Origin of the sequence: Enterobacter sp. ENT03, from assembly GCF_019218745.1 — a bacterium.
Classification (GTDB): Bacteria; Pseudomonadota; Gammaproteobacteria; order Enterobacterales; family Enterobacteriaceae; genus Enterobacter_D.
Genome location: NZ_JAHUXA010000004.1, coordinates 56,668 through 114,338, shown reverse-complemented (window position 1 = coordinate 114,338; position 57,671 = coordinate 56,668). Strand labels below are relative to the sequence as shown.

General features: G+C 56.4%; 52 protein-coding genes and 4 tRNA genes (2 of these 56 only partly in view). 35 read left to right on the top strand and 21 right to left on the bottom strand.

What is annotated here, in order from left to right; translation table 11 throughout:
- Nucleotides 1-893, bottom strand: the 5' portion of a protein-coding gene (yiaK, locus tag KW828_RS08645) for a 3-dehydro-L-gulonate 2-dehydrogenase (RefSeq protein WP_218335999.1). 106 nt of this gene lie to the left of the window's left edge; the window shows 893 of its 999 coding nt (coding positions 1-893); its start codon is at nt 891-893; the stop codon falls past the left edge of the window.
- Between the two features lie 227 nt (nt 894-1,120).
- On the opposite strand from yiaK, the gene yiaJ reads away from it, so the two are divergent.
- Nucleotides 1,121-1,972 (top strand): IclR family transcriptional regulator YiaJ, encoded by an 852-nt coding sequence (yiaJ, locus tag KW828_RS08640; protein WP_218335998.1) that lies wholly within the window; start codon nt 1,121-1,123, stop codon nt 1,970-1,972.
- On the opposite strand, the gene KW828_RS08635 is transcribed toward yiaJ, so the two are convergent.
- The 5 genes from KW828_RS08635 to rhlB form a co-directional block, all read right to left on the bottom strand.
- Nucleotides 1,964-3,679, bottom strand: coding sequence for a ShlB/FhaC/HecB family hemolysin secretion/activation protein (locus KW828_RS08635; RefSeq protein WP_218335997.1), 1,716 nt, complete (start codon nt 3,677-3,679; stop codon nt 1,964-1,966). The genes yiaJ and KW828_RS08635 overlap by 9 nt on opposite strands.
- Nucleotides 3,680-3,736: 57 nt before the next feature.
- Nucleotides 3,737-4,987: a collagen-like triple helix repeat-containing protein gene (locus KW828_RS08630; protein WP_218335996.1), complete on the bottom strand. Its 1,251-nt coding sequence runs from the start codon at nt 4,985-4,987 to the stop codon at nt 3,737-3,739.
- A gap of 366 nt (nt 4,988-5,353) precedes the next feature.
- On the bottom strand, nt 5,354-6,610 hold the full coding sequence (gene avtA, locus KW828_RS08625) for a valine--pyruvate transaminase (RefSeq protein ID WP_218335995.1): 1,257 nt from the start codon (nt 6,608-6,610) through the stop codon (nt 5,354-5,356).
- 159 nt (nt 6,611-6,769) lie between these two features.
- Nucleotides 6,770-8,254, bottom strand: a complete 1,485-nt coding sequence (gene gppA / locus KW828_RS08620; RefSeq protein ID WP_218335994.1) for a guanosine-5'-triphosphate,3'-diphosphate diphosphatase — start codon at nt 8,252-8,254, stop codon at nt 6,770-6,772.
- 6 nt (nt 8,255-8,260) lie between these two features.
- The gene (gene rhlB / locus KW828_RS08615; protein WP_218335993.1) at nt 8,261-9,526 is read right to left on the bottom strand and encodes an ATP-dependent RNA helicase RhlB; all 1,266 of its coding nucleotides are present in this window, start codon (nt 9,524-9,526) and stop codon (nt 8,261-8,263) included.
- A gap of 144 nt (nt 9,527-9,670) precedes the next feature.
- Here rhlB and trxA point away from each other — a divergent pair, with 144 nt between their 5' ends.
- The 17 genes from trxA to KW828_RS08530 all read left to right on the top strand — a co-directional run bounded on the left by trxA (nt 9,671) and on the right by KW828_RS08530 (nt 24,940).
- Complete coding sequence (gene trxA, locus KW828_RS08610; protein ID WP_088221138.1) at nt 9,671-10,000, top strand: thioredoxin TrxA; 330 nt, start codon at nt 9,671-9,673, stop codon at nt 9,998-10,000.
- Nucleotides 10,001-10,336: 336 nt separating this feature from the next.
- On the top strand, nt 10,337-11,596 hold the full coding sequence (rho, locus tag KW828_RS08605) for a transcription termination factor Rho (protein ID WP_072571082.1): 1,260 nt from the start codon (nt 10,337-10,339) through the stop codon (nt 11,594-11,596).
- A gap of 356 nt (nt 11,597-11,952) precedes the next feature.
- The gene (gene wecA / locus KW828_RS08600) at nt 11,953-13,056 is read left to right on the top strand and encodes a UDP-N-acetylglucosamine--undecaprenyl-phosphate N-acetylglucosaminephosphotransferase (protein WP_218335992.1); all 1,104 of its coding nucleotides are present in this window, start codon (nt 11,953-11,955) and stop codon (nt 13,054-13,056) included.
- 13 nt (nt 13,057-13,069) lie between these two features.
- Nucleotides 13,070-14,116, top strand: a complete 1,047-nt coding sequence (gene wzzE / locus KW828_RS08595; protein ID WP_218335991.1) for an ECA polysaccharide chain length modulation protein — start codon at nt 13,070-13,072, stop codon at nt 14,114-14,116.
- Between the two features lie 56 nt (nt 14,117-14,172).
- Nucleotides 14,173-15,303: a non-hydrolyzing UDP-N-acetylglucosamine 2-epimerase gene (gene wecB / locus KW828_RS08590; protein WP_218335990.1), complete on the top strand. Its 1,131-nt coding sequence runs from the start codon at nt 14,173-14,175 to the stop codon at nt 15,301-15,303.
- Nucleotides 15,300-16,562 (top strand): UDP-N-acetyl-D-mannosamine dehydrogenase, encoded by a 1,263-nt coding sequence (gene wecC / locus KW828_RS08585; RefSeq protein WP_218335989.1) that lies wholly within the window; start codon nt 15,300-15,302, stop codon nt 16,560-16,562. The genes wecB and wecC overlap by 4 nt, the downstream gene beginning before the upstream one ends.
- Before the next feature lie 17 nt (nt 16,563-16,579).
- Nucleotides 16,580-17,251, top strand: coding sequence for a dTDP-4-amino-4,6-dideoxy-D-galactose acyltransferase (rffC, locus tag KW828_RS08580; RefSeq protein ID WP_371316110.1), 672 nt, complete (start codon nt 16,580-16,582; stop codon nt 17,249-17,251).
- Nucleotides 17,252-17,255: 4 nt separating this feature from the next.
- Nucleotides 17,256-18,386: a dTDP-4-amino-4,6-dideoxygalactose transaminase gene (gene rffA / locus KW828_RS08575; RefSeq protein WP_218336091.1), complete on the top strand. Its 1,131-nt coding sequence runs from the start codon at nt 17,256-17,258 to the stop codon at nt 18,384-18,386.
- 1 nt (nt 18,387) lies between these two features.
- A complete protein-coding gene (wzxE, locus tag KW828_RS08570; RefSeq protein WP_218335987.1) occupies nt 18,388-19,638 on the top strand; it encodes a lipid III flippase WzxE in 1,251 nt (416 codons plus the stop codon).
- Nucleotides 19,635-20,714 carry a TDP-N-acetylfucosamine:lipid II N-acetylfucosaminyltransferase gene (locus KW828_RS08565; RefSeq protein WP_218335986.1) on the top strand — a complete coding sequence of 360 codons (1,080 nt, stop codon included), beginning with the start codon at nt 19,635-19,637 and terminating at the stop codon, nt 20,712-20,714. Before wzxE ends, KW828_RS08565 begins: the two co-directional genes overlap by 4 nt.
- Entirely contained in the window at nt 20,711-22,063 is a 1,353-nt protein-coding gene (gene wzyE / locus KW828_RS08560; protein ID WP_218335985.1) for an ECA oligosaccharide polymerase, read from the top strand. The genes KW828_RS08565 and wzyE overlap by 4 nt, the downstream gene beginning before the upstream one ends.
- Nucleotides 22,064-22,074: 11 nt before the next feature.
- Nucleotides 22,075-22,815, top strand: a complete 741-nt coding sequence (gene wecG / locus KW828_RS08555) for a lipopolysaccharide N-acetylmannosaminouronosyltransferase (protein ID WP_218335984.1) — start codon at nt 22,075-22,077, stop codon at nt 22,813-22,815.
- Nucleotides 22,816-22,999: 184 nt separating this feature from the next.
- A complete protein-coding gene (locus KW828_RS08550) occupies nt 23,000-24,385 on the top strand; it encodes an amino acid permease (RefSeq protein WP_218335983.1) in 1,386 nt (461 codons plus the stop codon).
- A 112-nt stretch (nt 24,386-24,497) separates the two neighbouring features.
- Nucleotides 24,498-24,574 (top strand) — tRNA-Arg (locus KW828_RS08545).
- A gap of 65 nt (nt 24,575-24,639) precedes the next feature.
- Nucleotides 24,640-24,715: transfer RNA gene (locus tag KW828_RS08540), tRNA-His, on the top strand.
- Between the two features lie 25 nt (nt 24,716-24,740).
- A tRNA-Leu gene (locus tag KW828_RS08535) sits at nt 24,741-24,826 on the top strand.
- Nucleotides 24,827-24,863: 37 nt separating this feature from the next.
- Nucleotides 24,864-24,940, top strand: a tRNA-Pro gene (locus KW828_RS08530).
- A 161-nt stretch (nt 24,941-25,101) separates the two neighbouring features.
- Here the strand turns inward: KW828_RS08530 and KW828_RS22120 are convergent.
- From KW828_RS22120 to hemC, 5 genes are all read right to left on the bottom strand, one after another.
- On the bottom strand, nt 25,102-25,260 hold the full coding sequence (locus KW828_RS22120; protein ID WP_371316099.1) for a DUF1540 domain-containing protein: 159 nt from the start codon (nt 25,258-25,260) through the stop codon (nt 25,102-25,104).
- Nucleotides 25,261-25,510: 250 nt separating this feature from the next.
- Nucleotides 25,511-26,707 carry a protoheme IX biogenesis protein HemY gene (gene hemY, locus KW828_RS08525; protein ID WP_218335982.1) on the bottom strand — a complete coding sequence of 399 codons (1,197 nt, stop codon included), beginning with the start codon at nt 26,705-26,707 and terminating at the stop codon, nt 25,511-25,513.
- A gap of 2 nt (nt 26,708-26,709) precedes the next feature.
- On the bottom strand, nt 26,710-27,876 hold the full coding sequence (gene hemX / locus KW828_RS08520) for a uroporphyrinogen-III C-methyltransferase (protein WP_218335981.1): 1,167 nt from the start codon (nt 27,874-27,876) through the stop codon (nt 26,710-26,712).
- 21 nt (nt 27,877-27,897) lie between these two features.
- Complete coding sequence (hemD, locus tag KW828_RS08515; RefSeq protein ID WP_218335980.1) at nt 27,898-28,638, bottom strand: uroporphyrinogen-III synthase; 741 nt, start codon at nt 28,636-28,638, stop codon at nt 27,898-27,900.
- Nucleotides 28,635-29,576, bottom strand: a complete 942-nt coding sequence (hemC, locus tag KW828_RS08510; protein WP_218335979.1) for a hydroxymethylbilane synthase — start codon at nt 29,574-29,576, stop codon at nt 28,635-28,637. The genes hemD and hemC overlap by 4 nt, the downstream gene beginning before the upstream one ends.
- 338 nt (nt 29,577-29,914) lie before the next feature.
- On the opposite strand from hemC, the gene cyaA reads away from it, so the two are divergent.
- A complete protein-coding gene (cyaA, locus tag KW828_RS08505; protein WP_218335978.1) occupies nt 29,915-32,452 on the top strand; it encodes a class I adenylate cyclase in 2,538 nt (845 codons plus the stop codon).
- Here cyaA and cyaY read toward each other — a convergent pair.
- Nucleotides 32,449-32,769: an iron donor protein CyaY gene (gene cyaY, locus KW828_RS08500; protein ID WP_218335977.1), complete on the bottom strand. Its 321-nt coding sequence runs from the start codon at nt 32,767-32,769 to the stop codon at nt 32,449-32,451. The genes cyaA and cyaY overlap by 4 nt on opposite strands.
- Nucleotides 32,770-32,904: 135 nt before the next feature.
- On the opposite strand from cyaY, the gene KW828_RS08495 reads away from it, so the two are divergent.
- The 8 genes from KW828_RS08495 to corA all read left to right on the top strand — a co-directional run bounded on the left by KW828_RS08495 (nt 32,905) and on the right by corA (nt 39,896).
- Entirely contained in the window at nt 32,905-33,108 is a 204-nt protein-coding gene (locus KW828_RS08495; RefSeq protein ID WP_072571099.1) for a lipoprotein, read from the top strand.
- A gap of 37 nt (nt 33,109-33,145) precedes the next feature.
- The gene (gene dapF / locus KW828_RS08490) at nt 33,146-33,970 is read left to right on the top strand and encodes a diaminopimelate epimerase (RefSeq protein WP_218336090.1); all 825 of its coding nucleotides are present in this window, start codon (nt 33,146-33,148) and stop codon (nt 33,968-33,970) included.
- Nucleotides 33,967-34,674, top strand: a complete 708-nt coding sequence (locus KW828_RS08485; protein ID WP_218335976.1) for a DUF484 domain-containing protein — start codon at nt 33,967-33,969, stop codon at nt 34,672-34,674. Before dapF ends, KW828_RS08485 begins: the two co-directional genes overlap by 4 nt.
- Nucleotides 34,671-35,573: a tyrosine recombinase XerC gene (gene xerC / locus KW828_RS08480; RefSeq protein WP_218335975.1), complete on the top strand. Its 903-nt coding sequence runs from the start codon at nt 34,671-34,673 to the stop codon at nt 35,571-35,573. The genes KW828_RS08485 and xerC overlap by 4 nt, the downstream gene beginning before the upstream one ends.
- Entirely contained in the window at nt 35,573-36,289 is a 717-nt protein-coding gene (gene yigB, locus KW828_RS08475; protein ID WP_218335974.1) for a 5-amino-6-(5-phospho-D-ribitylamino)uracil phosphatase YigB, read from the top strand. The genes xerC and yigB overlap by 1 nt, the downstream gene beginning before the upstream one ends.
- A gap of 137 nt (nt 36,290-36,426) precedes the next feature.
- A complete protein-coding gene (gene uvrD / locus KW828_RS08470; protein ID WP_218335973.1) occupies nt 36,427-38,589 on the top strand; it encodes a DNA helicase II in 2,163 nt (720 codons plus the stop codon).
- Between the two features lie 148 nt (nt 38,590-38,737).
- On the top strand, nt 38,738-38,794 hold the full coding sequence (ysgD, locus tag KW828_RS08465) for a YsgD/CorL family protein (protein WP_212743980.1): 57 nt from the start codon (nt 38,738-38,740) through the stop codon (nt 38,792-38,794).
- A gap of 151 nt (nt 38,795-38,945) precedes the next feature.
- Entirely contained in the window at nt 38,946-39,896 is a 951-nt protein-coding gene (corA, locus tag KW828_RS08460; RefSeq protein ID WP_072571105.1) for a magnesium/cobalt transporter CorA, read from the top strand.
- A gap of 82 nt (nt 39,897-39,978) precedes the next feature.
- Here corA and rarD read toward each other — a convergent pair whose 3' ends face one another.
- Both rarD and yigI read right to left on the bottom strand, forming a co-directional pair.
- Entirely contained in the window at nt 39,979-40,875 is an 897-nt protein-coding gene (gene rarD, locus KW828_RS08455; protein WP_088221306.1) for an EamA family transporter RarD, read from the bottom strand.
- Nucleotides 40,876-40,932: 57 nt separating this feature from the next.
- On the bottom strand, nt 40,933-41,400 hold the full coding sequence (gene yigI, locus KW828_RS08450; protein WP_218335972.1) for an acyl-CoA thioesterase YigI: 468 nt from the start codon (nt 41,398-41,400) through the stop codon (nt 40,933-40,935).
- Between the two features lie 159 nt (nt 41,401-41,559).
- Between yigI and pldA the strand changes: the two genes are divergently transcribed.
- The 3 genes from pldA (at nt 41,560) to rhtC (ending at nt 45,009) form a co-directional block, all read left to right on the top strand.
- Complete coding sequence (pldA, locus tag KW828_RS08445; protein WP_218335971.1) at nt 41,560-42,429, top strand: phospholipase A; 870 nt, start codon at nt 41,560-41,562, stop codon at nt 42,427-42,429.
- Between the two features lie 68 nt (nt 42,430-42,497).
- Nucleotides 42,498-44,327: an ATP-dependent DNA helicase RecQ gene (gene recQ, locus KW828_RS08440; RefSeq protein WP_218335970.1), complete on the top strand. Its 1,830-nt coding sequence runs from the start codon at nt 42,498-42,500 to the stop codon at nt 44,325-44,327.
- A gap of 61 nt (nt 44,328-44,388) precedes the next feature.
- The gene (gene rhtC / locus KW828_RS08435) at nt 44,389-45,009 is read left to right on the top strand and encodes a threonine export protein RhtC (protein WP_218335969.1); all 621 of its coding nucleotides are present in this window, start codon (nt 44,389-44,391) and stop codon (nt 45,007-45,009) included.
- 37 nt (nt 45,010-45,046) lie between these two features.
- Here the strand turns inward: rhtC and KW828_RS08430 are convergent, their stop codons facing one another.
- Complete coding sequence (locus tag KW828_RS08430; protein WP_218335968.1) at nt 45,047-46,099, bottom strand: Rpn family recombination-promoting nuclease/putative transposase; 1,053 nt, start codon at nt 46,097-46,099, stop codon at nt 45,047-45,049.
- Nucleotides 46,100-46,181: 82 nt separating this feature from the next.
- Nucleotides 46,182-46,802: a homoserine/homoserine lactone efflux protein gene (rhtB, locus tag KW828_RS08425; RefSeq protein WP_218335967.1), complete on the bottom strand. Its 621-nt coding sequence runs from the start codon at nt 46,800-46,802 to the stop codon at nt 46,182-46,184.
- Between the two features lie 108 nt (nt 46,803-46,910).
- Here rhtB and pldB point away from each other — a divergent pair, with 108 nt between their 5' ends.
- From pldB to KW828_RS08410, 3 genes are all read left to right on the top strand, one after another.
- Complete coding sequence (pldB, locus tag KW828_RS08420; RefSeq protein WP_218335966.1) at nt 46,911-47,936, top strand: lysophospholipase L2; 1,026 nt, start codon at nt 46,911-46,913, stop codon at nt 47,934-47,936.
- Nucleotides 47,937-47,944: 8 nt separating this feature from the next.
- Nucleotides 47,945-48,745, top strand: a complete 801-nt coding sequence (yigL, locus tag KW828_RS08415; protein ID WP_218335965.1) for a sugar/pyridoxal phosphate phosphatase YigL — start codon at nt 47,945-47,947, stop codon at nt 48,743-48,745.
- Between the two features lie 71 nt (nt 48,746-48,816).
- Nucleotides 48,817-49,716: a carboxylate/amino acid/amine transporter gene (locus KW828_RS08410; RefSeq protein WP_218335964.1), complete on the top strand. Its 900-nt coding sequence runs from the start codon at nt 48,817-48,819 to the stop codon at nt 49,714-49,716.
- On the opposite strand, the gene metR is transcribed toward KW828_RS08410, so the two are convergent.
- Complete coding sequence (metR, locus tag KW828_RS08405) at nt 49,604-50,557, bottom strand: HTH-type transcriptional regulator MetR (protein WP_218335963.1); 954 nt, start codon at nt 50,555-50,557, stop codon at nt 49,604-49,606. The genes KW828_RS08410 and metR overlap by 113 nt on opposite strands.
- Before the next feature lie 118 nt (nt 50,558-50,675).
- Between metR and metE the strand changes: the two genes are divergently transcribed.
- Nucleotides 50,676-52,937 (top strand): 5-methyltetrahydropteroyltriglutamate--homocysteine S-methyltransferase, encoded by a 2,262-nt coding sequence (gene metE / locus KW828_RS08400; protein ID WP_218335962.1) that lies wholly within the window; start codon nt 50,676-50,678, stop codon nt 52,935-52,937.
- A gap of 39 nt (nt 52,938-52,976) precedes the next feature.
- Here metE and KW828_RS08395 read toward each other — a convergent pair whose 3' ends face one another.
- The 3 genes from KW828_RS08395 to KW828_RS08385 all read right to left on the bottom strand — a co-directional run bounded on the left by KW828_RS08395 (nt 52,977) and on the right by KW828_RS08385 (nt 56,561).
- A complete protein-coding gene (locus tag KW828_RS08395; RefSeq protein ID WP_088221104.1) occupies nt 52,977-54,299 on the bottom strand; it encodes an MFS transporter in 1,323 nt (440 codons plus the stop codon).
- 273 nt (nt 54,300-54,572) lie between these two features.
- On the bottom strand, nt 54,573-55,607 hold the full coding sequence (yhjD, locus tag KW828_RS08390; RefSeq protein ID WP_218335961.1) for an inner membrane protein YhjD: 1,035 nt from the start codon (nt 55,605-55,607) through the stop codon (nt 54,573-54,575).
- A gap of 51 nt (nt 55,608-55,658) precedes the next feature.
- Nucleotides 55,659-56,561: a LysR family transcriptional regulator gene (locus tag KW828_RS08385; protein WP_218335960.1), complete on the bottom strand. Its 903-nt coding sequence runs from the start codon at nt 56,559-56,561 to the stop codon at nt 55,659-55,661.
- A 119-nt stretch (nt 56,562-56,680) separates the two neighbouring features.
- Here KW828_RS08385 and KW828_RS08380 point away from each other — a divergent pair, with 119 nt between their 5' ends.
- Nucleotides 56,681-57,439, top strand: a complete 759-nt coding sequence (locus KW828_RS08380) for an SDR family NAD(P)-dependent oxidoreductase (RefSeq protein WP_218335959.1) — start codon at nt 56,681-56,683, stop codon at nt 57,437-57,439.
- Nucleotides 57,440-57,473: 34 nt separating this feature from the next.
- Here the strand turns inward: KW828_RS08380 and KW828_RS08375 are convergent, their stop codons facing one another.
- On the bottom strand, nt 57,474-57,671 hold the 3' end of the coding sequence (locus tag KW828_RS08375; protein ID WP_129363813.1) for a YdeI family stress tolerance OB fold protein. It continues 201 nt past the right edge of the window; 198 of the gene's 399 nt are visible here — the last part of the coding sequence; its start codon lies off the right edge, out of view; it ends in the stop codon at nt 57,474-57,476.

Genomic DNA, 57,671 nt, shown 5'->3' with positions numbered 1-57,671 from the left:
ACGTTTTCATCGGCGCGTTCGGCGCTGGTGATGTAGTCCATGATGCGTTGCAGCTTGGCTTCTTTTGATGCGCCGTCGATCAGGCGATCGACTTCAATGGCGATGAAAATCTGCGAGATGCCGTACTCATCGCGATTATCCTCGGTCACTTCAGCCACCGATGCGCCGTCTGACAGCAGGGTGGCGATCATGTCCAGCACAATGGATAAGCCTGAGCCTTTCCAGTAGCCCATCGGCAGAATGCGGCGGTTTTTCTCAATGGGGGCCGGATCGCGGGTCAGGTTTCCGGCATCGTCAAAGCCGCCGTCCACCGGTAGCTGACGCCCTGCCAGGCGGTTCACTTCCAGCATGCCGTAAGAGAACATCGACATCGACATGTCCACCATGGTGATCGGGCTGGACGGAATGGCGACGATCAGCGGGTTAGTGCCGATGCGGCACTCGGTCGCGCCCCATGGCGGCATGACGGCTATCGAGTTGGTCCAGCAAATACCGATATAGCCTTTCTCCGCTGCCTGCCAGCCGTAGCTGCCGCCGCGCATCCAGTGGTTGGCGTTTCGCACCGCCACCAGTCCAATGCCGTGGTCGGCGGCCAGCGCCGTGGCGCGATCCATCATTTTTTTAGCAGTAAGGTTGCCGATGGAGCGCTGCGCGTCCCACTGTTCAATTGCGCCCAGGCTGACGATCCGCTTCGCCTCGGCGTCCGGAATAATGTCGCCGTTATCAAGTTGCTGAATAAAACGTGGGAAGCGGTTCACGCCGTGGGAAGAGACGCCGGATTCGGTGGTGCGCGCAAACATCTCTGCGCAGGCCTCTGCGGTGTCGGCGTTAACACCGCGCGCCAGCAGCACCCGACTGAACGCCTCTTTTAACTGTTCAAAGCTCACTTTCATGCCGTAGGACTCCTGTTTTTGGGTGGGCAATTGATCGCTTTTTTCTCGCTAAATTTCACTATGCGAAATCTGATTTCAAATATAGCGATCACTTTTTAACAAAGCAATCGACAGCGTCATTTGTGATATTCTTCAAAATCAGTTAGTTACAATATTTCTGTCCAGATCGTGAACTGAAACACACTTTGCGCTACCATCAGGGCGCGATAAAAACGGGAGTGGAAGCGATGAAACGCAAAGAGGCTGACGTGACAGACGTGGCACAAGAAAAAGAGCGGCCCGCCGGGAGCCAGAGTTTGTTTCGCGGTCTGATGTTGATTGAAATTCTCAGCAATTATCCGAACGGTTGTCCGTTGGCCCATTTGTCAGAACTGGCCGGACTGAATAAAAGCACCGTGCATCGTTTGCTGCAGGGCCTGCAATCCTGTGGCTACGTCACCCCCGCACCGGCGGCAGGGAGCTACCGGCTAACAACCAAATTTATTGCCGTGGGTCAGAAGGCGTTAAGCTCGCTGAATATCATTCATGTCGCGGCCCCGCACCTGGAAGCGCTTAACATTGCCACCGGCGAAACCATTAACTTTTCCAGCCGCGAAGACGATCACGCGATCCTGATCTACAAGCTGGAGCCAACCACCGGCATGCTGCGTACGCGCGCCTATATCGGCCAACATATGCCGCTCTATTGCTCGGCGATGGGCAAAATTTATATGGCGTTTGGTCAGCCGGAGTATGTGAAAGCGTACTGGGAGAGCCATCAGGAGCAGATCCAGCCGCTGACGCGCAACACCATCACGGCACTGCCCGCGATGTATGACGAGCTGGCGCAGATCCGCGACAGCAGTATGGCGATGGATCGTGAAGAGAATGAGCTGGGCGTGTCGTGCATTGCGGTGCCGGTGTTCGACATCCATCGTCGTGTGCCTTACGCGATTTCCATTTCGCTTTCCACTTCGCGGCTTAAGCAGATTGGCGAAAAGAATCTGCTCAAACCGCTGCGCGAGACCGCGCAGGCGATCTCCAGTGAACTGGGTTTTTCCGTGCCGCAAGTAGACGTCAGTGAAAACGGCTCAACGTAAGTTATTAAAATTCCACGTCACCGTGAGGTTATAACGCCAGTCGCGCGGGTGGGAGTCGGTGGGGAGATCGCCCGTCGGACGGGCGGCTTCCACCGCCAGCGTATAGTGTTTGTTATCGCCCACCATCACGCCCGCCGCCACCGAGCTTAACCGCTGCTGGCGAAAACCGGGCGCGTTATACCAGGTGCGCGCGGTGTCGGCCAGCACGTAGGGCTGTACCGTCGCAAGCCAGGTGCTTTCTTTGCGGCTGTGCAGATAGCGCAGCTCCAGTTGCCCGCCGTAGCCGTAATCGCCGCTGGCTTCGCCATCCTGATAGCCGCGCCCGAAACGCTGTGCGCCGAACTGTACGCGCTCCGGATCCGGCAGCGTGGTGTCAGACCAGACGCCCTCCAGCGATGAACTTAACCGCCATTTTTCCGCCACCATCCAGCCTGCATCGACGTTGCCTTTCCAGCGCGTAAAGCTGAGATCGGTACCGGCCGCCGGGGCGATGTCGGCATCGAACGTATCCAGCCCTTGCCGCAGGTTGAGACGGGCATTGATGCTCGCCTTGCTAAATTCCCGGTAGCCGGTAATACCCAGATCCAGCGCCGGATAGCGGGTGTGCTGGCTCTGTGACGCAAGCGGGATCGTCTGCCCAAAGCCGCGCGCCCGCAGGTCAATATCGTTACGTTTGTTGGTGTAATCCACCCCGCCAGAGAGGCTGATTTGCTTCTGGCGGGTCAGCAGCAACGGATAACTAAAACTGATACCACCGTTATATTGCGTTGATTGCTGGCGGGCATCCACCGTGAAACCGGGAAGATTCAGCAAGGGGGTGAAGTCGTCAGGGTCGTCGCGATAAAAGCTGCCTTTGAGCTGCATACTCAGCCCTTCGTCGGTGAGAAACTGCTGATAATTAAGGCCGATATAGGTCTTGCGGGTGTCACCGTCCAGCGGCACAAAGGTGGCAACGCCGAGCTGATCGCCATAGGAGGTGAGGTTACTTAGCGTGCCGTTAACCAGCGCCAGATTTTCACCTTTACGCATGTCGAGCGTGGAGGAGAGATCCCAGATGCGCGGCTGACTGGCCTCCACGTTCATCACCGCCGCGCCATAAATATTCTTCGGCAGCTGCGCATTCACATCCACTTTGGTGCCTGGCGTGCGGGTCATCAACTGGCTATAACGGTCAAAGGTGGCCTGGCGTAATGGTTTTTCGGCCATCATTTTTTCCGCCAGGCGTTTTAAGCGCGCCGCGATGCCGGCGTTATTGCTCTGGATCGCGCTGTGAGCGACGTAGCCTTCGACCAGCACGATATTGATGTTGCCGTTTTGGAAATTATTGTCCGGCAGCCAGGCGTAAGAGAGCGGGTAGCCATCGGCCCGGTAGCGGGCCGTGATGTCATTCACCAGCCGGATGATTTCCTTTAGCGGCACGGTTTTGCCCGCATAAGGGCGAAAAGGCGCGAGCAGGCTTTTCAGCGGGTAAAGCTTGCCGCCGATAAACTGGATATGCCCGACGAGAACAGGCGTTTCCGGGGTGAGCTGCGTGCCGGATTGAGGTAACGAGACGGTCGGCGCGCTGCGTTTAATCGCGCCGGGGTCCTGCTGACCGGGCGCGGCTTTTGAGGGGTTAACCGGGTCGATAATGGCGGGGAGGGTATCCGCCCGGGCGATGCCGAGCACCGCGCCGCACATGAGCGCATAGCAGAGGGGTAGTCTCATGATGCAATCCCTAATCGCAGGAAAACGTGCCCCCGGGCGGGGGCACGGTACAGCGTGTTATTGTTTCGGTCTTAATAGCCCGCCTACGACACCGGTCACGCCGCTAAGCGGGCCCGAGGCGGAGGTTCCACTGGTGTTGTTATTGTCTACGGTTGCGGTCAGTCCGGCGGTCAGGTTATTAACCGTGGCACCGACGTTTGCCACCAGACCCGTTTTACTGGCATCCGCCGTGGCATCAACCGCGATCCCGCCTGTTGGCGTGGCCCCTGGCGTGGTGACGGTGGTCGGTTTCACCACGCCGCCCACATCCGTAACCGTCTGACCAAGATTGGTGACGACCTGGCCGACGCCGTTCAGGCCTGGATTACTGCTGCTGACGTTGGTACCCACACCGCTGACGCCATTGCCGACACTGGTTAACAGATTGCTGACCGGCGTTCCCAGACCGGTTGCGCCACCCACGCCCTGGGTGACACGCTCTACGCCCGCGGTGGTGTTGTTAACCAGCGTGGTGGTGCCGGTAGTGAGACGGGATACGCCATCACTTTGCACCACGTTGGTCAGCGCGGTGCCTGTGCCGCTGACTACCTGACCGGTGCTGTTCACGATGGCGCCCGTTGCGCCGGTGATACCGCTTAATGACGATCCTGAGGTGGTACTGGCAAGGTGAGTACCCACATCAGAAACGGTGCCGCCCAGTGAGGTCACGGTGGTGGTGACGCCACTAAGCGTGGTGCCCACGCCGTTGAGATTCGAACGATCGCCGATGCCGCTGGTAATGCCGCCGCCGGTGGTTTCAATGGCGCTGCCCACGCCGCTGACGGTTGTCGCAACGGTTGAGGTGACCGGATTGTTGGTCGGCAACTGGCTGCCGAGATTATCCAGGGTGGTGCCTACGCCGGAGACGGTTTCGCCGGTATCGCTGAGAATAGTGCTGATCGCGCCGTTCGCCGCGGTATCTGTGCCGCCGGAACCGCCACCCGTGCCGCCACCGCCTGTACCACCACCACCTGTACCTCCACCGCTGCCGCCGGAACCCGATCCGCCTGTGCCAGTACCGGAGCCACCTGAACCGCCAGTGCTGCCGCTACCTGTGCCACCGCTACCACCGGAACCAGAACCGCTGCCGCCCGATCCGTTATTCGCCGTCGACGTTCCATCGTTAGCACCCCCTCCCGTGCTCGTCCCTGTGGTCGGCGTTTTTTTCGCCGTGGAATGAGAACCGCCGCCGCTGCAGGCAGATAATGAGAATGCAAGAAGTACGGCCACCGTAATGACGCTCAGGTGGCTAACGTTATTAGTAGCCATGATAATACTCCACTAAATAAAACGCCGGACGGCGTATTAATGAGTGTAAGACTATTTTTAACCGCTACCACTTTTACCGGGTTTATTTTTCTATAAAGTTATTAAATTATGATTATTCCTGGTTTTTGGCTTAACGTAATCATAAAAGTCATTTAATTTCAATTATTTAGTTTTTATATGAAAGGCGTAAGCGGCACTGAAATGTAGACGGGGTGTGTAGCGTAAATTAACTGACTCCAACCATTAGTTATGTCTGCTAATTATTGGTTGCGATATATCGCATCAAAAACATTATTTTATTAATGCAGCTGGTTATGACCATGAAAAATACCCGGGCTACATCACATAAGCCCGGATATATTCTTTTTAAAGCTGACTTTCCTGCCAGGCGAATTCAATTTCTTCCGCAAGCACTTTAATGCCCGCCTCGATTTTATCCGGGTCAGGAACGTAGTTCATGCGCATACACTGATGGGTGTGCGGCCAGGGTTTGTCGAGGCCGGGGAAGAAGTAGTCGCCCGGCACCATTAGCACGCCGCGCTTTTTCAGACGCTGGTACAGCAGTTCGGTGGTGATCGGCAGATCCTTAAACCACAGCCAGAGGAAAATCGCCCCTTCCGGTTTGTGGATCAGGCAGCGCTCTTCCGACAGATAGCGGCGGATGGTGGCGACCGTTTCCTGCACGCGCTGCTGGTAGAAGGGTTTGATGACGGTTTCTGACAGGCGCAGCAAATCGTTACGCTTGATCATCTCGCACATCATCGCCGGGCCGATACCGCCGGGGGCGAGACTGATAATGCCGTTCATATTACGGATCGCCGCAATGATTTTTTCATCCGCGATGATGATCCCGCAGCGACTGCCGGGCAGGCCGAGCTTGGAGAGGCTCATGCACAGCACGGTATTCGGGTTCCACAACGGGCGTGCTTCGCTGAAGATGATGCCGGGGAAGGGGACGCCATAGGCGTTATCAATGACCAGCGGAATGCCGTGCTGATTCGCCAGCGCATCCAGCTTCATCAGCTCTTCATCGGTGATCACGTTCCCGGTCGGGTTGGTCGGACGCGAGACGCAGATCATGCCGGTTTCTTCCCCGATATGCAGGTGCTCGAAATCGACGTGATATTTAAACTGGCCTTCCGGCAGCAGTTCAATGTTGGGGCGCGCCGAGACAAACAGATCCTCTTCGAGGCCGGAATCGGCATAGCCGATGTACTCCGGTGCCAGCGGGAACAGCACTTTTCGGGTGCTTCCATCGGCACGGCGACCTGCGAACAGATTGAACAAGTAGAAAAACGCGCTCTGGCTGCCGTTTGTCAGTGCAATATTCTGCGGCTCAATGTCCCAGCCCTGGGTTTCCCGTAGCATCTGCGCAAGGCACACCAGCAGCTCTGACTTACCTTGTGGACCGTCATAATTGCACAGCGCGTCAGTGGCTTTACCGGAATTGAGCATGTCGGCAAGCAGCTGGTGGAAATAATCGGTCATTTCCGGGATTTGCGCCGGGTTGCCGCCGCCGAGCATGATAGCGCCGGGGGTGCGCAGGCCGTCGTTGAGATCCTCCATCAGGCGGGTGATGCCTGAATGGCGGGTGAATTTATCGCCGAATAGTGAAAATGTCATAGCAGGTGTTCTGTCGGTCTGTTTTTGAATTTGCCCCACCTTAACGCCAGTGCAGGCGCGGTGCAAATCGCGGAAAGGCAGGGCCGGTGGAGTAAAATGCTGAGGATGGGTTTTAACGTGGTGCTTTATGCCCTCCGCAGAGGGCGATGATAAAAGGCATTACAGGACGGTTAACGGCCAGTGGACGTAGCTCTGCCACTGACACTCCTGATCGATAAGTTCAGCGCCCAGCGGGTGGCTGGTCAGCCAGTCATCCGGCAGCGTCAGCGTCAGGTTTTCCTCTACCGCCGTCAGGGTGATGGCGGGCAGCAGATCGTCACGGCGACGGCTGGCGAAAATAATCGCCAGACGCAGCAGACGGCACAGGTGTTCCGCCACGCGCGGCGGCACGGCATTTTGCTGATGCAACGACGAGAGATCGATCGTGCTGGTCTGGTTGAGCAGCAGCGTGGCCAGCAGCTTTTTCTGCGCAGGCGTAAAGCCCGGCAAATCGAGGTTACGTACCAGGTAAGCGGCGTGTTGCGGCGCGGATTTAAAATCGACGCTGAGGCCGATTTCATGCAGCTGACAGGCGCTGACCAGCAGATCGCGCGACAGCGGCTGAAGATCCCAGACGTCTTCTACCTGCCCGGCAAATCGGGTTGCCAGCTGGGCGACGCGCAATGCCTGTTCGGTATCGACCATGAAACGGCGCTGAATGTTACGCAGCGTACGGCTGCGAATATCTTGATCCACCGACAGATGCAGCATGCCGTAGACCAGACCTTCTCGCAGCGCTCCGCCCGCAAGGGTCATGCACTGGATGTCGAGTTCGGTGAAGATGGCGATGAGGATCGCCAGCCCGCTCGGGAAAACCAGCGCCCGCTCCAGCGTCAGGCCTTCGATTTCCAGCTCCTCAAGACGGCCACACTGGATGGCGCGTAGCTTAAGCTGCTGAAGTTTGGCCAGCGTGATGCGCTCGTCCATACCCTGCGCCATCATGATTTCTTGCAGCGCCTGTACCGTGCCGGACGCGCCGACGCAGACTTTCCAGCCATGCGTGCGCAGCTCACCGGCAACCGGGCGGATCACCTCGCGCGCGGCGCGTTCGGCCTCGTCGAAGTGCTCTTTCGCCAGATTGCGATCGGTAAAATAGCGCTCAAGCCAGGTGACGCAGCCCATCGACAGGCTGAACAGAGAGGTGGTTTGCGCGCCGGTGCCGGTGACCAGCTCGGTACTGGCCCCGCCAATATCCACCACCAGACGACGATCGTCGCCACCGGTGGTGTGCGCTACACCCTGATAAATCAGACGCGCCTCTTCCTCTCCGCTGATGAGTTGCACCGGGCAACCGAGGATTTCCTGCGCTTTCGTGATAAAGACGTGGGCGTTGACGGCCAGGCGCAGCGTCGCCGTGGCGACCACCTGGATTTGTACCTGAGGGATGTCCTGCAAACGCTCGGCGAACAGGCGCAGACATTGCCAGCCGCGCTCCATGGCTTCGGGGGACAGCACAAGATCGCTGCTCAATCCCGCCGCCAGACGGACTTTGCGTTTGATGCGGCTGAGGGTTTGTATGCTTCCCGCCACCTCGCGTACAACCAACATATGAAAGCTGTTAGAGCCTAAATCTATTGCTGCATATAACGAGGTGGACTTGAGCATCAGTTTTTAACCCGGGCGACGTCTGTTTCGTGGTGCGCCAGGGCGGCGCTGATTATTGCCTGGACGGGCGCGGGTGAGGCGCAGCGGCTTCGGCAGATCTTTCAGGAGCGCGTCCGGATTGTATTTGCTTACCGGAATAGAGTGGCCGGTATAGGTTTCAATCGCCGGCAGGTTCAGCGCGTACTCTTCACAGGCAAGGCTAATGGAATGACCGCTTGCGCCCGCACGACCGGTACGGCCAATGCGATGCACATAGTCTTCACAATCGTCCGGCAGATCGTAGTTAAAGACGTGCGTAACGGCTGGGATGTGCAGGCCGCGTGCTGCCACATCGGTTGCTACCAGAATATCCAGGTCGCCACGGGTGAATTCTTCCAGAATACGCAGACGTTTTTTCTGTGCGACGTCGCCTGTCAGCAGTCCTACACGATGTCCATCGGCGGCTAAATGGCCCCAGATGTCTTCGCAGCGGTGTTTCGTGTTGGCGAAAACAATGGCGCGATCCGGCCACTCTTCTTCGATCAACGTCTGCAACAGACGCATTTTTTCTTCGTTAGACGGGTAGAACAGCTCTTCCTGAATGCGGTGACCGGTTTTTTGTTCCGGTTCAACTTCTACATATTCAGCGTTGTTCATCTGCTCAAAGGCCAGTTCACGCACGCGGTAAGACAGCGTGGCGGAGAACAGCATGTTCAGACGTTCTGTCACGCCAGGCATACGACGGAACAGCCAGCGGATATCTTTGATAAAGCCCAGGTCATACATACGATCGGCTTCATCCAGCACGACAACCTGAATCGCGCCAAGGTTGATGTGGTTCTGTTTCGCGTAATCGATAAGACGCCCGGTGGTGCCGATCAGAATGTCGACGCCGCTTTCCAGGACTTTAAGTTGTTTGTCGTAGCCATCGCCGCCGTAGGCGAGACCTAATTTCAGGCCGGTCGTCTGTGCCAGGGGTTCAGCATCAGCATGAATTTGCACCGCCAGCTCACGGGTTGGTGCCATGATCAGCGCGCGCGGTTGGTTCACCTTGCGGTCTTCGATCGCCGGGTGAGAGAGAAGATAATGAAACGTGGACGTCAGAAACGCCATCGTTTTCCCGGTACCGGTTTGCGCCTGTCCTGCTACATCACGACCAGCCAGCGTTAGCGGGAGCGCCAGTGCCTGAATGTGTGTGCAATTATGAAAGCCTTTGTTTTCAAGGGCTTCGATCACCTTAGGGTGCAGGGCGAAGTCGGTAAACTTCTGTTCTGTTAAATGTGTTTTGCTCATAGTGTGGTAGAATATCAGCTTACTATTGCTTTACGAAAGCGTATCCGGTGAAATAAAGTCAACCTTTAGTTGGTTAATGTGGCATCAATACGTTGTAGTTTCATGCTACATCAGCACGCCAGGCTTATTCCTGTGGAGTTAAATATGAGCGATAAAATTATTCACCTGACTGACGACAGTTTTGACACGGATGTACTTAAAGCTGAAGGGCTGACCCTCGTCGATTTCTGGGCAGAGTGGTGCGGTCCGTGCAAAATGATCGCTCCGATTCTGGATGAAATCGCTGACGAGTATCAAGGCAAACTGACCATTGCCAAACTGAATATCGACCAGAACCCGGGCACCGCCCCGAAGTATGGTATCCGCGGTATTCCGACCCTGCTGCTGTTCAAAAACGGCGAAGTAGCGGCCACCAAAGTGGGTGCGCTGTCTAAGGGTCAACTGAAAGAGTTCCTGGACGCCAACCTGGCATAATCCAGCGCAAACCCAGCCTGGCGTGCCGCGTTCCTAATTTTTTGGGATCGCTGGACGCCCGGCTTCAGTCGTGCTAAGTTTGTTTTGACTTCGTTTTAAACATACCTTTGTAGTTTGTACCCGATACTTCCCGCTGAGCACCATCGCCGCGAGAGAAGTAGATAGATTCCGGGCTTGTCACTCAATCCGTCTTGTCGTTTCAGTTCTGTGTTCTTCCCGTAAGCAGGCAGCGAACAGACATGAGTTGATGGCCGCTAAAACAGGCATGGATGACCCTGCCATACCATTCACAAATTAAGTTCGAGATTTACCCCGAGTTTAAGAACCCACACCACTATGAATCTTACCGAATTAAAGAATACGCCGGTTTCTGAGCTGATTACTCTCGGCGAAAATATGGGGCTTGAGAACCAGGCTCGCATGCGCAAGCAGGACATCATTTTTGCCATCCTGAAGCAGCACGCTAAAAGTGGCGAAGATATATTTGGCGACGGTGTGCTGGAGATCTTGCAGGACGGATTTGGTTTCCTCCGCTCCGCAGACAGCTCCTACCTCGCCGGTCCTGATGACATCTACGTTTCCCCTAGCCAAATCCGACGTTTCAACCTCCGCACTGGTGATACCATCTCTGGTAAGATTCGCCCGCCCAAAGAGGGTGAACGTTACTTTGCGCTGTTGAAAGTCAATGAAGTTAACTACGACAAACCAGAAAACGCGCGTAACAAAATCCTGTTTGAGAACCTGACCCCGCTGCACGCGAACTCTCGTCTGCGTATGGAACGTGGTAATGGCTCTACAGAAGATTTAACCGCTCGCGTTCTCGATCTGGCTTCGCCGATTGGCCGTGGTCAGCGTGGCCTGATTGTGGCACCGCCGAAAGCCGGTAAAACCATGCTGCTGCAGAACATTGCCCAGAGCATTGCTTACAATCATCCGGATTGCGTACTGATGGTTCTGCTCATCGACGAACGTCCGGAAGAAGTGACCGAGATGCAACGTCTGGTGAAAGGCGAAGTGGTCGCGTCCACCTTTGACGAACCCGCTTCCCGCCACGTGCAGGTCGCCGAAATGGTTATCGAGAAGGCGAAGCGTCTCGTTGAGCACAAGAAAGACGTTATCATTCTGCTCGACTCCATCACCCGTCTGGCTCGCGCCTACAACACCGTAGTACCGGCTTCCGGTAAAGTGTTGACCGGTGGTGTGGATGCTAACGCCCTGCATCGTCCGAAGCGTTTCTTCGGTGCGGCACGTAACGTGGAAGAGGGCGGCAGCCTGACCATCATCGCGACCGCGCTGGTCGATACCGGTTCTAAAATGGATGAAGTTATCTACGAAGAATTTAAAGGTACCGGCAACATGGAACTGCATCTGGCGCGTAAAATCGCTGAAAAACGTGTGTTCCCGGCGATCGATTACAACCGTTCAGGTACGCGTAAAGAAGAGCTGCTTACCACGCAGGAAGAACTGCAGAAAATGTGGATTTTGCGTAAGATCATTCACCCGATGGGCGAAATCGACGCAATGGAGTTCCTCATCAACAAGCTGGCGATGACCAAAACCAACGACGAATTCTTCGACATGATGAAACGTTCGTAAGTCTTATCAATTTTGCTGGTTCTGGTGAATGATTTGACGGCGGTTTGCATCAACAGGATGATGTGAAGATGTGGAAAAAAAGTGCAGTTTCTAAGTTGATAGAACGCGCTTAATCCAAATAAAGCCCCGAAACGCCACGTTTTACGTGGCGTTTTTCTTTTGCGGAATATACGCTATTACCACGGGGCCACTGGATGCTTCGGGCAGTGCGCGATATTACGGAACATTCACTATAAGAATGGCCTAATTGATTGAAAAACATACAACAGACCCTGTGTATGACCCGCTTTATTGCTTCTTGAGCAAGGTCAACGCCGTTATACTTCCGGGATCAACATTCGCTGAGAGCATGCATTGTGAATTTACTCACTGCGGTTACTGAGTTATTCAGTATTTTTTTACTCACTTTTATCTTTCTTTTTTTCGCACGGAAAATTGCGAAAAAAATCGGCCTGGTCGACAAGCCTAATTTTCGTAAGCGACACCAGGGGCTGATCCCGTTGGTGGGCGGCATCTCTGTTTACGCCGGGATCTGCTTCACTTTCTACATTGCTGACTACTACATACCTCACGCTGCTCTCTATCTGGCCTGTGCGGGCGTGCTCGTCTTCGTCGGGGCAATGGACGACCGCTTTGATATTAGCGTAAAAATTCGCGCCACTATTCAGGCGCTTATTGCCATCGTCATGATGGCCGTCGGTAAACTTTACCTTCTCAGCCTCGGACATATTTTTGGTTCGTGGGAACTGGTGCTCGGACCCTTCGGTTTCTTCCTGACGCTGTTTGCCGTCTGGGCCGCAATCAATGCTTTCAATATGGTTGATGGCATTGATGGCTTGCTCGGGGGTCTGTCCTGTGTCTCCTTCGGCGCCATCGGCATCATCTTGTGGTTTGACGGCCAGACCAGCCTCGCGATGTGGTGTTTCGCCATGATCGCCGCCATCCTGCCTTATATCCTGCTGAACCTCGGGGTGCTTGGCCGCCGCTATAAAGTGTTTATGGGCGACGCGGGCAGCACGCTGATTGGCTTTACCGTGATCTGGATCCTGCTGGAAACCACCCAGGGACAACGCCATCCTATTAGCCCGGTGACGGCGCTGTGGATCATCGCCATTCCGCTGATGGATATGGTCGCGATCATGTATCGCCGTCTGCGTAAGGGCATGAGCCCGTTCTCACCGGATCGCCAGCACATTCACCATCTTATTATGCGTGCCGGGTTTACCTCCCGTCAGGCATTTGTCCTTATCACGCTGGCCGCCGCCTTGCTGGCCGCTATCGGCGTTGTGATGGAATATGTACATATCGTGCCAGAATGGGTCATGTTGGTATTATTCTTGCTAGCATTTTTCCTGTATGGCTACTGTATCAAACGGGCCTGGAAGGTCGCACGCTTCATTAAACGTGTGAAGCGCCGGCTCCGTCGTAAAAGCAGACATAATCCACCATTAACCAAGTAATTCTGGGATAGCGATGACTCAACCATTACCGGGAGCACAATCAGTAGGTACGGAAAATGAACTGGATATCCGTGGTTTGTTTCGTACTTTGTGGGCAGGAAAATTCTGGATTGTAGGTGTGGCGCTGGTTTTCGCCTTGATCGTATTGCCCTATACCTTTTTCGCGCGTCAGGAATGGAGCGCCACGGCAATGACTGATCGGCCTACCGTGAACATGCTTGGAGGCTATTACTCCCAGCAGCAATTCCTGCGTAATCTGGACGTTAAAGCCAGTCTGGCACCGGTCGACCAGCCTTCGGTAATGGATGATGCTTATAAAGAATTCATCATGCAGCTGGCGTCCTGGGACACCCGCCGTGATTTCTGGTTACAGACCGACTACTACAAGCAGCGCATGGTGGGTAACAGCAAAGCCGATGCCGCGATGCTGGATGATTTGATCAACTCTATCCAGTACACACCTGGCGATGCCCTGCGCAGTGTGAATGACAACGTCAAGCTGACGGCAGAAACCGCGCCGGATGCCAATAATTTGCTGCGCCAGTATGTGGCCTTTGCCAGCCAGCGTGCCGCCAGCCATCTTAATGATGAGCTAAAAGGCGCATGGGCGGCGCGTACTATCCAGATGAAGGCGCAGGTCAAACGTCAGGAAGAGGTGGCGCGCGCGATTTTCAACCGTCGTGTCCACAGTGTGGAACAGGCGCTGAAAGTGGCTGAGCAACACAATATTTCCCGTAGCGAAACGGAAGTGCCGGCTGACGAACTGCCTGATTCCGAGATGTTCTTGCTGGGCCGCCCGATGCTGCAAGCGCGCCTCGAAAACCTGCGTTCCGTCGGTCCGGAGTTTGACCTGGATTATGACCAGAACCGTGCCATGCTGAATACGCTCAACGTTGGCCCTACACTGGATCCCCGTTTTCAGACTTATCGTTATTTGCGCACGCCGGAAGAGCCGGTAAAACGCGACAGCCCGCGTCGTGCTTTCCTGATGATCATGTGGGGCATTGTGGGGGCGTTAGTCGGAGCTGGTGTGGCGTTAACCCGCCGTCGCTCATACTAAATGCCGTCTGAGATGAAGGCCGCCGTGCCTTCATCATCTAATCGAAGAGAATCGTTGTGAAAGTACTTACCGTATTTGGCACACGACCAGAGGCCATTAAAATGGCGCCTCTGGTTCATGCACTGGCAAAGGATCCTTATTTCGAGGCGAAAGTGTGCGTCACCGCGCAGCATCGTGAGATGCTCGATCAGGTGTTACATCTCTTTTCGATCATCCCGGACTACGACCTTAATATCATGCAGCCGGGTCAGGGGCTGACAGAAATTACCTGCCGCATCCTGGAAGGGCTGAAGCCGATCCTTGAATCCTTTAAGCCGGATGTCGTGCTGGTGCATGGTGATACCACCACGACCATCGCCGCCAGTCTTGCCGCCTTTTATCAGCGTATTCCGGTAGGTCATGTGGAAGCGGGTCTGCGCACCGGCGATCTCTCCTCGCCGTGGCCGGAGGAAGCTAACCGCACGCTGACCGGCCATCTGGCGATGTACCACTTTGCGCCTACAGAGAACTCCCGCCATAACCTGCTGCGGGAGAACGTGGCGGACAAGAAAATTTTCGTTACCGGCAATACGGTTATTGATGCGTTGTTCTGGGTACGCGATACCGTGCTGAACAACGACGCGCTGCAAAAGGAGCTGGCCGGGCGCTATCCGTTTATCGATAAATCCAAAAAGCTGATCCTTGTGACCGGGCATCGCCGTGAAAGCTTTGGGCGCGGCTTTGAGCAAATCTGTCACGCGCTGGCAGACATCGCCGCCGCCCATGACGATGTGCAGATCGTCTATCCGGTACACCTCAATCCCAACGTCAGCGAACCGGTGAATCGCATTCTGGGGCACGTGGATAACGTCATTCTGATCGAGCCGCAAGACTACCTGCCGTTCCTCTGGCTGATGAATCACTCCTGGCTTATTCTCACGGACTCCGGCGGTATTCAGGAAGAGGCGCCTTCATTGGGTAAGCCGGTGCTGGTGATGCGTGATACCACCGAGCGCCCGGAAGCCGTGGAGGCCGGTACGGTCAGGCTGATCGGCACCGACAGACAGCGTATCGTGGATGAAGTCACGCACCTGCTGACTAATTTTGATGCGTGGCAGGCGATGAGCCACGCGCACAATCCGTATGGAGACGGTGAGGCCTGCGGTCGAATTTTGCACGCACTTAAACACAATCGGGTAACGCTATGAGCTTTTCAACCATTTCTGTCATTGGCCTTGGCTACATCGGACTGCCAACCGCGGCGGCGTTTGCGTCCCGTCAAAAGCAGGTAGTGGGTATTGATATTAACCAGCATGCGGTGGACACCATCAACCGCGGGCAAATTCATATTGTTGAACCTGAACTCGACAGCGTCGTCAAAGCGGCGGTTGAGGGCGGATTTTTGCGCGCCAGCACCACGCCGGTAGAGGCAGATGCGTACCTGATTGCCGTGCCGACGCCGTTTAAGGGCGATCACGACCCGGATATGGCCTACGTGGAAGCGGCTGCCAAATCCATTGCCCCGGTGCTGAAAAAAGGCGCGCTGGTGATCCTCGAATCCACCTCACCCGTCGGCGCGACCGAGCAGATGGCAGAATGGCTGGCGGAAATGCGCCCGGATCTCAGCTTCCCTCAACAGGTGGGCGAGCAGGCGGATATTAATATTGCCTACTGCCCGGAGCGCGTGCTGCCCGGCCAGGTGATGGTTGAACTGATCAAAAATGACCGCGTGATCGGCGGCATGACGCCCGTTTGTTCTGCCCGCGCCAGCGAGCTGTACAACATTTTCCTTGAAGGTGAGTGTGTGGTCACCAATGCCCGCACCGCTGAAATGTGCAAACTCACCGAGAACAGCTTCCGCGATGTGAACATTGCGTTTGCTAACGAACTGTCGCTGATTTGCGCCGACCAGGGCATTAACGTCTGGGAGTTGATCCGTCTCGCCAACCGCCATCCGCGCGTCAATATTTTGCAGCCGGGACCGGGCGTGGGCGGGCACTGTATCGCCGTCGATCCGTGGTTTATCGTGTCGCAAAACCCGCAGCAGGCGCGGCTGATCCGCACCGCCCGCGAAGTAAACGACAGCAAACCGCAGTGGGTGCTGAATCAGGTTAAAGCGACGGTTGCGGATTGCCTGACGGCGAGCGGCAAACGCGCCAGTGAACTTAACATCGCCTGCTTCGGTCTGGCATTTAAGCCGAACATTGACGATCTGCGTGAAAGCCCGGCGATGGAAATCGCCCGGCAGATCGCCGAATGGCACAGCGGTAACACCCTGATGGTGGAGCCGAATATTGAGACGCTGCCGAAAAAACTCGCCGGTCTTGGTGAGCTGGTAGGCCTCGACGAGGCGCTGGCAAAAGCCAATGTGATCGTCATGCTGGTGGATCACCAGCAGTTTAAAGCTATTCCGGGTGACGACATCGCGCAGCAGTATGTTGTTGATACCAAAGGCGTCTGGCGTTGAAAACCCCGGCACCGCCGCTGTATGGCTCGCTGGAATCCCTTAGCTGGGAAAACCAGTTTTTTGGCCTTAACAGTGCCATTGTGCGGTTGAGCGACAGCGGCCCGGTAATTACCGGGGCGGAGCTGGACGCCTGGTCGCGGGTGCAGGTCAAAGTGCCTGCCAGCGATACGGCCCGGCTGGACGCGCTGCAACAGCATGGTTTTCAGCTCGTGGAAGGGGAAGTGGATCTCGCGCTCACCCTCTCCGTGCCGGTTGCCGATCCGCAGGCACAGGTCGCCGCAATGAAAGACATTCCGCGGCTGCGTGAACTGGCGGCGCAGGCGTTCGCGCAAAGTCGTTTTCGCGCGCCCTGGTATCCGCCGGACGCCAGCGGGCGTTTTTACGCCCAATGGATTGAAAACGCCGTCAAAGGCGAGTTTGATCACCAGTGCCTGATATTTCGCGCCCCTGATGGCGACATCCGCGCGTTTGTCTCCCTGCGCCAGCTCAATGACCACGAGGCGCGTATCGGCCTGCTGGCCGGGCGCGGCGCGGGTGAAGTCCTGATGCAGGCGGCGTCATACTGGGCGCAGACGCGCAAACTGACAACGCTACGTGTGGCGACCCAGGTCGGGAATACCGCCGCGCTTAAACGTTACATTCAAAGCGGTGCGAATGTGGAAAGCACCGCCTACTGGTTATACAGGTGACATGATGATCCCTTTTAACGCACCCCCCGTAGTAGGCAGTGAACTTGAATACATGCAGTCGGCCATGGGAAGCGGCAAACTGTGTGGCGATGGCGGCTTTACCCGCCGCTGTCAGCAATGGATGGAACAACGCTTTGGCAGCGCGAAAGTGCTGTTAACGCCGTCCTGCACTGCGTCGCTGGAAATGGCCGCTCTGCTGCTGGATATTCAGCCCGGCGATGAAGTCATCATGCCGAGCTATACCTTCGTTTCTACCGCCAATGCCTTTGTGCTGCGCGGCGCGAAAATCGTTTTTGTTGATATTCGCCCGGACACCATGAACATTGATGAGTCGCGCATCGAAGCGGCGATCACCGAAAAAACGCGCGTCATTGTGCCGGTACACTACGCGGGCGTGGCCTGCGAGATGGACACCATCATGGCGCTGGCGCAGCAGTACAACCTGTTTGTGGTGGAAGACGCCGCGCAGGGCGTGATGTCGACCTATAAGGGCCGCGCGCTGGGCACTATCGGCCATATCGGCTGCTTTAGCTTCCACGAAACCAAAAACTACACTGCCGGTGGTGAAGGCGGCGCGACGCTGATCAACGACCGCGCGCTGATTGAGCGTGCCGAAGTGATCCGCGAAAAAGGCACTAACCGCAGCCAGTTCTTCCGTGGTCAGGTGGATAAGTACACCTGGCGCGACATTGGCTCCAGCTATCTGATGGCCGATTTGCAGGCCGCCTATCTGTGGGCGCAGCTGGAAGCGGCGGATCGTATCAACCAGCAGCGCCTGTCGCTGTGGCAGACCTATTTCGACGCGCTCTCCCCGCTGGCCCGCGCCGGTCGCATTGAACTGCCAACGGTTCCGGCGGATTGCAGCCACAACGCGCACATGTTCTACATCAAACTGCGCGATGAAGCTGACCGCAGCAAACTGATCGCTTTCCTGAAAGAGGCGGAAATCCTCGCGGTGTTCCATTACATTCCGCTGCACTCCAGCCCGGCGGGTGAACAGTTTGGTGAGTTCCACGGCGAAGACCGTTACACCACGCAGGAAAGTGAGCGTTTGCTTCGCCTGCCGCTGTTCTACAATCTGGCACCGGTCAATCAACGTACGGTTATCAGCACCCTGCTGAGCTATTTTAACTAAGATGTCGCTGGCTAAAGCTTCGGTGTGGACCGCCGCGTCCACGCTGGTCAAGATTGGCGCGGGATTGCTGGTGGTCAAACTGCTCGCCGTGGCCTTTGGCCCCTCGGGCGTCGGCCAGGCGGGTAACTTCCGTCAGCTGGTGACCGTGCTCGGCGTCCTCGCCGGGGCGGGTATTTTCAACGGCGTCACTAAGCTGGTGGCGCAATACCATGATGAGCCTGCGCAGCTGCGTCATGTGGTCGGCACCTCGTCTGCGATGGTGCTGGGCTTCTCGACGCTGCTGGCGCTGGTTTTCCTGCTGGCGGCAGCGCCGATCAGTCAGGGGTTGTTTGGTCATACGCATTTCCAGGGGCTGGTGCAACTGGTGGCGCTGGTGCAGATGGGCATCGCCTGGGCAAATTTCCTGCTGGCGGTGATGAAAGGCTTTCGTGATGCGGCAGGAAACGCGCTGGCGCTGATTTGCGGCAGTATCGTGGGCGTGGTGGCCTATTACGTCTGCTTCCGCTTCGGCGGCTATCAGGGCGCATTACTGGGGCTGGCGCTGGTGCCGGCGCTGGTCGTGATCCCGGCGACCATTCTGCTTATCCGGCGGAAAACTATCCCGCTGGGTTATCTGAAGCCGCAGTGGGATAAGCTGTTCGCCGGGCAACTGGCAAAATTTACCCTGATGGCGCTCATCACGTCCGTCACCCTGCCGGTGGCCTATGTGATGATGCGAAACATGCTCGCGGCGCACTACAGCTGGGACGACGTGGGGATCTGGCAGGGGGTCAGCAGTATTTCTGACGCCTATCTGCAATTTATTACCGCCTCGTTCAGCGTGTATCTGTTGCCGACGCTCTCGCGGCTGACCACGAAACAGGACATTACGCGGGAGATCGCCAAGTCGCTGAAGTTTGTATTACCGGCGGTGGCGGCGGCGAGTTTCACCGTCTGGTTGCTGCGTGATGTCGCCATCTGGCTGCTGTTCTCAGACAAATTTACTGCCATGCGTGACCTCTTTGCCTGGCAACTGGTGGGCGATGTACTGAAAGTGGGCGCTTACGTTTTCGGCTATCTGGTGATCGCCCGCGCTTCGCTTACGTTTTATATTCTGGCGGAAATCAGCCAGTTTGCCCTGCTCACCGGTTTTTCCCGCCTCCTGATCCCGACACACGGGGCCGCAGGCGCAGCGCAGGCCTACATGGCTACCTATATTGTTTATTTCGCCATCTGTTGTGGCGTGTTTTTACTCTGGCGTAAAAGGGTATGACTGCACTCATTCACGTACTGGGATCGAATATCCCACACCATAATCAAACCGTGCTGCGGTTTTTTAACGATCACCTGGCCTCCACGGGTGAGCACGCGCGCGACTTTATGATCGCCGGACCAGATGACGGGTACAGCGCAGCTTTTCCCGCGCTGCGGCTGCGTTTCTTTGGCGATAAAAAATCACTGGCGCAGGCGGTCGTGGCGCAGGCGAAAGCCGATCGCGGGCAGCGTTTCTTCTTTCACGGCCAGTTCAATACCGACCTGTGGCTGGCGCTGCTGCGCGGGGCGATCAAGCCGCACCAGTTCAACTGGCATGCCTGGGGCGCGGATCTGTATGAAGTGTCGCAGAGCCTCAAGTTTCGCCTGTTTTATCCGCTGCGCCGGCTGGCTCAGTCGCGTGTCGGCTGTATTTTTGCCACGCGCGGCGATCTGCAATTTTTTGCCCGTCGTCATCCGCAGGTACGCGGCGAGCTGCTCTACTTCCCGACCCGTATGGATCCGTCGCTCAACATTATGGCCCCGCCCGTGCGTACCGAAGGCAAACTGACGCTGCTGGTGGGCAACTCCGGCGATCCCAGCAATGAACATATCGCTGCGCTGAAGGCTATTCATCAGCAGTTTGGCGATACGGTGAACGTCATTGTGCCGATGGGGTACCCGGCGAATAACGACGCGTATATCGCGCAGGTCCGCCAGGCGGGGGAAGCGCTGTTCAGCCCGCAGCATTTGCGGATCCTCAACGAGAAAATGGAATTCGCGGCGTACCTGGATTTACTACGCCAGTGCGATCTGGGCTATTTTATTTTTGCCCGTCAGCAGGGGATCGGCACGCTCTGTCTGCTGATCCAGGCGGGCGTGCCGTGCGTACTGAATCGCGAAAACCCGTTCTGGCAGGATATGGTGGAGCAACACATTCCGGTGCTGTTTACCAATGATGCGCTGAACGAGGCGGTAGTCCGTGAGGCGCAGCGTCAGCTGGCGGCGGTGGATAAAAACGCGATTACGTTCTTTAGCCCCAATTATCTGACGCCCTGGCATCAGGCGCTGCGTATCGCGGCGGGAGAGGTGGCATGAGTCAGCTTGAGTTCTGCGGATTACTGGTTATCTGGCTGCTGGCCTCGCTGTTTATCGGCACGCTGACGTGGTTTGAATTCCGCCGCGTGCGCTTTAACTTCAACGTTTTCTTCTCGCTGCTGTTTTTACTGACCTTCTTCTTTGGCTTCCCGCTCACCAGCGTGCTGGTCTTCCGCTTCGATGTGGGCGTCGCGCCGCCGGGGATTATGATGCAAAGCCTGCTGGCCGCGGCCTGTTTCTACGCCATCTATTATGTGACCTATAAAACGCGTTTGCGCCCGGTGGGGCAGGAACGCGAACGCCGTCCGCTGTTTACCATAAACCGCGTAGAGGCACATCTGACATGGGTGATGCTGATGGGCATCGCGCTGGTGAGCGTCGGCATTTTCTTTATGCACAACGGCTTTTTGCTGTTCCGCCTGCATTCGTACAGCCAGATCTTCTCCAGCGAAGTGTCCGGCGTGGCGCTCAAGCGCTTCTTCTACTTCTTTATTCCGGCGATGCTGGTGGTCTATTTTCTGCGTCAGGACGGGCGGGCGTGGCTGTTTTTCCTCGTCAGCACCGTGGCCTTTGGGCTGCTCACTTACATGATTGTCGGCGGCACACGCGCCAATATCATTATCGCCTTCGCCATCTTTTTGTTTATCGGTATCATTCGCGGCTGGATCTCGCTGTGGATGCTGGTAGCGGCAGGGGCGCTCGGGATTGTCGGCATGTTCTGGCTGGCGCTTAAGCGTTACGGGCTGAACGTCAGCGGCGATGAAGCTTTTTATACCTTCCTTTACCTGACGCGTGACACCTTCTCGCCGTGGGAAAACCTGTCGCTGCTGCTGCAAAATTACGACAAAATCGAGTTCCAGGGGCTGGCGCCCATCGTGCGCGATTTCTACGTGTTTATCCCGACCTGGCTGTGGCCAGACCGGCCAGGCATCGTACTGAATACCGCAAACTACTTTACCTGGGAAGTGCTGAACAACCATTCCGGGCTGGCTATCTCGCCCACGCTGATTGGCTCGCTGGTGGTGATGGGCGGCATAGGGTTTATTCCGCTTGGCGCCGTGGTGGTGGGGATGATCATCAAATGGTTCGACTGGTTGTATCAGCTGGGGAACCGGGAAACCAACCGTTATAAAGCCGCCATTTTGCACAGTTTCTGTTTCGGGGCCATTTTCAACATGATCGTGCTGGCAAGGGAAGGGCTGGACTCGTTTGTCTCGCGGGTGGTCTTTTTCCTCGTCGTCTTTGGGGCATGTCTGGTGCTGGCCAAACTGTTGTACTGGCTGTTTGACAGCGCGGGGCTGATCCATGCCCGGGCGATGCGCGCCCACAAAACCCTTTCACAGGTCTGATAAGGAACACCATGACTGACACAACCGACGCGCCGCTGTATACCCTGCGCGGGCTGAAGCTGATTGGCTGGCGGAATATGCAACACGCGCTGGATCACCTCTATGCCGGGGGATCGCTCAAGCAGGGCACGCTGGTGGCGATTAACGCCGAGAAAATGCTGGCAGTGGAAAACGACCCGCAGGTACGGGCGCTGATTGAAGCGGCAGAATATAAGTATGCCGACGGTATCAGCGTGGTGCGTTCTATTCGCAAAAAGTATCCGCAGGCAAAAGTCGAACGCGTGGCCGGCGCAGATTTGTGGGAAGAGTTAATGGCGCGCGCCGGCAAAGAGGGCACCCCGGTCTTTCTGGTGGGCGGCAAGCCGGACGTGCTGGCGCAAACGCAGGAAAAGCTGCGCGCGCAGTGGCAGGTGAATATCGTCGGCAGCCAGGACGGTTATTTCAGTGCGGAGCAACGTCAGGCGCTGTTTGAGCGTATCCGCGACAGCGGGGCGAAGATTGTCACTGTGGCGATGGGCTCACCGCGCCAGGAGATCCTGATGCGCGATTGCCGCGAGGTGCATCCGCATGCCCTGTATATGGGCGTTGGCGGTACCTATGACGTCTTCACTGGCCATGTGAAGCGTGCGCCAAAAGTGTGGCAGCACATGGGACTGGAGTGGCTCTACCGCCTGTTATCGCAACCGAGCCGCCTTACCCGTCAGTTGAAACTGCTGCGTTACCTGGCCTGGCACTATCGCGGCCAGCTATGATCCCCCGGCAGCGCGCCGATGTGTTGCGCTGCCTGCTTTTTTATTGAGCAATACATATGTTTTTTTTATACATCATTTGCCATTTCCCCCGAATTAAGAAACCATTCGCCCACCCAATGCGTTGCATTGAGGCATAACAATAACCCGCACCGCCGGGAACAGTAGCAGACACAACAGAGGATTTATGGCCGAGAACAAACCGGAGCTTCAGCGTGGGCTGGAAGCTCGTCATATCGAACTTATTGCCCTTGGAGGCACAATAGGCGTTGGCCTGTTTATGGGCGCGGCAAGCACCCTGAAATGGGCCGGACCCTCAGTATTACTGGCCTACATTATTGCCGGACTGTTCGTCTTCTTCATCATGCGCTCCATGGGCGAAATGTTATTCCTGGAGCCGGTGGCCGGTTCCTTTGCCGTCTACGCGCACCGCTACATGAGCCCGTTTTTCGGCTATCTCACCGCCTGGTCATACTGGTTTATGTGGATGGCGGTGGGCATCTCTGAGATCACCGCCATTGGCGTGTACGTGCAGTTCTGGTTCCCGGAGATGGCGCAGTGGATCCCGGCACTTATCGCCGTCGGGCTGGTGGCCATGGCGAACCTCGCGGCGGTTCGTCTGTACGGCGAAATTGAGTTCTGGTTTGCGATGATCAAAGTCACCACCATCATTGTGATGATTGTGGTGGGCCTGGGCGTGATTTTCTTCGGCTTTGGCCATGGCGGTCATGCTATTGGCTTTGGCAACCTGACGGAGCATGGCGGTTTCTTCGCGGGCGGCTGGAAAGGCTTCCTGACGGCACTGTGTATCGTGGTGGCGTCCTATCAGGGTGTGGAGCTGATTGGCATCACGGCTGGCGAAGCGAAAAACCCGCAGGTCACCCTGCGCAGCGCGGTAGGCAAAGTGCTGTGGCGCATTTTGATTTTCTATGTGGGCGCGATTTTCGTCATCGTGACTATCTTCCCGTGGAATGAAATTGGCAGCAACGGCAGCCCGTTCGTGCTGACCTTTGCGAAAATCGGTATTACGGCCGCGGCCGGGATCATTAACTTTGTGGTACTGACGGCGGCGCTTTCCGGCTGTAACAGCGGCATGTACAGCTGTGGACGTATGCTGTATGCCCTGGCGAAGAACCGTCAACTGCCGGCGGCGGTGGCGAAAGTCTCGCGTAACGGCGTACCGGTGGCGGGTGTTGCGATCTCTATCGTCATTCTGCTGATTGGCTCGTGCCTGAACTACATTATCCCTAACCCACAGCGCGTGTTTGTGTATGTCTATAGCGCCAGCGTATTGCCGGGTATGGTGCCGTGGTTTGTGATCCTGATAAGCCAGCTGCGTTTCCGTAAGGCGCATAAAGCGGCGATTGCCACACATCCGTTCCGCTCGGTGCTGTTCCCGTGGGCAAACTACGCCACCATGGCGTTCCTGATTTGCGTACTGATTGGCATGGGCTTTAACGAGGACACCCGTATGTCGCTGTTTGTGGGCATCATCTTCCTCGCTGCTGTGACGGTGGTTTACAAGGTTTTAGGCCTCAATCATCATGTTCAACGGGAGAAGCTGGGGAAATAAGCAGCAAAATGCGCAAAGCATAACCAAACGCGCATTTTCTCGAGATTTCTTTTAAAAAGCACTAGACAGGTACGCCCGAAGCCCGTACTATCCACCCCCGCAACGGCGCTAAGCGCCCGTAGCTCAGCTGGATAGAGCGCTGCCCTCCGGAGGCAGAGGTCTCAGGTTCGAATCCTGTCGGGCGCACCATTTACCCGGTGCTGGAGCTGCGGTGGCCTGTGAAAGTAGCAGGGCCGCGTGAAAGAATATCAGTGGTGGCTATAGCTCAGTTGGTAGAGCCCTGGATTGTGATTCCAGTTGTCGTGGGTTCGAGTCCCATTAGCCACCCCATTAGTTACAAAGAGTACCGTGGAATGCGAAGGTGGCGGAATTGGTAGACGCGCTAGCTTCAGGTGTTAGTGTCCTTAGGATGTGGGGGTTCGAGTCCCCCCCCTCGCACCACAAATTGATTTAACTAAAAAGTCAAAAAGCAGTATTTCGGCGAGTAGCGCAGCTTGGTAGCGCAACTGGTTTGGGACCAGTGGGTCGGAGGTTCGAATCCTCTCTCGCCGACCAATTTTGAACCCCGCTTCGGCGGGGTTTTTTGTTTTCTGCTCTTCCTCATGCTGTTATCTCTTCTTTTCCTTGTTGTTTCCTGCTTGTTGCTTTCTGGCGACGTGACGACGGTAAGCTGTCGCGAATTGGAGACAGCTATTTCACTGTTTTATAAAGATATTTTAAAATCTGATGATATGTGTCGCCCAATGGCGACAATTTTTCTGCCTGACATCACAAATTCGCGAGCCTTCATCCGCGTAACGTGATGAAAATTCAAAAATCTTAATAGAACTGGCACTACAAGATTTAGTGGTAAAAAATTGGCACGAGTTATGCAATAATATAAGCGTAGATGCTCATTCCACCTCTTATGTTCGCCTCAGGGCCTCATAAACTCAGGAATGACGCAGAGCCATTTAATGGTGCTTATCGTCCACAGACAGATGTCGCTTCGGCCTCATCAAACACCATGGACATAACGTTGAGTGAAGCACCGAATTGTTGTCACACAGACCTGTTAATGCCCGTTCTGGTTTCAGAACGGGCATTTTTTTATGCCCTCTCCCGGTGGGAGAGGGGAACGGGAATTTACTGCGGGGGATTGTTTTGCAGGGTCAACAACAAGCCGTCGCGACGCATGGTGGCGGCTTCTTCAGGCTGATGCAGACGATCCAGCGTATCGGCAAGCCAGGCGTAATCAAACGCATCCGGACGCTGTTTCAGCGCGGCGCGGAACGCGAGGCTGGCTTCTTTCCATTCGCCGTGTTTCAACAGCGACTGACCCAGCGTACTCCACAGGATCGGACGATCGCCCTGGGTTTTGATCTGCTGGCGCAGCACTTTTTCAACCTGCTCAGGGTTGTTAGTTTTCAGACGCGGGAGCACCATTACCAGCCGCTCGTCATACTGACGTTTCAGGCCGTCGAGCAGGATCTGCTGGGCGGTGTCATGATCGTCACATTCGATTAAATGCTCCGCCATCGCCACCTGTAGCGCCACCTGTTGCCGTGTTTTACGGCTCTGGTTCTTCCACCACGCCTTCAGGCCATCGCTGCCCTGATCGGCACGCGCCTGATCCATCAACCCAATCCATGCCTGCTGTGCAAGCGCATCGCGATGGGCTTCATCAGCGACGCCCGCTTTGGCCATAGACGGCAGAATATCGAGCAGTGAACCCCAGGCGCCGGTACGGATATACGCTTGCTCGGCCAGACGCAGCACTTCCGGATGACGCGGGGTGATTTCCAGCAGTCTGTCGACACCGTGGCGCGCCGCATGGTTTTCATTGCGCGCCAGTTGCAGGCGAACGCGGGTGATTTCCACCGGGATCTGATCGTTATCCGCCAGCTCCGATGCCCGCTCCAGGTGCTGATTGGCGCGCGCTTCGTCGCCACGCTGCTGGGCCGCTTCTGCGGCGAGCAGGTAGTTCACCACCGGCTGTTCAGCGTGATCGGCATTTTTCGACATCAGCTTTTCAACCTGCTGATAATCGCCTTCCGCCAGCTTGAGCAGCGCCTGTTCGGTCTGTTTACGGGCACGGCGACGTTTACGTCCGGCGAACCAGCCCCGCGTGTGCGCCCCGGTACGCATAATGCGACGTAAGATCCACTCGATCACAAACAGCACGACCATGGCGAGGATCAGAATGATCACAAGGCCGGTCACGCTGGTTTCGATATTGTAATTATCCGTCTGGATCAGCACATACCCCTGATGACCCGCGACCATCGGCCCCAGCACGATCCCGGCTAACAGCAATGCAAAGAGTAATAATACTTTTAACATGATTATTCTCCCTGCCGCGCAGCGGCAGGCGCGTCTTGCGCAGCCTCACCCGCGGCCGCGCCCGGCTGTGCCAGCAGATTCCGCACGCGGGTCTGCATCAGTTTTTCGAGGATCGGCTGGCTTTGCAGTGACTCCGGCACGTTCATGGTGATGCTTTGCTGGCTCAGCTTATCAATATCGTCCAGGAAGGCTTTGGTGCTGGCATCGTCGGTATCGTAATACGCGCGTACCCAACTGGAGACGTTATCCAGCGCCTGTTTGTAGGTTTCTTCCTGATGACGCGGCACCGCTTGTGCGGCCACCAGCAGGCGCGAGCGAATATTTTCGCGCAGGTAGATATCCTGGTTCGGTGCCAGCAGGGGGACAGCTGTTTCATCGCGACGGCGCACGGTAATAAAGCTGTCCATAAAGTTCTGCCAGCTTTTTTGCAGATTGACGCGCCACTCGCTGATGGAGCTGGACAGCTCGCTGCTGTCGGAATCCATCGGGGAATCGTCGTCGTTGTTGTCCGCCAGACGCAGGTTATCGATCTGGTTCGACAGCTGGTTCACTTTGAGGATGATGCCGTCGTAATCCACCTGCGCCACTCCGGAAAGGCTGGCGATGTCATCGGTAATGGCGCGACGGGCGGTGATGAGGCTCGGATCGTTCATGTCAGCCAGGCTGGCGTCAGCGCTTTTCAGCAGCGCAGCAGCGGTGGTGACGTCCTGATCGCTCCACAGCTTCCGACCGGCCAGTTTGACGAGGAAATCCGCCTGCGCCAGCAGCCAGGTTTTGGCGTCGGTGCCGGATATGGTCGCCACTTTTTGCTGTACGTCCTCAAGCTGTTTCGCCAGCGTCGCCTGCTGGCGCTGAGCGTCTTCCAGCTGTGAAGCCTGCTGCTTAATGATGCCTTCGAACTGAGTCTTTTGGGTTTCCTGCGCTTTTTGCAGGGCAGAGATCTGATTGACCAGCGCATCGCTGGTTTCGGATTGTGTGGCGTTCTGCTGTTTCACCCATCCATACAGGCCAACCCCGGCCGCCAGCGCGATGGCAATCGCAATGGCGCTAATCACAAGGCTGGTCTTATTGGCGCGTTCATGTTTTGGCGCTTTTTCTGGCTGTGGACGGGTGTCCACCGCCTCCCTGGTTTCATCGACCACGGCGGAGTCGTTCTGTTGTTCCGTCATTATGGCTTCCCATTATGAAAGTTATTGTAATGCGCGAAGCAGCGCATCGTTGTCTGCATTATCAGCGACCTTAATGTCCTGCCAGCCCAGTTCCCGGGCGAGGTGCGCCAGACGTTCGCTGACCACAATCAGGCGGCAGCGAAGTAACCAGTTTTCACGATACCAGGCGGGGATCAGCGCGAAAAGCTGCTGAAGCATCTCGCCGCTGGTGATCACAATGTCCGTGACTCCGCGAGACTGCCAGCGCATCGCCTGTTCCGCCCCATCGTAAGACTTTTCACAGCGTTGATAACATTCAAAAAATTCGACATCAGCTCCGCGCGACGCCAGCGTATCCCCGAGTAGTTCTCGTCCGCCATTGCCGCGCATTATTACCGCGCGTTTGCCTGCAATATTTTGTAATTCAGGTAATTGTAGCAACACTTCGCTGATTTCCCGATCCGAAGGATAGCGCACGTTGCGACTGCTGGCGGTATGTAATGCCAGCGCCGTGGTGCGGCCGATAGCGAAATAGTGCGGTGCAGAAGGCCAGCGCAGGCCACGTTTACGTAAATGCGCGCTGGCAAAGGTGACGGCATGCTGTGAAGCGGCAAAGATCATGTCGTTCGCCGTCAACGCGGCAAACACGTCCGGCAGTTGCGAAAGCTCCCGTCCGGGGGTGAATTCAATCAGCGGGAAGCTCCAGGCCACCTGGCCCTGTGCGCACAAGCGGCTCACAAGTTCTTCCCCGGCAGGGGATGGGCGGGTGACCAGAATACTCATGCGGGTGCTTCTCCTTTATAGACCTCGGTCAGGATCTCGCGCGCGCCATTAGCCAGTAGTTCCTCGGCAAGCGAAATGCCCAGCTGTTCTGCCTCTTCAGGCTTACCGCGTCGTTCGCCGCGGATCATCACGGTGCCGTCCGGTGCGCCGACCAGCGCGCGCAGCCAGATTTCACCGTCCACTAATTCAGCATAGCTGCCAATCGGCACCTGACAGCCGCCTTCCAGTCGCGTATTCATCGCACGCTCGGCTTTTACGCGCAGCGCAGTATCGGCGTGATTGAGCGGGGCCAGCAGAGCATGGGTGCGGGTATCATCCAGACGGCACTCAATACCGACTGCACCCTGACCCACAGCAGGCAGCGACAGCTCAGGCGGCAGGGCCATGCGGATGCGATCCTCCAGCTCCAGACGCTTAAGACCGGCAACCGCCAGGATAATGGCGTCATAGTCGCCCTTATCGAGCTTGCCAAGACGGGTGCCGACGTTACCGCGCAGCGAGCGAATTTCCAGATCCGGGCGACGCTCCGCCAACTGACATTGACGGCGTAAACTTGACGTGCCAACGATGCTGCCAGCAGGCAGGGCATCCAGGCTGTCATAGTTATTGGAGACAAACGCATCGCGCGGATCTTCACGCTCGCAAATGGTGACGAGGCCCAGCCCCTTCGGAAACTCGACCGGCACATCTTTCATTGAGTGGACGGCCAGATCGGCACGATGTTCAATCAACGCCATTTCTAGCTCTTTGACAAACAATCCCTTTCCGCCCACTTTCGCCAGCGGGGTATCAAGGATCACATCGCCGCGCGTCACTAAGGGCACCAGCTCAACGGTCAGGCCCGGATGACACGCCATCAGGCGCTGCTTAACATAGTGTGCCTGCCAGAGCGCAAGGGGGCTTTGGCGTGTGGCAATTCTTAAAACATTGTCTAACATGCTTGTTACCGTCATTATCTTCCGCTGACCATCCTAACATTGTTGCCATAGGGTGTCAGGTTTCACGGAGGATTGCGGGAAAGAGGGACGTAGCCGTATTTGGGAATTTACACGTAATGATTGATGCTACACTTGTATGTAGTGCATCTTTCTTTACGGTCAATCGGCAAGGTGTTAAATTGATCACGTTTTAGACCATTTTTTCGACTGTACTCCTAAAAATACAAGGGCGAAAAAGTGGCGACGGGTAATTTTGAAATACTGAAATCTGAACAGTTCGGTGACGGGAAGGCCATCGCAACCGCAACCGGGAAGGTTTAAACATCAGGCGATACGTCTTGTACCTCTATATTGAGACTCTGAAACAGAGACTGGATGCCATAAACCAACTGCGTGTCGATCGCGCACTGGCTGCTATGGGCCCTGCTTTCCAGCAGGTTTACAGTCTGCTGCCTACATTGCTGCATTACCACCATCCGCTGATGCCGGGTTACCTTGAAGGTAACGTTCCCAGTGGTATTTGCCTCTACACGCCTGATGAAACCCAACTTCACTATCTGAACGAACTCGATTTGCCGCCGCAGGACACTCCGCCGGAAGGCGAATTGCCAATCACTGGCGTCTACTCCATGGGCAGTACCTCGTCGGTAGGACAAAGCTGTTCTTCGGATTTGGACATTTGGGTTTGCCACCAGTCGTGGCTCGATAACGACGAGCGCCAGCTCCTGCAGCGCAAATGCAGCCTGCTCGAAAGCTGGGCCGCGTCCCTTGGTGTGGAAGTCAGCTTCTTCCTGATCGATGAAAACCGCTTCCGCCACAACGAAAGCGGCAGCCTCGGCGGCGAAGACTGCGGCTCCACGCAGCATATTTTGCTGCTCGACGAATTCTATCGCACCGCTGTGCGTCTGGCCGGGAAACGTATTCTGTGGAATATGGTGCCGGGTAACGAAGAAGATCATTACGACGATTACGTGATGTCGCTTTACGCGCAGGGCGTGCTGACGCCGAACGAATGGCTGGATCTGGGCGGCTTAAGCTCCCTGTCTGCCGAAGAGTACTTCGGGGCCAGCCTGTGGCAGCTGTATAAAAGTATCGATTCCCCATATAAAGCAGTGCTGAAAACGCTGCTGCTGGAAGCCTATTCCTGGGAATACCCGAACACTCGCCTGCTGGCGAAAGACATCAAACAGCGTCTGCACGACGGCGAGATCGTCTCTTTTGGTCTCGATCACTACTGCATGATGCTGGAGCGCGTAACCGCCTATCTGACGGCGATCGAAGACACCACCCGTCTCGATTTGGTACGCCGCTGCTTCTACTTAAAAGTGTGCGAAAAACTGAGCCGCGAACGCGCCTGCGTGGGCTGGCGTCGTGAAGTGATCAGTTCGCTGGTGAAAGAGTGGGGCTGGGACGATGAACGTCTTGCCATGCTCGACAACCGCGCTAACTGGAAAATCGAGCAGGTTCGTGAAGCGCACAACGAACTGCTGGATGCGATGATGCAAACCTATCGCAACCTGATCCGTTTCGCCCGCCGCAATAATTTAAGCGTTTCCGCCAGTCCACAGGACATCGGCGTGTTGACGCGTAAGTTGTACGCTGCTTTTGAAGCGTTGCCTGGCAAAGTGACGCTGGTCAACCCACAGATTTCGCCGGATCTCTCTGAGCCGAACCTGACCTTTATTCATGTGCCGGCGGGCCGCGCTAACCGCGCTGGCTGGTATCTCTACAACCGTGCGCCGAACATGGACGCCATCATCAGCCATCAGCCGCTGGAATATAACCGCTACCTGAATAAGCTGGTGGCCTGGGCGTGGTTTAACGGGCTGCTGACTTCACGCACTCGTCTGTTCATTAAAGGCAACGGCGTGGCAGATCTGGCGAAGCTCCAGGAAATGGTGGCTGACGTGTCGCACCACTTCCCGTTGCGTTTACCCGCACCGACCCCGAAAGCGCTCTACAGCCCGTGTGAAATTCGCCATCTGGCGATTATCGTCAACCTGGAATACGACCCGACGGCGGCCTTCCGCAATCAGGTGGTGCATTTTGATTTCCGTAAGCTGGATGTGTTCAGCTTCGGTGAACAGCAAAACTGTCTGGTGGGCAGTGTCGATCTGCTCTATCGCAACTCGTGGAATGAAGTGCGTACCCTGCACTTCAACGGCGAACAGGCGATGATCGAAGCGCTGAAAACCATTCTCGGCAAAATGCATCAGGACGCCGCGCCGCCGGACAGCGTCGAAGTGTTCTGTTACAGCCAGCACCTGCGTGGGCTGATCCGTACCCGTGTCCAGCAACTGGTGTCCGAGTGTATTGAATTACGCCTGTCCAGCACCCGTCAGGAAACCGGGCGTTTCAAAGCGCTGCGTGTGGCGGGACAAACCTGGGGGCTGTTCTTCGAACGTCTGAATGTATCGGTGCAGAAGCTGGAAAATGCCATCGAGTTTTACGGTGCCATTTCTCATAACAAGCTGCATGGACTGTCCGTGCAGGTCGAGACGAATCACGTCAAACTGCCGTCGGTAGTCGATGGTTTTGCCAGCGAAGGGATTATTCAGTTCTTCTTCGAGGCGTCGGCAGACAACAACGGCTTTACGATCTACATCCTCGATGAGAGCAACCGCGCAGAGGTGTATCACCACTGTGAAGGCAGCACCGAGGAGTTGGTGCGCGACGTCAGCCGCTTCTACTCCTCGTCGCACGATCGCTTTACCTACGGCTCCAGCTTTATCAACTTCAACCTGCCGCAGTTCTATCAGATTGTGCAGGTGGACGGGCGTGCGCAGGTGATCCCGTACCGCAGTCAGACGATCAGCGTCGTCCCTCCGGCTAATCAGGATGACGACGCCCCGCTGTTACAGCAGTATTTCTCTTAACGGAAGCTGACCGCTTCACCCGCTTGCTGCGTGGCGGCCTGCTCCAGCAGATCCCAGAAGCGCTCGCCGCTGCGATCGCAAATCCACTCATCGCCCTTCAAATCAAAATGGTAGCCGCCCTGTTTGGTCGCCAGCCATACCTGATGCAGCGGCTCCTGACGGTTGATAATGATTTTGCTGCCGTTTTCGAACGTCAGGGTCAGCACGCCACCGTTGATTTCGCAGTCAATATCGCCGTCGCCGTCCCACGCATCCAGACGGGTTTCAATGGTCTGCCACAGGTTGTCGGCCAGGCGATGGAATTCTGAATCGTTCATTTTTTTTCCTTTTTTTCGTGATGCCGCGAGTATAACGCGAAACAATTCCCAATGCAGGGGGTGCGCAAACTCTTGCTTTTGCGGCTTCTCCTGCGATGATAGAAACAGCAAGCATGAACTTACAGGCAAACCATAATGAAGAATGTGTTCCGAACGCTTTTTGTTTTCGTCGCGTTGTGCAGTCTGGCCGGCTGTGGTCTGAAAGGCCCGCTCTATTTTCCGCCAGCCGATAAATCCGCACCGCCGCCGACGAAAAAAGTAGAAAGTACCGAGCAAGAACTGACGCCGACGCGTAACGATCGTGGCAACAATGACGGCCCTACTCAGGTGAATTACTAACAGATTTTATTCTGTAACCGCGGGAATGGAGTAGATGATGCAGTTCTCAAAAATGCATGGCCTTGGCAACGATTTTATGGTCGTCGACGCGGTAACGCAGAATGTCTTTTTCTCGCCAGAACTGATCCGCCGTCTGGCTAACCGGCATCTGGGCGTGGGTTTTGATCAACTGCTGATCGTTGAACCGCCTTACGATCCGGATCTCGATTTTCATTACCGCATCTTTAATGCCGATGGCAGTGAAGTCTCGCAGTGCGGTAACGGCGCGCGCTGTTTTGCCCGCTTTGTACGGCTGAAAGGGCTGACCAATAAACGCGATATTCGCGTCAGCACGGCCAATGGCCGGATGGTGCTCAGCGTAACGGAAGATGAGCTGGTGCGCGTGAATATGGGTGAGCCAAACTTCGAGCCGTCGGCGGTACCGTTTCGCGCCAACAAAGCGGAAAAGACCTATATTATGCGCGTTGCCGAGCAGACTATTCTCTGCGGCGTGGTGTCCATGGGTAATCCGCACTGCGTCATTCAGGTTGATGATGTGGACAACGCGCCGGTGGAAACTCTCGGCCCGGTGATGGAAAGCCATGAACGCTTCCCGGAGCGGGCCAATATCGGCTTTATGCAGGTGATGAAACGCGAACAGATCCGTCTGCGCGTTTTTGAGCGCGGGGCTGGCGAAACCCAGGCCTGCGGCAGCGGCGCCTGTGCGGCAGTTGCTGTGGGGATCCAGCAAGGATTACTGGCGGAAGAAGTACGCGTCGATTTACCGGGCGGGCGTCTCGACATCGCCTGGAAGGGGCCGGGCCATCCCTTGTATATGACTGGCCCGGCGACACATGTTTACGACGGATTTATTCATTTATGAAGCAGACAGGGGAAGAACAGCAGGAGGCGCAGGCCACGCTTAATGACAGTGACGTCGTGGAGTATCTGTTGCGCGATCCTGCGTTCTTTATCCGTAATGCGCGGGCCGTGGAATTGCTCCGCGTACCGCACCCGGTGCGTGGCGCCGTCTCTCTCGTCGAATGGCAAATGGCGCGCGCGCGCAACCACATTAATGTGCTCGAAGAGAATATGACGCTGCTGATGGAGCAGGCCAGCACCAACGAAAGCCTGTTTAATCGCCTGTTGCGTCTGCAGGGTCGTCTGGCGTCCGCTACCAGCCTTGAGGATTTGCTCAACCGTTTCCACCGCTGGGCGCGGGAAATGGGGCTGGCGGGGGCGAGCATTCGTTTATTCCCCGATCGCTGGCGCATAGGCGCGCCGTCTGGCTTTACGCATCTGGCGCTGAGCCGTCAGGCCTTCGAGTCGCTGCGTATTCAGCGCCTCGGCCACGAAAATCACTATCTTGGCACCTTAAACGGCCCGGAACTGCTGGTGGTAATGCCCGAGGCGAAAGCTATCGGATCGGTGGCGATGTCGATGATGGGGCGTGACGGTGACCTCGGCGTGATCCTCTTCAGTAGCCGGGATGTGCACCATTATCAGCAGGGGCAGGGAACCCAGCTGCTTCAGGAAATCGCCCTGTTGCTACCAGACCTGCTGGAGCGCTGGATTGAGCGCGTATGAGCGATCCTACCCTTGACCATGCCGTAAGCCGTTTTCTGCGCTATCTTGGCGTTGAGCGTCAGCTCAGCCCTGTCACCTTGCTCAACTACCGGCGTCAGCTCGACGCCATTATGGCGATCGCCCGTGAAACCGGCATGACCCGCTGGGCCGATTGCGATGCCGCCAGCGTGCGTACCATGGCGGTCCGTAGCCGTCGCCACGGCCTGGGCGCGGCCAGCCTTGCGCTGCGCTTGTCTGCCCTGCGCAGTTTCTTCGACTGGATGGTGTCGCAGGGCGAGTTGCCTGCCAATCCGGCCAAAGGCATCGCCGCGCCGAAAGCGCCGCGCCATCTGCCAAAAAATATCGACGTCGACGATGTGAATCGCCTGCTGAATATCGATCTCAACGATCCGCTGGCGGTTCGCGACCGGGCAATGCTTGAAGTGATGTACGGCGCGGGTTTGCGTCTGTCAGAGCTGGTCGGGCTTGATATTAAACATCTGGATTTAGAGAGCGGCGAAGTATGGGTGATGGGTAAAGGCAGCAAAGAGCGTCGCCTGCCGATTGGCCGTAATGCGGTCATCTGGATCGAGCACTGGCTGGATCTGCGCGGTCTGTTTGGCAGCGATGAAGACGCGCTGTTTTTATCGAAGCTGGGCAAGCGCATCTCGGCGCGTAACGTGCAGAAGCGCTTTGCGGAATGGGGTATCAAGCAGGGGCTGAATAGCCACGTGCATCCCCATAAGCTGCGCCACTCGTTTGCTACCCACATGCTGGAATCGAGCGGCGATCTGCGCGGCGTTCAGGAGTTGCTGGGACACGCTAACCTGTCGACGACGCAAATCTATACCCATCTTGATTTTCAACACCTCGCCTCAGTGTATGACGCGGCGCATCCACGCGCCAAACGGGGGAAATAATGCGTTTTTACCGCCCACTGGGCCATATCTCGGCCCTGACATTCGATCTGGACGACACCTTGTATGATAACCATGCGGTGATCCTGCGTACCGAGCAGGAGTCGCTGACTTTCGTACAAAATTACCATCCGGCGCTAAAGGCGCTGCAAAAAAGTGATTTTCAGCAGTTGCGCCAGGCGTTACGCGAAAGCGAGCCGGACATTTATCACGACGTGACCGAATGGCGACGTCGGTCAGTGATGCAGGCAATGTTGAACGCCGGTCTGAACGCGGAAGAAGCGGATGCCGGCGCTCGCGCTGCCATGGAAAACTTCGCCCACTGGCGCAGCCGCATCGACGTGCCGCAGGCCACGCACGACACCCTGGCGGCGCTGGGCAAAAAGTGGCCGCTGGTGGCCATCACCAATGGTAACGCCGAGCCTGAGCGCTTCGGTCTGGGTAATTATTTTGCGTTTGTGCTGCGCGCAGGCCCGCATGGTCGCTCAAAACCTTTCAGTGATATGTACCAACTGGCCTCGGAAAAGCTCGGCGTGCCGCCGGGGGAGATCCTGCATGTCGGCGATGACCTTACCACTGACGTAGCCGGGGCGATCCGTTATGGCATGCAGGCGTGCTGGATCAAACCGCAAGGTGCCAGCCTGATGACCGCCACGGACAGCCGTTTATTGCCGCACGTTGAAATTTCGCAGTTGGCATCTCTGACCTCGCTGATATAATCACCAATAGTTCTGTATAAAATACCAGGGTTTTGGCGGATGGCGTTAGGCGTATCCGCCCTACGATAGCGTAGGCCCGGTAAGCGAAGCGCCAGCGGGCAATTCGTTCTGTTTCTGATTACTAGGTGGCGGTGCCAATGGACGTTTCTTACCTGCTCGACAGCCTCAATGACAAACAACGTGATGCGGTAGCCGCCTCGCGCACCAACATGCTGGTGCTGGCAGGCGCAGGCAGCGGTAAGACACGCGTGCTGGTCCACCGTATCGCCTGGCTGTTGACGGTAGAAAACTGCTCGCCGTACTCCATCATGGCGGTAACCTTCACCAACAAAGCGGCGGCGGAAATGCGCCACCGTATCAGCCAGTTAATGGGCAACAGCCAGGGCGGCATGTGGGTCGGGACGTTCCACGGCCTCGCGCACCGTCTGCTGCGCGCCCACCATATGGATGCGAATCTGCCGCAGGATTTTCAGATCCTCGACAGCGAAGATCAGCTGCGCCTGTTACGCCGTCTGATCAAAGCCATGAACCTCGACGAGAAGCAGTGGCCGCCGCGTCAGGCGATGTGGTACATCAACGGCCAGAAAGACGAAGGCATTCGTCCACATCATATTCAGAGCTTCGGTAATCCGGTGGAGCAGACCTGGCAGAAAGTGTACCAGGCCTATCAGGAAGCCTGCGATCGCGCCGGTCTGGTCGATTTTGCCGAGCTGCTGTTGCGCGCCCATGAGCTGTGGCTCAACAAGCCGCACATCCTTAATCACTACCGCGAGCGCTTTACCAATATCCTGGTGGACGAATTCCAGGACACCAACAACATTCAGTACGCGTGGATCCGTCTGCTGGCAGGCGACACCGGCAAGGTGATGATCGTCGGTGATGATGACCAGTCGATCTACGGCTGGCGCGGTGCGCAGGTGGAAAATATCCAGCGCTTCCTGAACGACTTCCCTGGTGCAGAAACCATCCGTCTTGAGCAGAACTACCGCTCCACCAACAATATTCTGCGTGCCGCTAACGCCCTGATTGAAAACAATAACGGGCGTCTTGGTAAAAAGCTGTGGACCGACGGAATCGATGGCGATCCGATTTCGCTCTACTGCGCCTTCAACGAACTCGACGAAGCGCGCTTCGTGGTCAACCGTATCAAAACCTGGCAGGACAGCGGCGGCGCGCTTGAGCAGTGCGCCATTCTCTATCGCAGCAACGCCCAGTCGCGCGTGCTGGAAGAGGCGCTCTTGCAGGTGGGGATGCCGTACCGCATCTACGGCGGTATGCGCTTCTTCGAACGTCAGGAAATTAAAGACGCGCTCTCCTATTTACGTCTGATTGCCAACCGCAACGACGATGCCGCCTTCGAACGTGTAGTCAATACCCCGACGCGCGGCATTGGCGACCGCACCCTGGACGTGGTACGTCAGGCCTCGCGCGACCGCCAGCTGACCTTGTGGCAAGCCTGCCGCGAGTTATTGCAGGAGAAAGCCCTTGCCGGTCGTGCCGCCAGTGCGCTGCAACGCTTTATGGAGCTTATCGAAGCGCTGGCGCAGGAAACCTCCGACATGCCGCTGCACGTGCAGGCGGATCGGGTGATCAAAGATTCCGGCCTGTTCATCATGTATGAACAAGAGAAAGGCGAAAAAGGCCAGGCGCGCGTGGAAAACTTAGAGGAACTGGTGACGGCAACGCGCCAGTTCAGCTACAACGACGAAGAAGAAGATCTGATGCCGTTGCAGGCCTTCCTGTCCCACGCGGCGCTGGAAGCGGGCGAAGGCCAGGCGGATACCTGGCAGGACGCGGTACAGCTGATGACGCTGCACTCCGCCAAAGGGCTGGAGTTCCCGCAGGTGTTTATCGTCGGCGTGGAAGAGGGGATGTTCCCGAGCCAGATGTCGCTGGATGAAGGCGGGCGTCTGGAAGAAGAGCGCCGTCTGGCATACGTGGGCGTCACCCGCGCCATGCAGAAGCTGACGCTGACCTACGCGGAAACCCGGCGTCTGTACGGCAAAGAAGTCTATCATCGTCCGTCGCGCTTTATCGGCGAACTGCCGGAAGAGTGTGTGGAGGAAGTCCGTCTGCGCGCCAGCATTAGCCGCCCGGTGACGCACAAGCAATTAGGTACGCCCATCACCCAAAGCGACTCCGGCTTTAAGCTGGGGCAGCGCGTACGTCATGCAAAATTTGGCGAAGGGACAGTGGTGAATCTGGAAGGCAGCGGCGAGCACAGTCGCCTGCAAATCGCCTTTCCGGGTCAGGGGATCAAATGGCTGGTTGCCGCCTATGCGAAGCTGGAAACTGTGTAACATTCAGAAAAATATCATAATTTTGTAATGTTCTGCTAGCCTTATACCGGTAAGGTTAATTAATATCCTCAGCCGTTCCGTTGCGTGTTGACGCCATTTTTCTGCTGGCGTAACATGCGCGCACGATTACGCTAAGAGGACATTCGCCTTGGACACACCCAGTAGATACTGGCTCAATTCCCTGTCATCCAGGAACAACTCCTAAGGCTATCTCCTCGCGCTGATGGCCTTAGTGGTTGTCAGCGACCGCATTTTTACCCGTCGCACTGAGTCAGGCTGTTTAATGGTCTGAAACCCAATTTGTTTCTGTGTGCCCACCGAACTGTCCGATAATTTTTGCATTGGGAGTCCCGGTCATGCTGAGCGCATTTCAACTGGAAAATAATCGCCTGACTCGTCTGGAAGCGGAAGAGTCACAACCCCTTATTGACGCCGTTTGGGTGGATCTGGTCGAACCGGATGACGATGAGCGACACCGCGTACAGTCCGAACTGGGGCAAAGCCTGGCAACCCGCCCGGAGCTGGAAGACATCGAGGCCTCGGCACGTTTCTTCGAAGATGAAGACGGCCTGCACATTCACTCCTTCTTCTTTTTTGAAGATGCGGAAGATCACGCCGGTAACTCCACCGTCGCCTTTACCATCCGCGATGGCCGCCTGTTTACCCTGCGTGAGCGCGAATTACCGGCTTTCCGGTTATACCGTATGCGCGCCCGCAGCCAGGCGATGATCGACGGCAATGCTTACGAACTGCTGCTCGATCTGTTCGAAACCAAAATCGAACAGCTGGCAGATGAAATTGAAAACATTTACAGCGATCTGGAAAAGCTGAGCCGCGTCATTATGGAAGGCCAGCAGGGCGATGAGTATGACGAGGCGCTGTCAGCGCTGGCGGAGCAGGAAGACATCGGCTGGAAAGTGCGGCTGTGTCTGATGGATACCCAGCGCGCGCTGAATTTCCTGGTGCGCAAGGCGCGTTTACCGGGCGGTCAGCTGGAGCAGGCGCGCGAGATCCTGCGGGATATTGAATCCCTGCTGCCGCACAACGAATCCCTGTTTCAGAAAGTTAACTTTCTGATGCAGGCGGCGATGGGCTTTATCAATATCGAGCAGAACCGCATCATCAAGATCTTCTCGGTGGTGTCCGTAGTGTTCCTGCCGCCGACGCTGGTGGCCTCCAGCTATGGTATGAACTTCGAGTTTATGCCGGAGCTGAAATGGAGCTTTGGTTATCCGGGGGCGATCATTTTAATGATGCTCGCCGGTCTTGCACCCTATCTGTACTTCAAGCGCCGTAACTGGCTGTAAATGTCTGTGCCGGAGGGCGGCTTCGCCTTATCCGGCCTACGCAACCTGTAGGCCTGCTAAACGAAGCGCCATCCGATAAAAATCACAACCCTTTCCGTACCCGCCGCTGCGTATAGAGCGCATCCATCACAAATACCGCCAGCGCCACCCAGATAAACCCAAAGGTGACCATCTTATCCGCGCCGGGGATTTCGCCATAAAACAGCACCGCCAGCAGGAACATCAGCGTTGGTCCGATGTACTGGAAGAAGCCCAGCGTGGATAAACGCAGACGCGTCGCCGCACCGGTAAAGCACAGCAGTGGGATGGTCGTCACCACGCCTGCCGCCATCAGCATCAGATTCAGCGACCACGGATTTTGCGTCATATGGCTGGTGGTCGTATCGGCAATACCGAACAGCCAGATGGCGGCGACCGGCAGCAGCCACAGCGTTTCGATCAGCATGCCGGTTTGCGCATCGACGGCGATCTTCTTGCGTACCAGACCATAAAACGCAAAGCTGAAGGCCAGCCCCAGCGCGATGATTGGCAGCGAGCCAAAGGTCCACAGCTGCACCAGCACGCCGCAGGCGGCAAGCAGCACCGCCAGCCACTGCATACGGCGGAAACGCTCACCAAGAAAAATCATCCCCAGCACAATATTCACCAGCGGATTGATAAAGTAGCCGAGGCTGGCTTCCAGCATATGATGGCTATTCACCGACCAGATAAACAGCAGCCAGTTGCCACCGATTAATACCGCCGACAAGGCCAGCAACAGGATCTTTTTCGGCTGGCTGAGCAGCCTCTTCAGTTGCGACCACTGGCGGCTGACGCTGATCAGCGCCACCATAAAAAAGAACGACCAGATAATGCGGTGGGTCAGAATTTCACTGGCGGGAACGAAATCGATCAGTTTGAAGTAAGCCGGTGCGATACCCCAAATAAAATAAGCGGCGAGGGCGAGTAATACCCCCTGCCGCGTCTGCTTTGCATCCATCGGTACATCCAACATCTGTTACTAAAAAGTAACGACATTTTACCCGATCTCTGCCGCTCAACCTACCATATACGTCGCCGTGGCGGTGGCGATATGCAACTGCTCCTCATTGTGCAGTTCGACGCGGGCGACCGCGACTTTATTACCCGCGCGCAGTAGGGTGCTGGTGGCGGTAAAACGGTTTCCACGGCCAGGGCGCAGGTAATCGACGCGCAAATCGATGGTGCCCATGCGCGACAGCCGCTGGCGCAACTCGTCTTCGCTGATGGTATCGTGACGCGTTAAGGTGCTGCCAACGCACACCAGGCCTGCGGCAACGTCCAGCGACGAGGCGATGACCCCGCCATGTAAAATGCTCTGCGCCCAGTTACCGACCATCATCGGCTGATTGTTAAAGCTGAGCTGGGCAAACGCTTTTTCGTAGCGTTCCAGCTCCAGCCCCAGCGCGCGATTAAACGGCATGTGATAAACAAAAATCTCACCGACCAGCTGTAACGCGGCATCGGCTGTAAGGACGGCTGACATAATCACCTGATCCATTGGTTACTAAAATGTTGATTTTATGCTTCGTTAATGTTGATTTCCACTTTCAGAAACGATAACTGCGCAGTTAATTAATAAATATGTAGAATGGGCGTCTGATAATTATTCACCTCTATTATTTTGTTCAGGAGAGCAAGACCGATGCGGACGTTTCTGGGTTGGTTTCTGGTGGCCGTTGCGCTGCCGTTCACAGCATTTGCGCAGGAAGCGACGGTAAAAGCCGTGCATGACGCCCCGGCAGTTCGCGGCAGTATCATCGCCAATCTTTTACAAGAGCACGATAATCCTTTTACGTTGTATCCGTATGAATCGAACTACGCCATTTACACGGCAACCAGCGATCTGAACAAAGAAGCGATCGAAACGTACAATTGGGCGCAAAACTCACGTAAAGATGAAGTGAAGTTTCAGCTGAGCCTGGCCTTCCCGTTCTGGCGCGGGATTATCGGGCCAAACTCGGTACTCGGCGCGTCTTATACCCAGAAATCCTGGTGGCAGCTCTCCAACAGCGGCGAATCGTCCCCGTTCCGTGAAACCAACTACGAACCGCAGCTGTTCCTTGGTTTTGCGACGGATTATGAACTGGCAGGCTGGACGCTGCGCGATGTGGAATTTGGTTTTAACCACGACTCAAACGGTCGTTCCGACCCGACCTCCCGCAGCTGGAACCGTCTGTACAGCCGTATGATGGCGCAAAACGGCAACTGGCTGGTGGAAGTGAAGCCGTGGTACGTGGTGGGCGATACCGATGACAACCCGGACATCACCAAATATATGGGTTACTACCAGCTGAAAGTCGGTTATCAGCTGGGTGAGGCTATCCTGAGCGCGAAAGGGCAATATAACTGGAATACCGGTTACGGCGGTGCAGAGCTGGGCGTGAGTTATCCGATCACCCGCCATGTCCGTCTTTATACTCAGGTTTATAGCGGTTACGGTGAATCCCTCATCGATTACAACTTTAACCAGACGCGCGTCGGCGTTGGCGTTATGCTAAACGATCTGTTCTAAAGCATTGCAGTTTCACTCGCAGGCGCTGAAAATAGCGCCTGTTTTTATTTCGGGTAAATGGGGTAGATGTGGCGCAGGCGGAAGTAATGAATCAGGCATCGCTGGCGAAACAGGTCTTGCAGGAAACCTTCGGCTATCAGCAATTCCGCCCCGGTCAGCAGACAATCATTGATACCGTGCTGGAAGGCCGCGACTGTCTGGTCGTGATGCCTACCGGCGGCGGCAAATCCTTGTGTTATCAGATCCCGGCGCTGGTACTCGACGGTCTGACTATTGTTGTCTCGCCGCTGATCTCGCTGATGAAAGACCAGGTGGATCAGCTGCTGGCGAACGGCGTGGCCGCCGCCTGTCTGAACTCCACGCAAACCCGCGAGCAGCAGCAAGAGGTGATGGCAGGTTGTCGCAACGGGCAGATCCGCTTGCTGTACATCGCGCCGGAACGCCTGATGCTGGATAATTTCCTTGAGCATCTTGCCCACTGGAATCCGGCACTGGTTGCCGTTGATGAAGCGCACTGTATTTCCCAGTGGGGCCATGACTTCCGCCCGGAATATGCCGCCCTGGGGCAGCTGCGTGCGCGCTTCCCGTCGCTGCCGTTTATGGCGCTGACCGCCACGGCAGACGACACCACCCGCAATGATATTGTTCACCTGCTGGGTCTTAACGATCCGCTGATCCAGGTCAGCAGTTTCGACCGCCCGAACATCCGCTATATGCTGATGGAAAAATTCAAGCCGCTCGATCAGCTGCTGCGCTATGTGCAGGATCAGAAAGGTAAATCCGGCATTATTTACTGTAACAGCCGCGCCAAGGTTGAAGATACCGCCGCCCGTCTGCAAAGCCGTGGTTTCAGCGCCGGAGCCTATCATGCCGGTCTGGAACACAGCGTGCGTGCCGAGGTGCAGGAAAAATTCCAGCGCGACGACCTGCAAATTGTGGTGGCGACAGTGGCATTCGGCATGGGGATCAACAAGCCGAATGTGCGCTTTGTGGTGCATTTCGACATTCCACGTAATATCGAGTCCTACTATCAGGAAACCGGTCGCGCCGGGCGTGACGGCCTGCCCGCAGAAGCCATGCTGTTCTACGATCCCGCCGACATGGGCTGGTTGCGTAAGTGTCTGGAAGAGAAGCCGCAAGGTCAGTTACAGGACATCGAACGCCACAAGCTGAACGCCATGGGCGCGTTCGCTGAAGCGCAGACCTGCCGCCGTCTGGTGCTGCTCAACTATTTTGGCGAAGGGCGTCAGGAGCCGTGCGGCAACTGCGATATTTGCCTTGATCCGCCGCGTCAGTACGACGGGTTAATGGACGCGCAAAAGGCGCTGTCGGCGATTTATCGTGTCGGTCAGCGCTTCGGTATGGGATACGTCGTGGAAGTGCTGCGCGGCGCGAATAACCAGCGTATCCGCGATTTAGGTCACGACAAACTCAAGATTTATGGTGAAGGGCGCGACCAGACGACCGAGCATTGGGTCAGTGTGATCCGCCAGCTCATTCATCTGGGGGTAGTGACGCAAAATATCGCCCAGCATTCCGCGCTACAGCTTACCGAGGCCGCGCGTCCGTTTTTGCGGGCGGAAGTCCCGTTGCAGCTCGCCGTGCCACGCGTGGTGGCTATCAAAGCGCGCAATAACCCGAAAGTCTTCGGCGGCAACTATGACCGCAAGCTGTTTGCCAAACTGCGCAAACTGCGCAAAGCCATCGCCGATGAAGAGAACATTCCGCCGTATGTGGTGTTTAACGATGCAACGCTGATCGAGATGGCGGAACAGACGCCGATCACCGCCAGCGAAATGCTCAGTGTTAACGGCGTGGGAATGCGCAAGCTGGAGCGTTTTGGTAAAGAGTTTATGGCGCTGATCCGCTCGCATGTGGATGGCGACGATGACGAGTAGTCAATCACGTAAAAAAGTGTCAGGATGAGATCCCAATGAATTTTTCCCCCGCGAGCTGTTTATGTTAATGCTATTTCTCACCGTGGCACTGGTGCATATCGTTGCGCTGATGAGCCCGGGGCCAGATTTCTTCTTTGTTTCGCAGACTGCCGTTAGCCGTTCACGTAAAGAAGCCATGATGGGCGTACTGGGTATCACCACCGGCGTCATGGTCTGGGCGGGCGTGGCGCTGCTTGGCCTGAACCTGATCCTCGAAAAAATGGCGTGGCTGCATAACATCATTATGGTCGGCGGCGGGCTGTATCTGTGCTGGATGGGCTACAAGATGTTGCGTGGCGCGCTGCAGAAAAAAGATCCAGACGCACCGGCACCGCAGGTGGAACTGGCGACCAGCGGCCGCAGCTTCCTGAAAGGGCTGCTGACCAATCTGGCCAACCCGAAAGCGATTATTTACTTCGGTTCCGTCTTCTCGCTGTTTGTTGGCGATAACGTGGGATCCGCGGAACGCTGGGGTATTTTCATTCTGATTTCGCTGGAAACCTTCGCCTGGTTTACCGTCGTGGCGAGCCTGTTTGCGCTGCCGACGATGCGTCGCGGTTACCAGCGGATGGCGAAATGGATCGATGGTGTTGCCGGGGCGCTGTTCGCGGGCTTCGGGATCCATCTGATTGTTTCCCGTTAAAAGCATGCCCACCCGGCGTCAATACGGGTGGGTGTTTTTAATGGCAGAGGTGCTGCAACTCCTCCTGCGACAGACCGGTCATTTCGATGATCGCGTGCTTGTCGAAACCCTTTAGCAGCATCTGTCGCGCAATCTCCTGCCGTGCGGCGCGTTGACCTTCGAGGATCCCCTGGTGTAGTCCTTCCTCTATCCCTTGCTGAAGCCCTTCTTGCATCCCTTGCTGAAGTCCTTCCTCTATCCCCTGCTGTATGCCTTCCTGTATCCCTTGCAGGAGTCCTTCCTCTATCCCTTGCTGTATGCCTTCTTGTATCCCTTGCAGGAGTCCTTCTGTCCGCCCCATCAATTTTAACTGTTCAGCGATTGTCATCAGCTTATCTCCTTGTTGTGGCACGCGGCGCGCCAGTTCATACAATAACGTTTTCACGTCATGCGTTTCTCCGGCATGAATCATATATTTTACCAGTACCGCAATTTGGTGTCCGCTCATGTGCTCCTCTATCAGCAGGCCAGCGAGCTGGTCCAGCAGCAGGGCGAGGTCACGCTGGCGGATATGCTTCTGGATGAGCGTCAGTGCCGCCATGCTGCGATGTTGCATGATCTCCTCATCAGGGATGACGGTAATATCCACCAGCGGGAATGGGCTACTGTAGAGCTGCCGGGCCAGTTGCGGATGAGGAAAACCGTCCAGCCAGTTCAGGCTCCAGGGCCAGGGGCTGCGCCGCCCTTGATAGAAAAGTACCGGGATCACCAGGGGAAGGGCGGAATGCCCGGCTTCCAGGTGACGTTGCATGGCGGCCACCGCGTAGCGCATCAACCGGAAGGCCATATGTTTATCGGGCGAGCTTTGATGTTCGATAAGCACATAGATGTAGCCGTCGCCGCCTGTCATCTTTAGTGAATAAAGAATATCGCTGTAATAGGGGTGCAAATCGTCTTCGACAAAACTGCCGGATTCCAGGCGCAGGGTCTGCAGATCGCAGACCGATCTCAGGGCAGGCGGTAAGTGTATTTCAATAAAATCCCGCGCGGTTTCCACGCGGGAAAGGAACGTTTTGAATACCGAATCGTGGGGTGTGGCTGTTTCTGCCATGGTATGCCGTCCGTGGTGACATCAGTGGCGGCATTCTGGCACTGCGTGAAGACGGATTTTGCGAGCCGCCTTCCCGATTTACTTACGCGTGGCGGGTGGAGGCCAGCAGCGCGCCGACCAGCACAAACAGCGAGCCAAAGATCCGGTTAAGCGCTTTCATCTGGCGCGGGCCTTTGATCCATGACGCAATCCGTGTCGCCAGCGTGGCGTAGCCAATCATCACAATAATATCGACCACGATGGTGGTGGTGCCGAGCACCACGTACTGCATGATCTGCGGCTGATGCGGCACGATAAACTGCGGGAACAGCGCGGCAAGAAACACGATGCTCTTGGGATTAGTGAGATTCACAAATACCGCCCGACGGAACAGGTGCCCGCGCGACGGGGTGCTCGCCAGCGTGTTGAGATCCAGCGCCCCGGCGGCGCGCCACTGCTGAATACCCAGCCAGACCAGATAGGCCGCGCCCGCCCACTTCAGCACTTCAAAGGCCATCACCGAACGGGAAAACAGCGTCCCCAGGCCAATCCCCACCAGCACGATATGAATAGCAAGACCGGCCTGTAATCCGCTGATCGACGCCGCCGCACCGCGATAGCCATGCGTCATGGCGGTTGTCATGGTGTTGATGGCACCGGAACCCGGCGACAGGCTGAGGATGATTGAGGTAATGAGGTAGGCGAACCACCATTCGAAGGTCATGTGAACTCCCTGGATGACATTTTTTATGCCACAATACCTTATTGTTAGCGTACGGTGTGGCGCGGCCTGAAAAAACGATATTACACGGCAGTCGGGGGTTCAGACCCAATGTTTCGGCAGAAAATGGACTGGGAAACAAGAGAAAACGCGTTTGCGGCATTCGCTCACGGACCGCTGACCGATTTCTGGCGTCAGCGCGAGGAAGCCGAAATTATCGGCGTCGATAATATCCCGATACGCTTTGTGCGCTTTCGCGCCGCCAGCCACGATCGGGTCATTGTCGTCTGCCCCGGACGCATCGAAAGTTACGTGAAATACGCCGAACTGGCGTACGATCTGTTTCATCTCGGCTTTGATGTCCTGATCATTGATCACCGCGGGCAGGGGCGCTCCGGGCGTCTGCTTTCCGACAGCCATCGCGGGCACGTCGATAATTTTGATGATTACGTCGAGGATCTGGCCGCCTTCTGGGCGCAGGAAGTGACGCCGGGCCCGTGGCGCAAACGCTACATTCTGGCGCATTCGATGGGCGGCGCGATCTCCACACTGTTCCTGCAACGCATGCCGCAGGCGTGTGATGCCATCGCCCTGACGGCGCCGATGTTTGGCATTGTCATACGTCTGCCGGACTGGATGGTGCGGCATATTCTTGACTGGGCCGAAGGCAACCCGCGTATGCGCGACAGTTACGCCATCGGTACCGGGCGCTGGCAGCCGCTGCCCTTTAGCCTTAACGTGCTGACCCACAGTCGGGAGCGCTATCGTCGCAATCTGCGCTTCTATGCTGACGATCCACAGCTGCGCGTCGGCGGGCCGACCAATCACTGGGTGCGGGAAGGAATACGCGCGGGCGAAATGGTGCTGGCAGGGGCGGCGAACGACGCCACGCCGGTGCTGCTTATCCAGGCGGAAGAAGAGCGGGTCGTGGATAACCGCATGCATGACCGTTTTTGTGAAATTCGCGCCGCAGCGGGCCATCCTTGCGAGGGAGGCAAACCGCTGGTTATTCCAGGCGCTTACCATGAGATCCTTTTCGAAAAGGACGCTATGCGCTCAGTCGCGCTTAACGCCATTGTCGATTTTTTCGACAGGCATAACTCACCCGGCGGGTCTCCCGCTTTGTCCAGAGGTTGAATTTTCTTATGTATCAGGTTGTTGCGTCTGATTTAGATGGCACGCTGCTCTCTCCCGACCATACCCTTTCACCTTACGCGAAAGAAACGTTAAAACTGCTGACCGCGCGCGGTGTGAACTTTGTCTTCGCCACTGGCCGTCACCATGTCGATGTCGGCCAGATCCGCGATAATCTGGGCATCAAAGCCTATATGATCACCTCCAACGGTGCGCGAGTGCATGACACCGATGGCAATCTGGTCTTCACCCATAATCTGGATCGCGACATCGCCAGCGACCTGTTTGGCGTGGTGCATGCGAACCCGGATATTCTCACCAACGTTTATCGTGATGACGAATGGTTTATCAACCGTCACCGCCCGGATGAAATGCGCTTTTTCAAAGAGGCGATCTTCAGCTACTCGCTGTTTGAGCCGGGGCTGCTGGATGCGGATAACGTCAGTAAAATTTTCTTTAGCTGCGAAAGTCATGAAAAGCTGCTGCCGCTGGAGCAGGCGATCAACGCCCGCTGGGGCGATCGCGTTAACGTGAGTTTTTCCACGCTCACCTGTCTGGAAGTGATGGCGGGCGGCGTCTCGAAAGGCCATGCGCTGGAAGCGGTATCGAAAGCCATGGGCTATGGCTTACAGAATTGCATCGCCTTTGGCGACGGCATGAATGACGCGGAGATGCTCTCGATGGCGGGCAAAGGCTGCATTATGGCGAATGCGCACCAGCGTCTGAAAGATCTGCATCCGGAGCTGGAAGTGATCGGCACTAACGCCGATAACGCCGTCCCCAACTATCTGCGTAAACTGTTTCTCGACTGATTAAATAGTGGTCAGTTGTCAACCGTGAAGTCCGCTACAATGAGTGCTCACTAATCAAAGAGACATTCATTGTGGCGTTACTGATCATCACCACCGTTCTGTGGGCGTTTTCCTTCAGCCTGTTTGGCGAATACCTTGCCGGTCATGTTGACAGCTATTTCGCCGTGCTGGTGCGCGTCGGTCTGGCGGCGCTGGTCTTTTTACCGTTCCTGCGCACCCGCGGGCATGATGTGAAAACCATCGCGCTCTATATGCTGGTGGGTGCCATGCAACTCGGCATCATGTATATGCTGAGTTTCCATGCCTATCTCTACCTGACGGTTTCGGAACTGCTGTTGTTCACCGTCCTGACGCCGCTGTATATCACCCTGATTTATGACCTGATGAGCAAGCGCCGCCTGCGCTGGGGCTACGCCTTTAGCGCTCTGCTGGCGGTGATTGGTGCGGGAATTATCCGTTACGACCAGGTGACGGATCACTTCTGGACCGGCCTGCTGCTGGTGCAGTTGTCGAATATCAGTTTTGCGATTGGCATGGTGGGCTATAAGCGCCTGATGGAAACCCGCCCGATGCCGCAACATAACGCTTTTGCCTGGTTCTATATGGGCGCGTTTGTGGTGGCGGTCATCGCCTGGTTTATGATGGGCAACGCGCAGAAATTACCGGAAACCACGCTGCAATGGAGCATTCTGGTGTTTCTTGGCGTGGCGGCATCCGGCATCGGTTACTTCATGTGGAACTACGGTGCCACGCAGGTGGATGCGGGCACGCTGGGCATCATGAATAATATGCATGTGCCCGCGGGTCTGCTGGTCAATCTGGCGATCTGGCATCAGCAGCCGCACTGGCCCAGCTTTATCATTGGTGGGTCGGTGATAGTCGCTTCGCTGTGGGTGCATCGCCACTGGGTCGCTCCGCGCTCCGCACAAAAGGAAGATGATCGCAGGCGTGATCCCGCGCTCCGCGAATAAACGCCTCCGTCACCGGCTGACGCTGCTCGCCATCGCGCACGGCAGCGTACAGCCGGCTCCACAGCCCCTCGCCCAGGGTTTTGGTGACAATCAAATTCTGGCGTTCAACACTCTCAACCACCCAGTGCGGCAGGGCCGCGATACCCATTTTTGCCGCCACCATCTGGATCAGCAGCAGCGTGTTATCGACGCTTTTCAGCGCCGGGGTGATGCCAGCCGGTTGCAGGAAATGCCGCCAGATATCCAGACGACTGCGCTGCACCGGGTAAATCAGCAGCGTTTCGCAGGCCAGATCTTCCGGGGTAATACGCGCTTTTGCCGCCAGCGGATGATCCGGGGCCAGCACCAGCCGCACTTCATAATCAAACATCGGTGAATAGTGCAGACCGCTGCGCGGCAGAATGTCGGAGGTCAGCACCACGTCCAGTTCGCCTTGTTGCAGCGCAGGCTGCGGATCAAAGGTCACGCCGGATTTAAAGTCCATCTCCACCTGCGGCCATTTCGCGCGGAAAATCTCCAGCGCCGGCGCCAGCCACTGAATACAGCTATGACATTCGATGGCAATGCGCAGCGTCGTCTGCTGCGGCTCGTTGCAGTCCTGCAACGCCCGGCTGATTTGCGGCAGTACCTGATTCGCCAGCTGCAACAGGATCTCGCCCTGCGGCGTAAAGCGTAGCGGCTGACTTTTACGCACAAATAACCGAAAGCCAAGGCGCTGCTCCAGATCGCTGAACTGGTGGGAGAGGGCGGATTGCGTCTGATGCAGCGTCGCCGCCGCCGCCGCAAGGGATCCGCTGTTCCGTAACGCCTGTAGCGTTTTCAGATGTTTAATCTCGATCATGAAAGTCCTTCACTCCGGCATGAACAATTTGCGCTTGAGGAATATACAGTACCTACACATTATGGAAGTGTAAACATCTGGACGGCTAAAATCCTGAAAATTCCATAAGGGGTACAAAATGACAATTCGCAACCACACCCTCGGTTTCCCTCGCGTTGGCCTGCGCCGCGAACTGAAAAAAGCGCAAGAAAGCTACTGGGCGGGTAACACCAGCCGTGAAGAATTACTGGCGGTGGGACGCGAACTGCGCGCCCGCCACTGGGATCAGCAAAAACAGGCGGGCATTGACCTGCTGCCGGTGGGCGATTTCGCCTGGTACGACCATGTTCTGACCACCAGCCTGCTGCTCGGTAACGTGCCGGCTCGTCATCAGAACAACGATGGATCCGTCGACATCGACACCCTGTTCCGCATTGGTCGTGGCCGTGCGCCGACCGGCGAACCGGCAGCGGCCGCAGAAATGACCAAGTGGTTTAACACCAACTATCACTACATGGTGCCGGAGTTCACCAAAGGCCAGCAGTTCAAACTCACCTGGACGCAGCTGCTGGGAGAGGTCGACGAAGCCCTCGCCCTTGGACACAGCGTCAAGCCTGTGCTGTTAGGCCCGGTGACCTACCTGTGGCTCGGCAAAGTGAAAGGCGAGCCGTTTGACCGTCTGAGTCTGCTTGCGGACATTCTGCCGGTTTATCAGCAGGTGCTGGGTGAACTGGCGAAACGCGGCGTGGAGTGGGTGCAGATTGACGAACCGGCGCTGGTGCTGGAGCTGCCGCAGGCGTGGCTGGACGCGTTCAAACCGGCTTACGATGCGCTCACCGGGCAGGTCAAACTGCTGCTGACCACCTATTTTGAAGGCGTGACGCCAAACCTCGACACCATCACCGCGCTGCCGGTCCAGGGTCTGCATGTGGATCTGGTACACGGTAAGGATGACGTCAACGAACTGCACCGCCGTCTGCCGTCCGACTGGCTGCTCTCTGCCGGTGTGATCAATGGTCGTAACGTCTGGCGCGCCGATCTGACGGAGAAATATGCGCAGATTAAAGAGATCGTCGGTAAACGCGATCTGTGGGTGGCCTCGTCCTGCTCGCTGCTGCACAGCCCGATCGATCTCTCAGTGGAAACCCGCCTCGATGCGGAAGTTAAAAGTTGGTTCGCCTTTGCCCTGCAAAAATGCGAAGAACTGGCGCTGTTGCGCGATGCGCTAAACAGCGGCGAGACAGCAAAACTGACAGAATGGAGCGCCCCGATCCAGGCGCGTCGCAGTTCAACGCGGGTTCACAATGCCGCCGTGGAACAACGTCTGGCGGCCATCACCCCGCAGGACAGCCAGCGCCAGAGCGCTTATGCGGAACGCGCAAAAGCCCAGCGCGAGCGCTTTAACCTGCCGGCGTGGCCGACAACGACCATCGGCTCCTTCCCGCAGACCACCGAGATCCGCGGCCTGCGTCTGGATTTCAAACAGGGACGTTTAGACGCGGGCAACTATCGCACCGGCATCGCGGAACATATTAAACAGGCGATTGCCGAACAGGAACGCTTAGGGCTGGATGTGCTGGTACACGGGGAAGCCGAGCGTAACGACATGGTGGAATACTTCGGCGAGCACCTCGACGGCTTCGTGTTCACGCAGAATGGCTGGGTGCAGAGTTACGGCTCCCGCTGCGTAAAACCGCCGGTGGTCATTGGTGATGTCAGCCGCCCGGAAGCCATCACCGTCGAGTGGGCGAAATACGCCCAGTCACTGACCGACAAACCGGTAAAAGGCATGCTGACCGGCCCGGTGACCATTCTCTGCTGGTCCTTCCCGCGTGAAGACGTCAGCCGCGAAACCATCGCTAAACAGATCGCACTGGCGCTGCGTGATGAAGTGGCAGATCTGGAAGCGGCAGGCATCGGCATCATTCAGATTGACGAACCGGCCCTGCGCGAAGGCTTACCGCTGCGTCGCAGCGACTGGGATGACTATCTGGCGTGGGGCGTGGAAGCCTTCCGTATCAATGCCGCCGTGGTGCGCGACGACACCCAGATCCACACCCACATGTGTTATTGCGAATTTAACGACATCATGGATTCTATTGCCGCGCTGGACGCCGACGTGATCACCATCGAAACCTCGCGTTCTGACATGGAGCTGCTGGAGTCGTTTGAAGAGTTCGACTATCCGAACGAAATCGGGCCGGGCGTGTATGACATTCACTCGCCGAACGTGCCGAGCGTGGAATGGATCGAAGCGTTGCTGAAAAAAGCGGCGCAGCGTGTCCCGGCAGAGCGTTTATGGGTGAACCCGGACTGCGGCCTGAAAACCCGCGGCTGGCCGGAGACTCGTAGCGCGCTGGCCAACATGGTGAAAGCCGCGCAGAACCTGCGCACGGCGTGAGTATTTGCCCCTCGCCTGAACAGGAGAGGGGCAAATTTATTACAGCGACTGATCCTTCGTTTCGTGCGTGAGGATCAGCGCGATTAACGTCAGGCCGGCCATCGCGGCCAGATAGATGCCGACATAGAACAGGCCATAATTGGCGGTCAGCCAGGCGGCGATATAGGGGGCCACAGACGCACCCAGAATCGACGACACGTTATAGGAGAACGACGCTCCGGTATAACGCACCTCCGTCGGGAACAGCTCCGGCAGCAGCGCGCCCATCGGGCCAAACGTCAGGCCCATCAGGCTCAGACCCAGCAGCAGATACACCATCACCAGCGCCTGACTCCCTGAGCCCAGCAGCGGAGGGAAGGCAAACAGCGCAAAAATAATGATCATCGAGGTAATGACAATCATCGATTTACGGCGACCATACGCATCGGCCAGCAGACCGGCCACCGGTACCATCACGCCAAAACCAATGACCGCCAGCATCAGCATCCACAATACTTCGTTACGCGGCATGCCCAGACCCACCGGTGCAGGCGTGGTGCTGTAGGTCATCGAGTAGACCGTCATGATGTAAAACAGCGTGTAGGTCGCCAGCATAATAAAGGTGCCGAGAATGGTAACGCGCAGGTGTTTCGTCAGCAGCGTACCCAGCGGGATCTTCACCTGTTTTTTGGCGGCGGCGACTTTGGCAAACACCGGCGACTCATGCAGCGACACACGCACATACAGGCCGATGAGCACCAGTACGGCAGAGAAAATGAACGGTACGCGCCAGCCCCAGCTCATGAATTGTTCGTCGGTCAGCAGCCAGGAGAGCAGCAGGAAGGTGCCATTGGCAAAGAAGAAGCCAATCGGCGCGCCGAGCTGCGGGAAGGAGCCGTACAGCGCGCGTTTACGCGGCGGCGCATTTTCTGTCGCCAGCAACGCCGCGCCACCCCACTCACCGCCGAGGCCCAGACCCTGACCAAAACGCGCCAGCGCCAGCAGCAGCGGTGCGAAAATACCGATGGTTTCATAGCCCGGCAGCAGGCCGATCAGCACCGTCGAGATCCCCATCGTCAGCAGCGACGCCACCAGCGTGGTTTTACGTCCTACGCGATCGCCGAAGTGACCAAACACCGCCGAGCCGATCGGGCGGGCGATAAAGGCGATGGCGAAAGTTGCCAGCGACTGTAGCGTGGCCGCTGTCGGATCGCCCTGCGGGAAGAAAATGTGGGGAAAGACGATGACCGCCGCGGTGGCATAAATATAAAAGTCGAAAAACTCAATGGCGGTGCCAATCAGGGAGGCAACAACGACCTTATTGCGTGAGTTTACCGGCGGGCTTTCCTGTTCATTGTCGAGGGTTGTGGCTGTAGCTTGCATAGATATTTCTTATTTTATGGCGAACGGACGGCCATATTACGCACAGCAAAAGCGACATTTCAATCTGTTACAAAACAGCGAGGCGGTGATTAATTGCGCAAAAAGTGAATAATTTTCATGCCTGAGATTTGGCATCCATGAAATGCTTCACACTTTTTGAATATCGGAATATAAAACTGGTTTTCGGTTAAATAAAAGTTACGGACTGGTTTTTAATGCTGAAATGATGAATCGGGCTGAAATTTTGCGTTTTTATTCAGCCCGATGATAGGTTTAGCGCTGTTTTTTGCCCGGCATTCGCGGGTCGTCTTTGTATTCTGCGGTGGCGATCCACGCGGCGCAGAACAGCGTCAGACGGGCGAAGAAGTAGAAGAACGCCATGATGCCGAGCACCGAGCCGAAGGCCGCGCCAGAGGGCGACTGCACCATTGATGGCAGAGTGTAGGTCATGATGATTTTAATCACTTCAAAGCCAATGGCGGCAATCAGCGTCCCGCGCATCAGCGCCCGCTTACGCGGTCGGTGGCGCGGCAGTCGCCAGAAGATCCAGAAGAACAGCAGATAGTTGGCGCAGATGGAGATCGTCAGGCCAATCAGTCGCCACACCGGTTTCAGCCACTCAATCGAATCCAGATACAGCGCCGAAATGATCATCTCCTGGGCCGCGCCGGCAATGGACGTGATAGAAAGCGTGATGATCAGCGCCACCAGCAGACCAATCAGCGAGATAAAATCGCGCAGGTATTTCACCCAGAACTTTTCATCATCCGTCGCGTTACGCTCCCAGACATCGCGCGACTGGGCGCGGATCGCCTCGCGCAGATTACCCATCCAGTTAATACCAGAGTAAAGCGCCACCCCCAGCCCCACCAGGCCTACCGTGGTGCGCTGTTGCACCGCAATGTTGATGGTATTTTTCAGCGTGGAGGCCAGCGTCGGATCGCTGACGTTGGTGAGGATCTTGTTAAAAATATCTTCCAGTAGCGTCGGGTGCGACACCAGCACAAAGCCCGCTGCCGCGAAAGACACCATCAGGATGGGGATCATCGACAAGAACGAGAAGTAAGTGATGGCCGCACCAAACTGATTGCCCATGCGGTCGTTAAAGCGTTCGGTGGCGCGGATCAGGTGCGCCACCATCGGGCGGCGCTGGATTTTCTCCGCGGTTTCCTTCACCGTTTCGATGGCCCCGCCGCTCTCCTCTTTTTTTTCAGACTCCGGTTGCGGTTTATCTGTCGTATCCATTTTTTTTACCGGCTCGTAGTCCAGGTCCTGAGTCGGTCGTTTCTCGCTATTTTCCGCTGTCATCAGAGCTGTGTTCCTTCGTTGTTAGCGTGATGTAACAGAAATTATAGACGGTCATTGGTCAACGTAAGCCTTCATCACGTCAGTCAGCCATTCCATGAACAGATGCACCCGGCGCGACAGGTTGCGGCGGTGGGGGTAGATCAGCGATACCGGCATCGGCTGCGCGCGATATTGCGGCAGGATTTCCACCAGTTTGCGGCTGCGCAGCGCCTCCCGCACGCCGATGCGCGGTGCCTGAATAATGCCCAGTCCCGCCAGGCAAGCAGCATGATAGGTTTCGGTGCTGTTGACCGTCAGAATGCCGCCGGTTTTGATCCACTGCGTGGCATTATCACGATATAACTCAAAGCCCTGCGGTCGCGTGCCGAGGTTAACGGCATAGTGCACCACCGCATGGCCGCTCAGATCGTCCAGCGTTTCCGGGTAGCCAAAGCGCGCAAGATAATCGGGGCTGGCGCAGTTGATCACCGACAGTTTGCCAAGCGGCCGGGCGATCAGCCCCGAGTCTTTCAGCGTGCCGACGCGCACCACGCAGTCAAAGCCTTCGCGGATCACATCCACCAGCCGGTCGCTGCTGCTCAGCTCAATTTCAATACCGGGATACTGCTGTACGAACGCGGGCAGACGAGGGATGACCACGTTTTTTGCCACCGCGACGGGCATATCCACGCGCAACCGCCCACTGAGGGTCGAGGGATCGTGCAAAAATAAACCATCGAGTTCATCGAGGTTAATCAGTAAATCCTTAGCCCGTTCGTAATAGACCATGCCGTCCTGGGTGAGCTGTACGCGGCGAGTCGTGCGATGCAGCAACTGCGTGCCCAGATGGTTCTCCAGCGCCTGTATCTGGCGCGATACGCTGCCTTTTGGCAGCCCCAGCGACTCCGCCGCACGGGTAAAACTTTCCAGCTCGGCCACCCGCGTGAACAGTTGCATTGCGTAAACTTTATCCATCACCGCGCCCTATTGTTGTTGTAAGTGAAACAGTGAAGAGTAACGGGCCATCTTTATTGATTTTCTACCACCTAATAAGCTGCTTCTCAATCACCACACACCCGGAAATGAGGTTTCTTATGACACAACCTATCGCAATAGTGACCGGCGGCAGCCGTGGCCTCGGTAAAAACGCCGCGCTGAAGCTGGCGGCAAAGGGCACGGATCTGATCCTGACGTACAACAGCAACGCCCAGGATGCGGCGGCTGTGGTTGAGGAAATTGAGCGTCTCGGTGCGAAAGCCGTGGCCTTGCAACTGGATGTGAGCGATGCCAGCACCTTCGCAGGCTTCGTGGACGAGGTGCAGCAACAGTTAAAACGTGTCTGGCAGCGTGACCGCTTTGATTATTTATTAAACAACGCCGGCGTGGGGCTGTACGCCGCTTATACCGACACCAGCGAAGCGCAGTTTGATGAGGTGATGAATATTCATCTCAAGGGGCCATTCTTCCTGACGCAGCGTCTGTTGCCGCTGATGAAAGACGGTGGGCGCATCCTTAACGTCTCCTCCGGGCTGGCACGCTTTGCCTTGCCCGGCTCCAGTGCCTACGCCGCCATGAAAGGCGCGATGGAAGTGCTGACCCGCTATCAGGCGAAAGAGTTGGGGGCACGCGGCATTACGGCGAACATTATCGCGCCGGGGGCCATTGAAACGGACTTTGGTGGGGGACGGGTGCGTGATGACGCGCAGATGAACCAGTTTGTCGCCTCGCAAACCGCGCTGGGCCGGGTCGGACTGCCGGATGATATTGGCGACGCCATCGCCGCGCTGTTAAGCGATGAGCTGGCCTGGATGACGGCGCAACGCATCGAAGTATCGGGCGGGATGTTTTTGTAAGCGTCAAAAAAACGGGGGCCTCGCCCCCGTTTGGTTATTCTTTTTGCAGTCGCGAGACTTTTACCCGCAGGGGTTTTTGTTTCTTGTCCAGCGAACCGGTAATACTGATCAGCTGATCGGGGCTGACCTCACGATCTTTAAAGACCGCCATAGGAATATAAGCGTCGATTTCGCCGGTTTTGTCGCGGAAGGTATAAATATCATTGCCTTTTTTGGCGATCAGGTTGCCGCG

Bases quoted from the DNA above. Each gene is read 5' to 3' on its own strand.
- yiaJ (WP_218335998.1), top strand. From the start codon at position 1,121: ATGAAACGCAAAGAGGCTGACGTGACAGACGTGGCACAAGAAAAAGAG.
- KW828_RS08635 (WP_218335997.1), bottom strand. From the start codon at position 3,679: ATGAGACTACCCCTCTGCTATGCGCTCATGTGCGGCGCGGTGCTCGGC.
- KW828_RS08630 (WP_218335996.1), bottom strand. From the start codon at position 4,987: ATGGCTACTAATAACGTTAGCCACCTGAGCGTCATTACGGTGGCCGTA.
- avtA (WP_218335995.1), bottom strand. From the start codon at position 6,610: ATGACATTTTCACTATTCGGCGATAAATTCACCCGCCATTCAGGCATC.
- gppA (WP_218335994.1), bottom strand. From the start codon at position 8,254: ATGCTCAAGTCCACCTCGTTATATGCAGCAATAGATTTAGGCTCTAAC.
- rhlB (WP_218335993.1), bottom strand. From the start codon at position 9,526: ATGAGCAAAACACATTTAACAGAACAGAAGTTTACCGACTTCGCCCTG.
- trxA (WP_088221138.1), top strand. From the start codon at position 9,671: ATGAGCGATAAAATTATTCACCTGACTGACGACAGTTTTGACACGGAT.
- rho (WP_072571082.1), top strand. From the start codon at position 10,337: ATGAATCTTACCGAATTAAAGAATACGCCGGTTTCTGAGCTGATTACT.
- wzzE (WP_218335991.1), top strand. From the start codon at position 13,070: ATGACTCAACCATTACCGGGAGCACAATCAGTAGGTACGGAAAATGAA.
- wecC (WP_218335989.1), top strand. From the start codon at position 15,300: ATGAGCTTTTCAACCATTTCTGTCATTGGCCTTGGCTACATCGGACTG.
- rffA (WP_218336091.1), top strand. From the start codon at position 17,256: ATGATCCCTTTTAACGCACCCCCCGTAGTAGGCAGTGAACTTGAATAC.
- wzxE (WP_218335987.1), top strand. From the start codon at position 18,388: ATGTCGCTGGCTAAAGCTTCGGTGTGGACCGCCGCGTCCACGCTGGTC.
- KW828_RS08565 (WP_218335986.1), top strand. From the start codon at position 19,635: ATGACTGCACTCATTCACGTACTGGGATCGAATATCCCACACCATAAT.
- wzyE (WP_218335985.1), top strand. From the start codon at position 20,711: ATGAGTCAGCTTGAGTTCTGCGGATTACTGGTTATCTGGCTGCTGGCC.
- wecG (WP_218335984.1), top strand. From the start codon at position 22,075: ATGACTGACACAACCGACGCGCCGCTGTATACCCTGCGCGGGCTGAAG.
- KW828_RS08550 (WP_218335983.1), top strand. From the start codon at position 23,000: ATGGCCGAGAACAAACCGGAGCTTCAGCGTGGGCTGGAAGCTCGTCAT.
- hemY (WP_218335982.1), bottom strand. From the start codon at position 26,707: ATGTTAAAAGTATTATTACTCTTTGCATTGCTGTTAGCCGGGATCGTG.
- hemX (WP_218335981.1), bottom strand. From the start codon at position 27,876: ATGACGGAACAACAGAACGACTCCGCCGTGGTCGATGAAACCAGGGAG.
- hemD (WP_218335980.1), bottom strand. From the start codon at position 28,638: ATGAGTATTCTGGTCACCCGCCCATCCCCTGCCGGGGAAGAACTTGTG.
- hemC (WP_218335979.1), bottom strand. From the start codon at position 29,576: ATGTTAGACAATGTTTTAAGAATTGCCACACGCCAAAGCCCCCTTGCG.
- cyaY (WP_218335977.1), bottom strand. From the start codon at position 32,769: ATGAACGATTCAGAATTCCATCGCCTGGCCGACAACCTGTGGCAGACC.
- KW828_RS08495 (WP_072571099.1), top strand. From the start codon at position 32,905: ATGAAGAATGTGTTCCGAACGCTTTTTGTTTTCGTCGCGTTGTGCAGT.
- dapF (WP_218336090.1), top strand. From the start codon at position 33,146: ATGCAGTTCTCAAAAATGCATGGCCTTGGCAACGATTTTATGGTCGTC.
- KW828_RS08485 (WP_218335976.1), top strand. From the start codon at position 33,967: ATGAAGCAGACAGGGGAAGAACAGCAGGAGGCGCAGGCCACGCTTAAT.
- xerC (WP_218335975.1), top strand. From the start codon at position 34,671: ATGAGCGATCCTACCCTTGACCATGCCGTAAGCCGTTTTCTGCGCTAT.
- yigB (WP_218335974.1), top strand. From the start codon at position 35,573: ATGCGTTTTTACCGCCCACTGGGCCATATCTCGGCCCTGACATTCGAT.
- uvrD (WP_218335973.1), top strand. From the start codon at position 36,427: ATGGACGTTTCTTACCTGCTCGACAGCCTCAATGACAAACAACGTGAT.
- corA (WP_072571105.1), top strand. From the start codon at position 38,946: ATGCTGAGCGCATTTCAACTGGAAAATAATCGCCTGACTCGTCTGGAA.
- rarD (WP_088221306.1), bottom strand. From the start codon at position 40,875: ATGGATGCAAAGCAGACGCGGCAGGGGGTATTACTCGCCCTCGCCGCT.
- yigI (WP_218335972.1), bottom strand. From the start codon at position 41,400: ATGTCAGCCGTCCTTACAGCCGATGCCGCGTTACAGCTGGTCGGTGAG.
- pldA (WP_218335971.1), top strand. From the start codon at position 41,560: ATGCGGACGTTTCTGGGTTGGTTTCTGGTGGCCGTTGCGCTGCCGTTC.
- rhtC (WP_218335969.1), top strand. From the start codon at position 44,389: ATGTTAATGCTATTTCTCACCGTGGCACTGGTGCATATCGTTGCGCTG.
- KW828_RS08430 (WP_218335968.1), bottom strand. From the start codon at position 46,099: ATGGCAGAAACAGCCACACCCCACGATTCGGTATTCAAAACGTTCCTT.
- rhtB (WP_218335967.1), bottom strand. From the start codon at position 46,802: ATGACCTTCGAATGGTGGTTCGCCTACCTCATTACCTCAATCATCCTC.
- pldB (WP_218335966.1), top strand. From the start codon at position 46,911: ATGTTTCGGCAGAAAATGGACTGGGAAACAAGAGAAAACGCGTTTGCG.
- yigL (WP_218335965.1), top strand. From the start codon at position 47,945: ATGTATCAGGTTGTTGCGTCTGATTTAGATGGCACGCTGCTCTCTCCC.
- metR (WP_218335963.1), bottom strand. From the start codon at position 50,557: ATGATCGAGATTAAACATCTGAAAACGCTACAGGCGTTACGGAACAGC.
- metE (WP_218335962.1), top strand. From the start codon at position 50,676: ATGACAATTCGCAACCACACCCTCGGTTTCCCTCGCGTTGGCCTGCGC.
- KW828_RS08395 (WP_088221104.1), bottom strand. From the start codon at position 54,299: ATGCAAGCTACAGCCACAACCCTCGACAATGAACAGGAAAGCCCGCCG.
- yhjD (WP_218335961.1), bottom strand. From the start codon at position 55,607: ATGACAGCGGAAAATAGCGAGAAACGACCGACTCAGGACCTGGACTAC.
- KW828_RS08385 (WP_218335960.1), bottom strand. From the start codon at position 56,561: ATGGATAAAGTTTACGCAATGCAACTGTTCACGCGGGTGGCCGAGCTG.
- KW828_RS08380 (WP_218335959.1), top strand. From the start codon at position 56,681: ATGACACAACCTATCGCAATAGTGACCGGCGGCAGCCGTGGCCTCGGT.